46 protein-coding genes, 3 tRNA genes and 4 pseudogenes (2 of these 53 running past the window's edge) are annotated in these 57,295 nt (G+C 68.5%); 26 read left to right on the plus strand and 27 right to left on the minus strand.

Features of this window, described 5'->3' with window-relative positions:
• Positions 1-886: the beginning of an alpha-amylase family glycosyl hydrolase gene (locus tag OZ403_RS28325; RefSeq protein WP_140794463.1), read on the minus strand. It extends 1,025 nt beyond the left edge of the window; the window shows 886 of its 1,911 coding nt (coding positions 1-886); the start codon lies at positions 884-886; its stop codon lies beyond the left edge, outside the window.
• A gap of 246 nt (positions 887-1,132) precedes the next feature.
• Here OZ403_RS28325 and OZ403_RS28330 point away from each other — a divergent pair, with 246 nt between their 5' ends.
• Positions 1,133-2,743 carry a bifunctional metallophosphatase/5'-nucleotidase gene (locus OZ403_RS28330; protein ID WP_140799538.1) on the plus strand — a complete coding sequence of 537 codons (1,611 nt, stop codon included), beginning with the start codon at positions 1,133-1,135 and terminating at the stop codon, positions 2,741-2,743.
• A gap of 15 nt (positions 2,744-2,758) precedes the next feature.
• Here OZ403_RS28330 and OZ403_RS28335 read toward each other — a convergent pair whose 3' ends face one another.
• The 5 genes from OZ403_RS28335 to OZ403_RS28355 form a co-directional block, all read right to left on the minus strand.
• Entirely contained in the window at positions 2,759-3,535 is a 777-nt protein-coding gene (locus tag OZ403_RS28335) for a YdcF family protein (protein WP_268782240.1), read from the minus strand.
• Positions 3,536-3,543: 8 nt separating this feature from the next.
• Positions 3,544-4,389: an NAD(+)/NADH kinase gene (locus OZ403_RS28340; protein ID WP_140794466.1), complete on the minus strand. Its 846-nt coding sequence runs from the start codon at positions 4,387-4,389 to the stop codon at positions 3,544-3,546.
• Between the two features lie 75 nt (positions 4,390-4,464).
• The gene (locus OZ403_RS28345; RefSeq protein ID WP_268782241.1) at positions 4,465-5,922 is read right to left on the minus strand and encodes a sigma-54-dependent transcriptional regulator; all 1,458 of its coding nucleotides are present in this window, start codon (positions 5,920-5,922) and stop codon (positions 4,465-4,467) included.
• Positions 5,919-7,502 carry an ATP-binding protein gene (locus tag OZ403_RS28350; protein WP_140794468.1) on the minus strand — a complete coding sequence of 528 codons (1,584 nt, stop codon included), beginning with the start codon at positions 7,500-7,502 and terminating at the stop codon, positions 5,919-5,921. The genes OZ403_RS28345 and OZ403_RS28350 overlap by 4 nt, the downstream gene beginning before the upstream one ends.
• Before the next feature lie 169 nt (positions 7,503-7,671).
• Positions 7,672-8,607 (minus strand): diguanylate cyclase, encoded by a 936-nt coding sequence (locus OZ403_RS28355; RefSeq protein ID WP_237077484.1) that lies wholly within the window; start codon positions 8,605-8,607, stop codon positions 7,672-7,674.
• Positions 8,608-8,738: 131 nt separating this feature from the next.
• Between OZ403_RS28355 and OZ403_RS28360 the strand changes: the two genes are divergently transcribed.
• Both OZ403_RS28360 and OZ403_RS28365 read left to right on the plus strand, forming a co-directional pair.
• Positions 8,739-9,530, plus strand: coding sequence for a glycosyltransferase family 2 protein (locus OZ403_RS28360; protein ID WP_140794470.1), 792 nt, complete (start codon positions 8,739-8,741; stop codon positions 9,528-9,530).
• Between the two features lie 7 nt (positions 9,531-9,537).
• The gene (locus OZ403_RS28365; protein ID WP_268782242.1) at positions 9,538-10,386 is read left to right on the plus strand and encodes a ChbG/HpnK family deacetylase; all 849 of its coding nucleotides are present in this window, start codon (positions 9,538-9,540) and stop codon (positions 10,384-10,386) included.
• On the opposite strand, the gene OZ403_RS28370 is transcribed toward OZ403_RS28365, so the two are convergent.
• From OZ403_RS28370 to OZ403_RS28410, 9 genes are all read right to left on the minus strand, one after another.
• Positions 10,359-11,027: a class I SAM-dependent methyltransferase gene (locus OZ403_RS28370; protein WP_140794472.1), complete on the minus strand. Its 669-nt coding sequence runs from the start codon at positions 11,025-11,027 to the stop codon at positions 10,359-10,361. The two genes, OZ403_RS28365 and OZ403_RS28370, sit on opposite strands and share 28 nt — an antisense overlap.
• Positions 11,024-12,157 (minus strand): mannosyltransferase family protein, encoded by a 1,134-nt coding sequence (locus OZ403_RS28375; protein ID WP_268782243.1) that lies wholly within the window; start codon positions 12,155-12,157, stop codon positions 11,024-11,026. The genes OZ403_RS28370 and OZ403_RS28375 overlap by 4 nt, the downstream gene beginning before the upstream one ends.
• Before the next feature lie 92 nt (positions 12,158-12,249).
• Positions 12,250-14,490 carry a fatty acid oxidation complex subunit alpha FadJ gene (fadJ, locus tag OZ403_RS28380; protein WP_140799542.1) on the minus strand — a complete coding sequence of 747 codons (2,241 nt, stop codon included), beginning with the start codon at positions 14,488-14,490 and terminating at the stop codon, positions 12,250-12,252.
• Positions 14,490-15,791 carry an acetyl-CoA C-acyltransferase FadI gene (gene fadI, locus OZ403_RS28385; protein WP_140794475.1) on the minus strand — a complete coding sequence of 434 codons (1,302 nt, stop codon included), beginning with the start codon at positions 15,789-15,791 and terminating at the stop codon, positions 14,490-14,492. Before fadI ends, fadJ begins: the two co-directional genes overlap by 1 nt.
• 137 nt (positions 15,792-15,928) lie before the next feature.
• The gene (gene hemE / locus OZ403_RS28390; protein WP_140794476.1) at positions 15,929-16,975 is read right to left on the minus strand and encodes a uroporphyrinogen decarboxylase; all 1,047 of its coding nucleotides are present in this window, start codon (positions 16,973-16,975) and stop codon (positions 15,929-15,931) included.
• 54 nt (positions 16,976-17,029) lie between these two features.
• A complete protein-coding gene (locus OZ403_RS28395) occupies positions 17,030-17,410 on the minus strand; it encodes a CBM20 domain-containing protein (protein WP_268782244.1) in 381 nt (126 codons plus the stop codon).
• Positions 17,371-19,374, minus strand: a complete 2,004-nt coding sequence (locus tag OZ403_RS28400) for an alpha-amylase family glycosyl hydrolase (protein WP_268782245.1) — start codon at positions 19,372-19,374, stop codon at positions 17,371-17,373. Before OZ403_RS28400 ends, OZ403_RS28395 begins: the two co-directional genes overlap by 40 nt.
• Before the next feature lie 14 nt (positions 19,375-19,388).
• Positions 19,389-20,885 carry a hypothetical protein gene (locus OZ403_RS28405; protein ID WP_237077486.1) on the minus strand — a complete coding sequence of 499 codons (1,497 nt, stop codon included), beginning with the start codon at positions 20,883-20,885 and terminating at the stop codon, positions 19,389-19,391.
• A gap of 37 nt (positions 20,886-20,922) precedes the next feature.
• On the minus strand, positions 20,923-23,364 hold the full coding sequence (locus tag OZ403_RS28410) for a glycogen debranching protein (protein WP_140799545.1): 2,442 nt from the start codon (positions 23,362-23,364) through the stop codon (positions 20,923-20,925).
• 239 nt (positions 23,365-23,603) lie between these two features.
• Between OZ403_RS28410 and OZ403_RS28415 the strand changes: the two genes are divergently transcribed.
• From OZ403_RS28415 to OZ403_RS28450, 8 genes are all read left to right on the plus strand, one after another.
• Positions 23,604-24,692 (plus strand): ABC transporter ATP-binding protein, encoded by a 1,089-nt coding sequence (locus OZ403_RS28415; RefSeq protein ID WP_174259433.1) that lies wholly within the window; start codon positions 23,604-23,606, stop codon positions 24,690-24,692.
• Positions 24,689-26,194, plus strand: coding sequence for an extracellular solute-binding protein (locus tag OZ403_RS28420; protein ID WP_268782246.1), 1,506 nt, complete (start codon positions 24,689-24,691; stop codon positions 26,192-26,194). Before OZ403_RS28415 ends, OZ403_RS28420 begins: the two co-directional genes overlap by 4 nt.
• Positions 26,107-26,868 carry a carbohydrate ABC transporter permease gene (locus OZ403_RS28425; protein ID WP_268782247.1) on the plus strand — a complete coding sequence of 254 codons (762 nt, stop codon included), beginning with the start codon at positions 26,107-26,109 and terminating at the stop codon, positions 26,866-26,868. The genes OZ403_RS28420 and OZ403_RS28425 overlap by 88 nt, the downstream gene beginning before the upstream one ends.
• On the plus strand, positions 26,865-27,713 hold the full coding sequence (locus OZ403_RS28430) for a sugar ABC transporter permease (protein ID WP_090490031.1): 849 nt from the start codon (positions 26,865-26,867) through the stop codon (positions 27,711-27,713). The genes OZ403_RS28425 and OZ403_RS28430 overlap by 4 nt, the downstream gene beginning before the upstream one ends.
• Positions 27,714-27,718: 5 nt before the next feature.
• Positions 27,719-31,051: an IPT/TIG domain-containing protein gene (locus OZ403_RS28435; protein WP_268782248.1), complete on the plus strand. Its 3,333-nt coding sequence runs from the start codon at positions 27,719-27,721 to the stop codon at positions 31,049-31,051.
• Positions 31,052-31,197: 146 nt separating this feature from the next.
• A tRNA-Val gene (locus tag OZ403_RS28440) sits at positions 31,198-31,269 on the plus strand.
• Positions 31,270-31,284: 15 nt separating this feature from the next.
• A tRNA-Asp gene (locus OZ403_RS28445) sits at positions 31,285-31,361 on the plus strand.
• A 90-nt stretch (positions 31,362-31,451) separates the two neighbouring features.
• Positions 31,452-31,528 (plus strand) — tRNA-Asp (locus OZ403_RS28450).
• Between the two features lie 65 nt (positions 31,529-31,593).
• Here the strand turns inward: OZ403_RS28450 and OZ403_RS28455 are convergent.
• Positions 31,594-31,913 (minus strand): annotated as a pseudogene (locus tag OZ403_RS28455) (tyrosine-type recombinase/integrase); the annotation flags it as partial.
• 9 nt (positions 31,914-31,922) lie between these two features.
• Here OZ403_RS28455 and OZ403_RS28465 point away from each other — a divergent pair.
• Together OZ403_RS28465 and OZ403_RS39525 are read left to right on the plus strand one after the other, a co-directional pair.
• Positions 31,923-32,350: pseudogene (locus tag OZ403_RS28465) on the plus strand (FAD-binding protein); the annotation flags it as partial.
• Positions 32,351-32,374: 24 nt separating this feature from the next.
• Positions 32,375-32,934: pseudogene (locus OZ403_RS39525) on the plus strand (SDR family NAD(P)-dependent oxidoreductase).
• A gap of 183 nt (positions 32,935-33,117) precedes the next feature.
• Here OZ403_RS39525 and OZ403_RS28480 read toward each other — a convergent pair.
• A complete protein-coding gene (locus OZ403_RS28480) occupies positions 33,118-34,158 on the minus strand; it encodes an MBL fold metallo-hydrolase (RefSeq protein ID WP_174258910.1) in 1,041 nt (346 codons plus the stop codon).
• 195 nt (positions 34,159-34,353) lie between these two features.
• Positions 34,354-34,650: a hypothetical protein gene (locus OZ403_RS28485; protein WP_268784936.1), complete on the minus strand. Its 297-nt coding sequence runs from the start codon at positions 34,648-34,650 to the stop codon at positions 34,354-34,356.
• Between OZ403_RS28485 and OZ403_RS28490 the strand changes: the two genes are divergently transcribed.
• From OZ403_RS28490 to OZ403_RS28500, 3 genes are all read left to right on the plus strand, one after another.
• Entirely contained in the window at positions 34,594-34,797 is a 204-nt protein-coding gene (locus OZ403_RS28490) for a hypothetical protein (RefSeq protein ID WP_268784909.1), read from the plus strand. The two genes, OZ403_RS28485 and OZ403_RS28490, sit on opposite strands and share 57 nt — an antisense overlap.
• Before the next feature lie 255 nt (positions 34,798-35,052).
• Entirely contained in the window at positions 35,053-36,390 is a 1,338-nt protein-coding gene (locus tag OZ403_RS28495) for a cytochrome B6 (protein ID WP_268782251.1), read from the plus strand.
• 544 nt (positions 36,391-36,934) lie between these two features.
• Positions 36,935-38,140 carry an IS701 family transposase gene (locus OZ403_RS28500; RefSeq protein ID WP_442929817.1) on the plus strand — a complete coding sequence of 402 codons (1,206 nt, stop codon included), beginning with the start codon at positions 36,935-36,937 and terminating at the stop codon, positions 38,138-38,140.
• Positions 38,141-38,322: 182 nt separating this feature from the next.
• Here the strand turns inward: OZ403_RS28500 and OZ403_RS28505 are convergent, their stop codons facing one another.
• Entirely contained in the window at positions 38,323-39,291 is a 969-nt protein-coding gene (locus OZ403_RS28505) for a DUF6624 domain-containing protein (protein WP_140856425.1), read from the minus strand.
• Positions 39,292-39,626: 335 nt separating this feature from the next.
• Here OZ403_RS28505 and OZ403_RS28510 point away from each other — a divergent pair, with 335 nt between their 5' ends.
• The 4 genes from OZ403_RS28510 to OZ403_RS28525 all read left to right on the plus strand — a co-directional run bounded on the left by OZ403_RS28510 (position 39,627) and on the right by OZ403_RS28525 (position 43,590).
• Complete coding sequence (locus OZ403_RS28510) at positions 39,627-40,880, plus strand: hypothetical protein (protein WP_268782252.1); 1,254 nt, start codon at positions 39,627-39,629, stop codon at positions 40,878-40,880.
• A 116-nt stretch (positions 40,881-40,996) separates the two neighbouring features.
• A complete protein-coding gene (locus OZ403_RS28515; RefSeq protein WP_268784910.1) occupies positions 40,997-41,413 on the plus strand; it encodes a DUF1801 domain-containing protein in 417 nt (138 codons plus the stop codon).
• A gap of 49 nt (positions 41,414-41,462) precedes the next feature.
• Positions 41,463-41,594, plus strand: coding sequence for a hypothetical protein (locus OZ403_RS28520; RefSeq protein WP_257792550.1), 132 nt, complete (start codon positions 41,463-41,465; stop codon positions 41,592-41,594).
• 331 nt (positions 41,595-41,925) lie between these two features.
• The gene (locus tag OZ403_RS28525) at positions 41,926-43,590 is read left to right on the plus strand and encodes a hypothetical protein (RefSeq protein ID WP_268782253.1); all 1,665 of its coding nucleotides are present in this window, start codon (positions 41,926-41,928) and stop codon (positions 43,588-43,590) included.
• Here the strand turns inward: OZ403_RS28525 and OZ403_RS28530 are convergent.
• Positions 43,587-43,748, minus strand: a complete 162-nt coding sequence (locus OZ403_RS28530) for a hypothetical protein (RefSeq protein WP_237077493.1) — start codon at positions 43,746-43,748, stop codon at positions 43,587-43,589. The two genes, OZ403_RS28525 and OZ403_RS28530, sit on opposite strands and share 4 nt — an antisense overlap.
• A gap of 311 nt (positions 43,749-44,059) precedes the next feature.
• Between OZ403_RS28530 and OZ403_RS28535 the strand changes: the two genes are divergently transcribed.
• Positions 44,060-44,440: a winged helix-turn-helix domain-containing protein gene (locus OZ403_RS28535; protein WP_140876177.1), complete on the plus strand. Its 381-nt coding sequence runs from the start codon at positions 44,060-44,062 to the stop codon at positions 44,438-44,440.
• A gap of 3 nt (positions 44,441-44,443) precedes the next feature.
• Here OZ403_RS28535 and tnpC read toward each other — a convergent pair whose 3' ends face one another.
• Entirely contained in the window at positions 44,444-45,826 is a 1,383-nt protein-coding gene (gene tnpC, locus OZ403_RS28540) for an IS66 family transposase (RefSeq protein ID WP_268782254.1), read from the minus strand.
• A gap of 458 nt (positions 45,827-46,284) precedes the next feature.
• On the opposite strand from tnpC, the gene OZ403_RS28545 reads away from it, so the two are divergent.
• From OZ403_RS28545 to OZ403_RS28560, 4 genes are all read left to right on the plus strand, one after another.
• A complete protein-coding gene (locus OZ403_RS28545) occupies positions 46,285-48,276 on the plus strand; it encodes a S8 family serine peptidase (RefSeq protein ID WP_268782255.1) in 1,992 nt (663 codons plus the stop codon).
• Between the two features lie 476 nt (positions 48,277-48,752).
• The gene (locus tag OZ403_RS28550) at positions 48,753-49,442 is read left to right on the plus strand and encodes a phosphoribosyltransferase (protein ID WP_140876719.1); all 690 of its coding nucleotides are present in this window, start codon (positions 48,753-48,755) and stop codon (positions 49,440-49,442) included.
• Positions 49,443-49,644: 202 nt separating this feature from the next.
• A complete protein-coding gene (locus tag OZ403_RS28555) occupies positions 49,645-49,821 on the plus strand; it encodes an FmdB family zinc ribbon protein (protein ID WP_011555386.1) in 177 nt (58 codons plus the stop codon).
• A gap of 89 nt (positions 49,822-49,910) precedes the next feature.
• Positions 49,911-51,041 carry a CapA family protein gene (locus OZ403_RS28560; RefSeq protein ID WP_268782256.1) on the plus strand — a complete coding sequence of 377 codons (1,131 nt, stop codon included), beginning with the start codon at positions 49,911-49,913 and terminating at the stop codon, positions 51,039-51,041.
• Positions 51,042-51,067: 26 nt separating this feature from the next.
• On the opposite strand, the gene OZ403_RS28565 is transcribed toward OZ403_RS28560, so the two are convergent.
• From OZ403_RS28565 to OZ403_RS28585, 5 genes are all read right to left on the minus strand, one after another.
• Entirely contained in the window at positions 51,068-51,253 is a 186-nt protein-coding gene (locus tag OZ403_RS28565) for a CBS domain-containing protein (protein WP_268782257.1), read from the minus strand.
• A 13-nt stretch (positions 51,254-51,266) separates the two neighbouring features.
• Complete coding sequence (locus OZ403_RS28570) at positions 51,267-52,730, minus strand: RtcB family protein (protein ID WP_140876721.1); 1,464 nt, start codon at positions 52,728-52,730, stop codon at positions 51,267-51,269.
• A gap of 24 nt (positions 52,731-52,754) precedes the next feature.
• Positions 52,755-53,120: an archease gene (locus tag OZ403_RS28575; RefSeq protein ID WP_140794493.1), complete on the minus strand. Its 366-nt coding sequence runs from the start codon at positions 53,118-53,120 to the stop codon at positions 52,755-52,757.
• 10 nt (positions 53,121-53,130) lie between these two features.
• The gene (locus OZ403_RS28580; RefSeq protein ID WP_268782258.1) at positions 53,131-54,612 is read right to left on the minus strand and encodes an MBL fold metallo-hydrolase; all 1,482 of its coding nucleotides are present in this window, start codon (positions 54,610-54,612) and stop codon (positions 53,131-53,133) included.
• A 479-nt stretch (positions 54,613-55,091) separates the two neighbouring features.
• Positions 55,092-55,613: a beta/gamma crystallin-related protein gene (locus OZ403_RS28585; RefSeq protein WP_140794495.1), complete on the minus strand. Its 522-nt coding sequence runs from the start codon at positions 55,611-55,613 to the stop codon at positions 55,092-55,094.
• Between the two features lie 169 nt (positions 55,614-55,782).
• Between OZ403_RS28585 and tnpA the strand changes: the two are divergent.
• Positions 55,783-55,932 (plus strand): annotated as a pseudogene (gene tnpA / locus OZ403_RS39825) (IS66 family insertion sequence element accessory protein TnpA); the annotation flags it as partial.
• A gap of 347 nt (positions 55,933-56,279) precedes the next feature.
• On the opposite strand, the gene OZ403_RS28590 reads toward tnpA, so the two are convergent.
• Positions 56,280-57,295 carry the 3' portion of a hypothetical protein gene (locus OZ403_RS28590; RefSeq protein ID WP_237079869.1) on the minus strand. Its footprint extends 472 nt past the window's final position, so 1,016 of the gene's 1,488 nt are visible here — the last part of the coding sequence; its start codon lies off the right edge, out of view; it ends in the stop codon at positions 56,280-56,282.

The following is a 57,295-nucleotide window of genomic DNA, read 5'->3' on the forward strand; positions in this document are numbered from 1 at the left end:
GGCGGCCGTAGTCCGGACGCGTGTCACCCCACGGCGTGCTCTTGCGCGAGTCGTTGTAGAAGTACTCGCCGCCCGAGCCCAGGCAGTCGCCGCTGTAGCACCACATGGGCAGGTCGCTGGGGCCGTAGTGGTTGTGCACCACGTCGAAGATGACGCCGATGCCGCGCATGTGCGCCTCATCCACGAAGCGCTTCATGTCGTTGGGGTGGCCGTAGGCGCTCTCGGGCGCGAACGGGAAGGCCGCGTTGTAGCCCCAGGAGAAGTCACCGGCGAACTCGTACGCGGGCATGACCTTGACCATGTTCGCGCCCAGGTCGCGGACGTGGTCGAGCCTGGCGATCGCGCTGTTCCAATTGCCGGGGCCCCAGCCGGGCGAGTCATTGAACGTGCCGACGTGCAGTTCGTAGATGATCATCTCGTTGAAGGCCGGTGTGCTGAACTGCTGCGCGTTCCACCAGTACTCGCCGTGGTCGTAGATGATGCTGGAGCCAGTGGAGTTCTCCTGCCACGCCGAGCGGGGGTCCGCCCGCCACGCGTCGCTGCCCCACTGGTTGCGGGTGATGAACTTGTACTTCTGGCCCTTCACGGCGCCGGCCACGTCGCCGGAGAAGTTGCCGTTGAACTCGTTGCCCAGCTCAATCCAGGTGCCCCAGCCGTTGAAATCGCCGGAGACGAACACCCGGCTCGCCAGCGGCGCCCAGGTACGGAACGTGGTGCCACCCGCATAGACGGTGGCGCCCATGCCGGGCCGCGTGGACGAACTGAGCTGCTGGCTGATGACCGCCGTCTCTTCCGTGGAACCTTGCTGCTCTTCGAGCGCGGACTCCCCACAGCCGGCAATCACACCGGCCAGCAGGAGCGCACTCCACCTGTTGCTGTGCCTCATGGATGACAACCTCCCTTGGTCAGGGAGCGTCCTAGCAACCGGCGTAAATCCCGCGCAAACGGCTCTGCACGGAATCTGTAATTTTCCACCATGACGGGCTGCATCAAATGTTTCAGCCAGCACACCTGCTCCTCCCCTGTGCGACACGGCGTGTGATGTCCCCGGCGCTCGCCATCGACGCCTGAGTGCGATACGCCCCACACGTTGCGCCCCACCCAGGGAGCGCGCTGGGGAGAGCGACGCACGATGACGAAGAAGACAGCGCTGGCCCGACGTGAGGCCCTGCTCGCGTTGGCCGCGGTCCTTGCCAGCGGATGCGCCACGAGCGCCCCCTCCCCCACGCCAGCACCGCCTTCCGGCACGGTGCGCCTGACGCTCCTTCACCTGGCGGACGTCTACCAGGTCCAGGCCGTCGAGGAAGGAAGGGGGGGCATGGCCCGCGCCGCCACGCTGCGCAAGCAGGTGCTTCGCGAGAGCCCCCACGTCCTGACGCTGATGGGGGGCGACACGCTGTCTCCGTCCGTGGAGTCGTTGGTGGAGGTGGACGGAGAGGCGCTCAAGGGCCGGCACATGGTGGCCGCGTGGAATGCGTTCGGCCTGGACTACGCGGTGCTGGGCAACCACGAGTTCGACTTCGGCGACGACGTGCTGCGTGAGCGCATCCGCGAGTCCCGCTTCACGTGGCTCGGGGCCAACGTGCAGGACGCGAAGTCCGGGGGCCTCTTCGCGGGGGTCCAGGCCTCCGCGGTGCGGGAGTTGGGCGGCATCAAGCTCGGCCTCTTCGGCGTGGTGCTCCAGGAGACGAAGGGCACCACGAAGGCCGGCAAGGACACGCGCTTCGGGGACGTCTGCGAGGCGGCCCGGGGCGAGGTGGCGAAGCTGCGCGAGGCCGGCGCCCAGGTGGTGGTGGCCCTCACCCACCTGACGGCGGACCAGGACCGGGCGCTCACCCGCTGCGTCAAGGTGGACGCGGTGCTCGGGGGGCATGACCACGAGGCGCTGGAGGACCGCAGCACGGGCACGCCCATCTTCAAGGTGGCGGCGGACGCGGTGGACCTGGGCCGGCTCACGCTGGACGTGGACGCGGCGACGGCCACGGTGCGCCAGGTGACGTGGCAGACGCTGCCAGTGACGCGGCAGGTGCCGGAGGACGCGGCCTTCAACGCGGCCATGCAGCCCTATGCCGCGCTGTTCAACCGGCTGTCCGAGCACGTGGGCCGCACCCCGGTGGCCCTGGAAGCGCGGGCCGCGCTGGTGCGCACCCAGGAGACGAACCTGGGCTCGTTCGTCGCGGATGCGTTCCGCGCGGCGGCCAGGGCGGACGTGGCGCTGGTCAACGCCGGGGCGCTGCGCGCGGACGCGGTGCTGCCCGCGGGTGGTGTCACCCGGCGGGATTTGCACGCCATCCTGCCGTACGCGGATGAGCTGGTGGTGCTGGAGGTGAAGGGGGACACGCTGCGCGCGGCGCTGGAGAACGGCGTCAGCCTCAGCCGCGAGGACTCACGGCCGGGCCGCTTTCCGCAGGTGTCCGGGATGGAGTTCACCTTCGATTCGGACCGGCCCGCCGGACAGCGGGTGCTGGGCGTGAAGGTGGGCGGCAGGCCGCTGGACAAGGCAGCCACGTACCGGCTGGCGACGCTGAGCTTCCTCGCCAGCGGCAAGGACGGCTACGACATGCTGCGGAACCAGCCATCCACGCCGGCCAGGGTGACGGGTAACTCGCCCCTGGACGTGCTGGCGGAGGCGTTCCGCACCGGCACGCCGTTGCCGCATGCCCAGGCGGATGGCCGTATCTCCCGGCTCGGCACTGGCGCCCTGGCTCCCGACGCGCGTCAGCCGCCCGCGCCGCTGAAGTAGGACGGGGCGCGGCGCTCAAGGCGCCGTCCAGCCTCGCACGCGATACACCGCACGCCCCGCCAGCTCGCGCAGGGCGTCGGTGCTCAGGTTGAGGGCCCCAGACCTCGGCAGCCAGCTCATGCGCCGCAGCGGCGTGTTCGACGCCCGCGAGTCCACCGGCAACAGGTCAGGACGCAGCCCCACCGCCGCGAAGCAACCCGCGGCGCGCGGCATGTGCGCGGCGCTCGTCACCAGCAGCAGGGACTTCCACCCTCGCTCCTGGATGATGCGCGCGGACTCCACCGCGTTCTCCCGTGTATTACGGCTGCGCCCCTCCGTGACGATGCGCTCCTCCGGAATCCCCCACTGCTGGAGCTGCCGGAGCAGCACGTCCGCCTCCACCACCGCCTCGGGCCTCGGGTCCAGCGAACCGCCGGAGAGGAGCACCTGCCGAGCCCGGCCTTCGCGCAGCAGCTCGAAGCCCCGCAGCACCCGCTCCGCCGCCGCGTTGTACTCCGGCACGCCGGTGCGCTCCGTGGCGGCCGGATCCAACCCGCCCCCCAGGACGATGACGGCGTCATACGTGGCCCCCGGCTGGAAGGACCGCACCGCCCCCGCCTCCGTCGCCCGCATCAGCCCCATGGCCACCGGCTCGATGGAGAAGGCGTACAGCACCACTCCGCCCAGCACACTCAGCACCTGCGACAGCCGCTCACGTCGCCGCCGCAGCCCCCAGGCCACCAGCCACAGCAGCAGCGCCCAGGAGAGCGGCGCCAGCAGCAGGTCCAGCACCTTCGACAGGAACAGGAACACGGCGCCCTTCAGCGCTCGCCCCAGTGGAGCTTCTGCCGGAGGATGGAGAAGTAGGCCACCTTCGGGTTGCGCACCAGGTTCACCCGGTTGGGCGAGCGCACCACCTCGATGCAGTCCCCACCCTGGAGCCCGTGGCCCGTCTGCCCGTCGATGGTCAGGTACGTGTCCGCCGTCTCACTGCGCAGCGTCACCCGGATGGTCCGGTCCGCCGGCACGACGATGGAGCGCTGGGTCAGCGCATGGGAACAGATGGGCGACAGCACCGTGCAGTCCACCGACGGGTGGACGATGGGCCCCCCCGCCGACAGCGAGTACGCCGTGGAGCCGGTGGGCGTGGCCAGGATGACGCCGTCCGACTTGTAGGTGGTGATGGACACCCCGTCGATGGACGTCTCGTGGTCGGCGATGCGCGCCAGCGCGCCCTTGTTGATGACCACGTCGTTGAGGACCTCGTCCTCGATGAGCACCTTGCCCCCGCGCAGCAGGCGGCAGGTGAGCTTCATCCGGGAGTCCACCTGGAAGCGCCCCGCGAGCACCTGCTCCAGCATGGGGTACAGCTCTTCCACCGGGACTTCCGTCATGAAGCCCAGGCTGCCCAGGTTGACGCCCAGAATCGGAACCCCGCGGCCGCCGAGCAGGCGCGCCGCGTAGATGAGCGTGCCGTCACCGCCCAGCACCACCATCAGGTCCGCCCGGGTCACCAGCTCCCGGTCATCCACCCGCGGCCAGCCCAGCTCATGGGCCAGCGTGCGGTCCGCCAGCACCGACAGGTGGGGGTACCGCTCACGGATTTGAGCCGCGAGCGCTACCGCCTCGGGCTTGTCCCTCTTCGCGACGATTGCAAGGGTCTGCACGCAACCCCATCTTCTAGTCCAGGAGGGCCCCGGGCGCGCATGGGAAATGCCCGGGTGCCCGCCGGCTGACACACGTCAGGACGCCGCTTCCAGCGCCTCGCCGTCGTCCTGGGAGGACACGCGGGGCTTCATGGACCGGCCAGCCACCTCGTACTGCTTGAGCAGACGGCGGAAGTTGGAGCGGTCCACGCCCGCCGCGCGCGCGGCGCTGGAGACGTTCTGGTTGTTCTTCTCCAGCAGGGCGGACAGGTAGCGGCGCTCGAAGGCACGCATCGCCAGGCGCTTGGCCTGGGCGTACGGCAGGTGTGCCAGGCTGAACACCTCCACCGTGGAGTCCGGCTGCGGCGCGGACTGGAAGCCCGGCGGCAGGTCCTCCACGTCGATGACCTCGTTGCCCGTCAGCACCACCGCGCGCTCGATGACGTTCTCCAGCTCACGCACGTTGCCCGTCCACCGGTTGCAGGTGAGGGCTTCCATGGCGCGCGGGGAGATGCCCGTCACCTTCTTGTCCGCCTTGGAGGCGTAGAGCTTGAGGAAGTGGTGCGCCAGCAGCGGCACGTCCTCCGGTCGGTCGCGCAGCGGCGGCAGGTCGATGGTGATGACGTTGAGGCGGTAGAAGAGGTCCTCGCGGAACTTGCCCTGCTCCTTGGCGCGGGACAGGTCCACGTGGGTGGCGGCGATGACGCGCACGTCCACCTTCACCGGCTCATTGGCGCCCACGCGCTTGACCTCGCCCTCCTGGAGCACGCGCAGCAGGCGGACCTGGGTGGCCGGGGGCACGTCGCCAATTTCGTCCAGGAAGATGGTGCCGCCGTCGGCCGCCTCGAAGAGGCCCTTCTTGTTGCCGGTGGCGCCGGTGAAGCTGCCCTTCACGTGACCGAAGAGCTCGCTCTCCAGCAGCGTCTCCGTCAGCGCCGAACAGTTGACCGCCACGAAGGGCTTGTCCTTGCGCGCGCTGCGGTAGTGGATGGCGCGGGCCACCAGCTCCTTGCCGGTGCCGCTCTCCCCCTGGATGAGCACCGTGGCGGTGGAGTGGCTCACCGTCTCCACCAGCTTGAAAACGGAGCGCATCTGCGTGGACTGGCCGATGAGGTCCTCGAACTGGCTGCGGACCGTGAGGGCCTCCTCCAGCGCGCGGGTGCGGTCCTTGAGCGCCTTGCGCTCGGCCGCCTTGGCCACCGTGAGGCTGACCTCGTCGATGTTCTCGAAGGGCTTGGTGAGGTAGTCGTACGCGCCCGCCTTCACCGCCTCCACCGCCGTCTCCACGGTGGCGAAGGCCGTCATCATGATGACCTCCACGTCCGGGCGGTCGGCCTTGATGCCGCGCAGCAGGTCCATGCCGGACAGGTTGGGCATCTTGATGTCGAGGACGACCACGTCGATGGTCGGATCCTTCGCGGCCGCCAGGCCCTCCACCGCGTCGTCAATGGCCACCACCGGGTGGCCCTCGCGCTGGAGAATCTGCGTCACGGCCTTGAGGACGACGGAGTCGTCATCCACGACGAGGACTTTGGCGCGCTTGACTTGGTTCACGGCAACCTCTCGAGCTGCAGGGGGATGGGCAGAAAAACGGTGAAGCAGGAGCCTTCGCCGACCTGGGTGTCCACGTGGAAGCTGCCCCCGTGGTCCTGGACGATGCGGTAGGCAATGGAGAGCCCCAGGCCGGTGCCTTCACCCGGGGCCTTGGTGGTGAACGACGGCTCGAAGATGCGAGGCAGGTGCTTCTCCTCGATACCCGTGCCGGTGTCCGTCACCGCGAAGAAGCAGCGGTCGCCTTCGCGACCCGTCACCAGCTTCAGCTTGCCCTCACGCGTGGGCAGCGACTGGAGACCGTTCTGCAGCAGGTTGAGCACCACCTGCGCGAGCTGACCGGGGTCGCCGTACACCTTGGGCAGGCCGTCCGCGAGCCCCAGCGACAGCTCCACCGTGGGCATGGACTTGAGCTGCGCGCGGAACAGCACCGCCGCGTCCTCCACGCACTTGGACAAGTCGAAGGGCCGCCGGTCCTCCACGCGGCTGTGGCGGCTGAACTTGAGCAGGCTCTCCACGATGCGCTTGCAGCGCAGCGCGCTCTCCTCGATGAGGCCCAGCGACTCCAAATCCGCGTCGCTGCGGCCCGCGTCGCGCGACATCAACTGCGCGAAGGCGAGGATGCCGCCCAGCGGGTTGTTGATTTCGTGCGCCACCCCGCCGGCGAGCTGCCCCACCGCGGCCATCTTCTCCGTCTCGATGAGCCGCCGCGTCATCGACTGCTCCTCGGTGACGTCCCGGTAGGTGCAGACGACGCGCTCGTCCCCCGCCATGGGGTAGGCGGCCACCACGAAGGTGCGCCCGCCCTGGCGGACCTCACCCCGCGCGCCCTTGCCGCTCTCCACCGCCGCCGGCAGCGGACAGCCCGTGCACGGCTCGTTGCGGCCGAAGAGGTAGCGGTAGCACGTGGTGTCGGAGGGAATCTCCTCGATGGAGCGCCCCGCCACGTCCGCGTACGCGAGGTTCGCCCGCCGCACCGCGAAGTCCCGCGCGCGCACCACGCACAGCGGCGTCTCCATGCAGTCGAAGGACAGCTCCCACTCGCGCTTGGCCTGGCTCAGCATGCGCGTGCGCTGGGCAACGCGCTCCTCCAGGTCCGCGTTGAGCAGCTTCAGCTCCGCGTTCTGCGCCTGCGTCACCGTGTAGAGCCGCTCGTTCTCCGCCTGGAGCGCGTACTGCTCGAAGGCGCTCTTCACCGTCAGCACCAGGTGGCTGTCGTTCCAGGGCTTGGAGATGAAGCGGAAGATCTCCGACCGGTTGATGGCCTCTTCGATGGCCTGCTGGTCCGCCTGACCCGTCAGCATGATGCGCTGGGCCCGCGGCTCCTGCTGCTTCACCCGGGTAAGGAAATCGACGCCATTCATCCCCGGCATGCGGAAATCGGAGATGACCACCTCGGGGTGGAATGCCTCCACCGCCCGCAGGCCCTGCTCGGCGTCCGTCGCCGTCTCGATGTCCCAATCGCCGCGGCGCAGCACCCGGCGGATGGACTTGAGGATGTTCTCCTCGTCATCCACCAGGAGCAGCCGCCCGCGTGGCGATTCGGCCTGCTGACCGTGGACATATGCGGCTTGAGAACCCATGAATTGTTTCCGCCCCTAGACAAATGCAATGGCCCTGCCAGCAGAAACTCCCTGCCCAACAGTCTGGAATCACGGGCCTTGACATTTCCGTGGCGTGAAAAAACGCCGGGTCCAATTAGACCCATCCCCACCAAATGGGTCAATACAGACCCCGGGTCTTTGACCCGGGCTAGGTTCCGAGCGGACCGACCGGGAGCTGGGGATGTAGGCAGATGCGATCCCTGCCGTCCCGTTTGGCCTGGTAGAGGGCCTCGTCGGCCGTCAGGAGCAGCTGCTCCGGGGTGAGGACGGTGCGGTGGGGGAAGCTGGAAACCCCCAATGAGGCGGTGACTTGCAGGCTGTCCTCCACCTCCAGCCGCAGGGCGCGCAGCTCGCGGCGGACGCGCTCGGCGACGGTGAGCGCCCCGGTGAGGTGGGTGCGGGGCAGCAGCACCGCGAACTCCTCCCCGCCGTAGCGGGCCACCAGGTCCGTCTCGCGCACGCCCCGGGTGAGCGCGGCGGCCACCTCGCGCAGCACGCCGTCGCCCGCGGAGTGGCCGTACTTGTCGTTGATTTCCTTGAAGTAATCCAAGTCCAGCAGGATGAGCGACAGGGCGTCGTCGTAACGCTGGGCGCGGCGGAACTCCTCCCTCAGCCGCTCCTGGAAATGCCGGTGGTTGTGGACGCCCGTGAGGCCGTCCGTCGACGACAGCCGCTGAAGCTCGCTCACCTGGGTGGCGAGCGCCTCCATCCGGGCCTTCGCGGCCAGGGCGCGATGCACCCGGGCTACCAGTTCATCCGGCGCCCATGGGTCCAAGATGACCTCAGCGCCGCGGCGCAAGGCCTCCAGCCAGAGGGCCCTGGGTTCGGGTGGGGCCAGGAGCACCACGGGGGGACCCACCGGGCCTTCCGCGGGTATCAGGCGCTCGAGCAACCCCACGCTGGCCTGGGCGTCCTCGCCCGGACAGAGCACCACCAGCGATACCTCCCGCGCCAACCTCGGCACCTCCGGGCCGTGGGCGGTGATTCGGAGGGCGAAATCCTCCGGGCCCAGCGCACGGGCCAACCGAGGCAACGTCGACTGCGAGTCGTCCACTACCAGCAGGGTGAAGGGCCTGGAGTTCACAGTGTCCCCGCAAAATGGTGATTTCACGGTAGCATAGGCGTGCGACGGCGCGCGACCCCTACCATTGGATAAAAGCCGGATTCTCTGCTAGCGAGCCGCCAACTTCGCAGGTCCGCCCGCCGAGGTCGCTCGTGGCCCAATACCCAAGCATCAGCCTGTTCTTCCCCGCATGGAACGAAGAGGACTACGTCGAGCGTGCCGTCAGCCGGGCGCTGGAGGTCCTCCCGGCACTGACGGACGACTTCGAAATCATCGTCGTCAACGACGCGTCCACGGACCGCACCCGTGAGGTCTGTGAGGCGCTGGCCCTGAAGGTTCCCCAGCTGCGGGTCATCCATCACCCCGTGAATCTGAAGCTGGGTGGCGCCATGCGCACCGGGCTGGCGGCCTCGACGAAGGACATCGTCGTGTACTCCGATGTGGACCTGCCCTGGGACATGCGCGAGCTGGAGCGGGCGCTGCACCTGATGTCGTACCTGGAGGCGGACATGATTTGCGCCTTCCGGTTCGACCGCACGAGCGAGGGCCCCAAGCGCATCGTCTACTCGTTCGTCTACAACATGCTCATCCGGTCGCTGTTCGACATCCAGATAAAGGACGTCAACTTCAGCTTCAAGGTGATGCACCGCCGCGTGCTGGAGGCCATGGAGCTGCACAGCCAGGGCTCGTTCATCGACGCGGAGCTCGTGGTGAAGGCCATCCGCCAGGGCTTCCGTGTGTTCCAGATGGGCGTGGACTACTTCCCGCGGACGCGCGGCGTGTCCACGCTGGCCTCGCCCTCCGTCATCACGAAGATGGTGCGGGAGCTGGTGAAGCTCTATCCGAAGATGCGCGCGCCGCAGCCTCCGGTGCACCCGGTGCGCCTGCCGCCTTCCGTGCAGCAGCTCCACGCCGTGCCGCCGGGCCGCACGGCGCGAGGCTGAGCCCCGCATGACGCGCCCCCTCACGCGCCTGGTGGTGAACGCGGACGACCTGGGGCTCCATGCCTCGCTGGACGCGGGCATCCTCCGCGCGCACCGCGATGGCATCGTCACCAGCGCCACGCTGCTGGCCACGGGCCCCACCGCGCCCGAGGCCGCCGCCCGCGCGAAGGAAGCACGGCTCGCGGTGGGCCTCCACCTGGCGCTCTCCACGCGGCTGCCTCCCGCGGCGCCCGCCCACGAGGTGCCCACGGTGGCACCGGAGGGCCGGCTGCGAGGCAGCTGGGCCGACTTCGCCCGCGCCTGGCTCACCGGACAGGTGCGCCGGGACGAGCTGGCGCGCGAGCTCTCCGCGCAGCTTCAGCGAGCCCGCGCCCTGGGCGTGACGGTGGACCACCTGGACGGGCACCAGCACCTGCACCTGCTGCCCGGTGTACGCCCCCTGGTGGAGTCCCTGGCCGCGCGCGAAGGGCTGCCCCTGCGCTGGCCGGACGCCCTCCCCCGCCCTCGCTGGCTGAAGGCGCCGGGCCCCGCGCTGAAGGCCACGGTGCTGGCCATGCTCGCGCGCGCCGCGCCTGCGGCCCCCAAGGGCGTGCGCCGGGTGAGCGCGGGCGGCGTCTTCGAAGCGGGGATGCTGGACGAGGCCGCCCTGCTCGCGGTGGTGGACGCGCTGCCCACGGGCGACTTCGAGCTGGGCTGTCACCCGGGTGAAGGCACGCCGCACGTCCCCGAGGACCCGGCGTGGCGCTACGGCTGGCAGGCGGAGCTGGCCGCCCTCACCAGCCCGCGCGTGAAGGCGCGGCTGCACGAGCGCGGCATCGAGCTTCACAGCTACGGAACGCTGTTCTCCGCCACGTAGAGGACGTGCGGCGTGGTGTAGCCCTGGCCCAGGTCCACCACCTCCTGCACCGCGAAGCCCGCGTCCTTCAGGTAGCGCGTCATCTCGGCTCGCGGCTTCAGCGCCATGCCGCCGCTGGCCTTCGTGCGGCCCAGCAGCGACACCATCACCCATTCCTGCGCCAGCGCCTTGCGGTGCTTCCAGGAGCCGTCTCCTTCCACCTCCTTGAGCAGCAGCCGCCCGCCGGGCTGAAGCAGGCCACGCACCGTGGAGAGGAAGCCGGGCCACTTCGCCTCCGGCAGCAGGTACAGCACGTCGCACACCACCGCCGCGTCGAAGCGCCCGGAAGCGCCTCGGGCCAGTGTCTCCTCAACGGTGCCTTCCTCGATGCGCACGTTGGGCTGGCCCGCGAGCGCCCGCCGTGCCCAGGCCACCTTTCGCGAGTCCGGGTCCACGCCGTGCACGGCGCGGCTCGGGTCCGCCAGGGCCAGCAGCGCGGACAGCAGCCCATGCCCGCAGCCGATGTCCGCCACGGCGCCCGCGGGCGTGCGCGCGGCCATGGCCAGCAGCGGCGCGGAGAAGGCCCGCGCGTGGACGTGGAAGCGCTCGGCGACGGGCAGCCCGTCGTAGCGAAGGAGGGCCTGTTCGAGGAGGTCGCTCATGAGACGTAGTAGTCCGCGCCAAAGGCCCACGAGAGGACGAGCAGCGACGCGGCGCCCACCGCCAGCGCCCCGCGCAGCAGCAAGGGCCGCTCGCGCAGCAACATCGCCGCGGTGAGGAAGACGGGGAAGGCGGACAGCAGGTAGCGCCCCATGCCCATGAAGTCCTTGGTGGACCACGCGGGCAACCCGACGATGGCCAGCACGTAGACGGCGTAGCCCCACCCCAGCAGCTTGCGCGTGGGCCACACCAGCGCCAGCGCCAGCAGCGTGAAGAAGGCGTGCGCGGCCAGCCGGAAGGCCTCGCGCTTGTCCTGCGGCGCCAGCACGACGCGCTCGAACCAGCTCACCTTCAGCCACGTGTGCCAGCCCGGAATCTGCTCCCAGCCGGGCGAGCCCTGCACCTTCACGAAGGCCACCGGGTCACCGAACTGGTGCCACAGGAAGAGCATGTATGCGCCGAAGCCCAGGCCCGACAGCACCGGCAGGAAGTCCACCGCGCTCCACTTCTCGCCTCGCGCGTGCTTCCACTCCAGGCGGCGCACCAGCAGGCCCAGCACCACCGCGGGCGCCACCGGCCGGGCCGCGGTGGCCACCGCCGCGACGAGGACGGCGGGCCCCAGGTGCCCGCGCTCCAGCAGCAGGAAGGCCGCCACCACCAGGAGGACGAACAGCGCGTCCGAATACATGGCGCCGTAGAAGTAGAGCGTGAAGGGGTAGCAGGCCATCAGCAGCCCGGCCTTCAGCGCCGTGTCCTCGTCCGTCAGCTTGCGCGCCCAGACGGTGAAGAGCATCAACGCCAGCGGGCCGCACAGCAGCGTGATGAGCACGCCGGACTGGTACACATTGGGGCCCAGCGACTCCACCGCGCGGATGAGCAGCGGGTACACCGGGAAGAACGCCACCGAGCTCTGCTGGCCCGGGACGAACTGGTAGCCCTCCTGGGCAATCCGCATGTACCAGTTGGAATCCCAGGCCACCCAGCCCATGGTGAAGTACTCGTCGAGCCGGACGACGGGGTTGTTGGGGTCCTTGTGGAAGAAGCGCCAGGCCCCGGCGGTGGCGGCGGCGCCACAGGCCACGACGGCCGACAGGACGACGAGGACGAAGGTGCGGGACGCGGAGCGTGCCATGTGGCCCGGGAGGCTCGGGCCAGAGACGGCCTCCGGTCAAGCCCGGGAGTCCCTGATACGCGAGTCTCCCGGGAGGCAACCACCGGAACGGCTCAGCGCGGGTAGAACGTCTTGCCCGCCTTCACCATCTCCACCAGGTGCGGCGCGGGGGCGAAACGCTCCCCGAGCTTGTCGTGGTAGTGCTCCAGCTTGCGCAGCACCTCGGCGGGGCCGCGGCTGTCCACGTAGTGGAAGGGGCCACCGAGGAAGGGCGGGAAGCCCAGGCCGAAGATGGCGCCCACGTCGCCGTCACGCGCGCTGCGGAGGATGCCCTCGCCCAGGCAGCGGATGGCCTCGTTGACCATCTGCAGCACCACGCGCTCCGCCATCTCCGCGCGGTCGAAGGAGCGGCGCTCCGTGCCGTGCGGCAACAGGGCGTAGATGGAGCTGTCCACCTCCGTCTTCTTCCCGTCCTCGTACAGGTAGAAGCCCTTCTGCGTCTTGCGGCCCAGGCGGCCGTCGGCCACCACCTTCTCCAGGGCCTTGGGCGCCGCCATGCGCTTGCCGAAGGCGGCCTCCATGAGGGGGCCCACCTTCTGCGCCACGTCGATGCCCACCTCGTCCAGGAGGGTAATCGGGCCCACGGGGAAGCCGAACTCGACCAGCGCCCTGTCCAGCTCCGCGATGTCCGCGCCTTCCGCCAGCAGGTACGCCGCCTCGTTCATGTACGGGGCGAGGATGCGCGAGGTGTAGAAGCCCGGCCCGTCGTTGACGACAATGACGGTCTTGCCCTGCTTGCGCCCCACCTCCACGCAGGTGGCCGTCACCCAGTCCGCGGTGCCCGCGTGGGTGATGACCTCCAGCAGCGGCATCTTGTGGACCGGGCTGAAGTAATGCATGCCAATGACTTGCGCCGGCCGGCGGCTGCCCTTGGCCAGCTCCGTAATCGGGATGCTGGAGGTGTTGGACGCGAAGATGGTCTGGTCGCCGGTGACGGCCTCCACCTCCGCGATGATGCGGTGCTTGAGCTTGAGGTCCTCGAACACCGCCTCGATGACCAGGTCCGCGGACTTGAAGCCGCTGTAGTCCGTGCCCGCCGTCACCAGGGCCGACTTCGCCGTGGCCTCGCGGCGCGTGAGCGAGCGCCGCTTCACGCGCTCGTCCAGGATGGACTGCACCTGCTTCATGGCCCGGCCCACGCCCGCGTCGTCCTTGTCCTTCACGCGCACGGGCACGCCCTGGAGCACGCTGGTGACATAGGCGATGCCGCCGCCCATCAGCCCGCCGCCCAGCACCGCCACCTTCTTCACCTCGCGCGGCTTCGCGTCGGGGTTGGAGGTGCCGTTCTCCTTCTTCAGCGCCGTGGTGGCGAAGAAGATTTCCACCAGCCGCTTGGAGACGTCCGACACCACCAGCTCGCCAAAGGCCTTCGCTTCCGCTTCCTGGCCCGCCTTGTGCCCGGACTCCAGGCCCACGCGCACGACCTGGAGCGCCTTCTCTGGCGCGGGGAACTTGCCGCGCGTCTTCTTCAGGAGCTGCTTGCGCGCCTGGTCGAAGAGGACCTTGCGGCCCAGCGGGTTGTCCTCCAGCGCCACCTCCGCCCACAGCTCCTTGTTGGCCAGGCCCTGGATGAAGCCCGCCAGCCCCTTCGCCTTGCCGTTCGCGGCCACGCCCTTGAAGCCCTGGCCGTGACGGCGGTCCACCTTCAGCGTGCCCGCGGCCAGCTCCTTCGCGCGCCGCACGGCGATGGCGCGGAGGATGGGCGCCGGCACCACTTCATCCACTACGCCCAGCTTCTTCGCCTTCGCGGGCTTGAGGCTCTTGCCGGTGAGGATGAGGTCCAGCGCCGCCTGCACGCCAATGAGCGCCGGCAGCCGCTGGGTGCCGCCCGCGCCCGGAATCAGGCCCAGTTGCACCTCCGGCAGCCCCAGCGACGTCTTCGGGCTGTCGGTGGCGATGCGGTAGTCACACGCCAACGCCCACTCCAGGCCGCCGCCCAGACATGCGCCGTGGATGGCCGCGACGACGGGCTTGGGGAAGGCGGCCAGTTTGTCGAAGCCCTCCTGCCCGTTGCGGCTGATGGCGGTGGCCTCCTCCGCCGTCTTGATGGTCTGCAGGAAGTCGATTTTCGCCCCGGCGACGAACGAGTCCCTCTTGCCGGACGTGAAGACGACGGCCTTCACCTCGGGCTCGCGCTCCGCGCGCATCATGACGCGCAGGAAGGCCTCGCCCGTCTCCGGCGACAGCGTGTTCACCGGCGAGTCCGGCAGGTCGAAGGTGATGACGGCGACGCCGTCCTCCACCTGGTACGAGAAGCCCTGCTTCACCTCGAGCTCTTCCGCCTTGGTGGCCATCACGCACGCTCCAGGATGACGACTGCGCCCAGGCCGCCCGCCGCGCAGACGGTGCACATCGCCGTGTTCTTGTTCCGACGCTTCAGCTCATTGAGGGCCTGGGTGACGATGCGCGCCCCCGTGGCCCCGAAGGGATGACCAATGGCGATGGAGCCACCCGTCACGTTCAGCCGCTCCCGGTCGATTTCGCCCACCGGCGCGCTCCAGCCCGCCTTCTTCGCGAAGGCCTGGGACGCCAGCGCCTGGATGTTGCTGGCCACCTGCGCGGCGAAGGCCTCGTGCATCTCCACCAGGTCGATGTCCGCCAGCGTCATGCCCGCGCGCTTGAGCGCCGTGGGCACCGCGTAGGCCGGGCCCTGGAGCAACTGGTCGCCCGGGTCCGTGGCCGCGTAGGCATGGCTGCGCAGGAAGCCCAGCGGCTCGTAGCCCAGCGCGCGCGCCTTCTCCTCGCTCATCAGCAGCAGCGCCGCGGCGCCGTCCGTCAGCGGCGACGCGTTGCCCGCCGTAATCGTGCCGTACTTGCGGTCGAACGCCGGCTTGAGCTGCCCCAGCGCCTCCATGCTGGAGTCCTCACGGACGATGTTGTCGCGCTCCGCCGTCTTGTCGAACTTCGGCGGCACGACGACGTGCATGACCTCGTTGTCGAACAGGCCGTCCTTCCACGCCTTGGCCGCGTTGCGGTGCGAGTTGAAGGCGATGCGGTCCTGCTCCTCGCGGGAGATGCCGTTCTCCTTGGCCATCTTCTCCGCGCTCTCCCCCATCGTCATGCCGGTGGAGTACTCGGCGATGGCCGGGGGCACCGGCAGCAAATCCTTGGCCTTGAGGCGCTGGAAGGGCTTGAGCTTGTCCGGCAGCGAGCGCCCCTTGGACGCCGCCACCAGCGCGTGGGCCAGCGGCCGGCTGGTGAAGATGGGAGCGTCCGACATGGATTCGGTGCCACCCGCGATGATGACGTCCGCCTCCCCCGTGGCAATCGCGTTGGCCGCCGTCGTCATCGCCTGGATGGACGTGGCGCACGCGCGCGACACCGTGAAGGCATCAACCCTCTTCGGCAGCCCCGCCGCGATGACGACCTCGCGAGCAATGGACGGGGCCGTCAACGTGGGGATGACCTGGCCGAACACCACCTGGTCGATGACGTTCGGGTCCAGGTCCGTCTTCTGAACCAGTTCCTGGACCACCAGGCGGCCCAAATCCAGCGCCGTCAGCCCCGAGAAGACGGAGCCCGCCTTGACGAACGGGGTCCGCAGGCCGCGGACGATGGCCACCCTTCGGGGGCCGTTGCGCTTCTCGCTTGCCATGTGTGCCTCACCTCCAGTGAAGTCGGGAGGTGGGCATCTAACGAGCGGCGATGCGCCGCGTCAATCGTCCGTTGATTCAAAAATCAATCGGTGGACACTCCCCCCGGGGCGGCTGGCCGTCCCGGGGGAAGACGACCCTAGGCGCCCAGCGTGCCCTGGCGCAGGGCCACGCCGTGGCGGTGGACGGCCTCCACCAGGAACTTCGCGGCGTCGGGGTCCGTGGGCGGGAGGATGCCGTGGCCCAGGTTGAAGATGTGCCCTTCGGGGCCCGCGCGGCGGAGGATGTCCTTCACGCGGCCGTCCAGCTCCTCGCGGGGGAGGAACAGGTGCAGCGGGTCCAGGTTGCCCTGCACCGCCACGTCCGGCCCCAGCACCTTCCGGCCCTCGTCCATGGGCAACGTCCAGTCCAGGCCCACCACGTCCGCGCCCGTGCTCTTGAGCAGCGGCAGGTGGTTGGACATGCCCACGCCGAACACGATGACGGGCACGCCGGTGGCCTTCAGCTCGGACACCATGCGCTTGAGGTAGGGAATGCAGAAGCGCTCGTAGTCCCATGGCGACAGCGCGCCGCCCCACGAGTCGAAAATCTGGACGATGCTCGCGCCCGCCTCCACCTGCATCTTCAGGTAGGGGATGAGCGTGTCGGTGAGCTTGCCGAAGAGGCGGTGCGCCAGCTCGGGCTGCTCGAACATCAGCCGCTTGATGAGGATGTAGCTCTTGGAGCCGCCACCCTCCACCATGTACGCGGCCAGGGTGAAGGGCGCGCCCGCGAAGCCAATGACGGGCACGGAGTCATTGAGCGCCTTGCGCGTGCGGCGGATGGCCTCGGCCACGAAGCCGGTGCCCTCCACCGGGTCGGGCACGCCCAGCTTGTCGATGTCCGCCGCGGAGCGCACGGGGTTGGGGAAGTGCGGCCCCTTGTCCCCCAGCTCCAGGGTGATGCCCATGGCCTCCACCGGGATGAGGATGTCCGAGAAGATGATGGCCGCGTCCACACCCAGCCGCGTCACCGGCTGGACGGTGACTTCCGCCGCCAGGTCCGGGTGCTTGCACAGGTCCAGGAAGGCGATGTTGCCGCGGATGGCCCGGTACTCGGGCAGGTAGCGGCCCGCCTGGCGCATCAGCCATACCGGCGTCGTGTCAGTGGGCTGGCGGCGCGCCGCGCGGAGGAGTCGGTCGTTCACTTCGAACCTCGGAGTGGGCCCCGCGCCAGGCGGGGCGAAAGGAAACAGATGCGGTCAGCGCTGGCTCCAAGCCAGCGTCTGGCGCAGCGGCCCGGTGCCCTCGTCCACGAACAGCAGACGGTTGGCGCCGTCCTCCCAGTCAAACGTGCCCTGGGAGCGGTCGCGCAGGAGCTTGTACTCGAAGACGGCGCCCACGGGCAGCGACAGCGCGAAGCCGTCGGGCCCTGGACGAAGCGAGCGCTCGGGTTTCCACCCGCCCAGCTCCGGCCCGCTGCCCACCAACCGCACCGACGGGTCATCCACGGCCAGCTCCACCTTGCGCCGCGCGCCCATCCCCCGCCACCGCAGACCCGCGAGCCTCGCCGCCGTGGCGAAACCGCCCGCCGCCAGGGGCTTCAGCCGCGCCAGGGCCACCTCGCCGGCGGGCACGCGCATGAAGCCCGCGCCCCGGCGGCCAACGGCGGCGCCAGGGCCAGCGGCTCCAGCTTCGCGCCGGCCAGCCCGTCGGGCAGCGGCACGTCCACGGCGCTGTCACGGGTATTCACGGCGATGACGACGGCCTCGTCGGCGGTGACGCGGGCGTAGGCGAAGAGGTCCTCCCGGGCGGCGAGCATCAACGTCTCGCCACGCTGGAGGGCCTCACTGCCTCGACGCAACGCCAGCAACCCGCCAAGCCACGACCGCAGCGGGTGGTTCGTGAAGCGCATGTCGCCCCGGTTCTCCGGCTCCTTCGCGCCCGTCAGGCCCTCCTCGGTGCCGTAGGTGAGCGCTGGCACGCCGCGCGCGGTGAGCTGCACCGCCAACGCCCGCTTCACCCGCTCCACGTCACCACCGCACTCGCTCATCACCCGGGGCAGGTCGTGGTTGTCCACCATCGTCACGAGCGAGCCCGGCGCCGGGTACAGCCGGTCGTTGAAGAGGATGGCGCCCAGGTGCGACGGGGAGCGGTCCCTACAGAAGACGTCCACCAGCGCGAAGGCCAGCGGGAAGTCGAACATCGTCCCGAAGCGGCCTTCCTTCATCGTGTTCGACAGCAGCACCGGGTCGCCGTCCAGCATCTCCCCCAACAGCAGGAAGTCCGGCCCCGCGTGCTGGCGCAAGTCGTCGTTGTAGCGAGCCCAGAAGGAGGTGGGCATGTGCTTCACCGCGTCCAGCCGGAAGCCCGCGGGCTGGAGCACGTCCACCCACCGGCGCGAATGCGCCAGCAGGTGCGCGTACACGTCTTCCTTCTCCACGGCGAGGTCCGGCAGGCCGTGCACGTCTCCCATCACCAGCTCGCGTGAATCGTTCCAGTCCTTGATGGGCCCCTGGCCGTGGAACCAGTCGGGCCGCTCACGCGACAGGCGCGTCTCCGGCCCCACGTGGTTGAGCACCACGTCCAGCACCAGCCGCATGTCCCGGCGGCGCAACTCCGCCGCCAGCGTCTTCAGCAGGGCCTCGTCTCCGAAGCGCGGTTCCACCTGACCGAAGTCCTCCACCCAGTAACCGTGGAAGGCGCCGTACCCATGGAACTTGTCGGTGCGCATCTGGAAGACGGGTGAAAGCCACACCGTGCGGACACCGAGCTGCCGCAGCCCGTCCAGTCGGTCAATGACTCCTCGCAGGTCTCCGCCGTGAAAGGCCTGCGCGTCCTCCAGGTCCACTGCACCGTCGTTCTTCGGGTCTCCATTGGAGAAGCGGTCCACCATCACAAAGTAGACCGCCTCTCCCGCCGGCGGCTCCCACGAACCCCGGTAGGGCTGGGGCACATCCGGCGTGCCCGTGCCCGGCTCGATGCCCGGTCCGGCCGGCGCGTCGAGGCCCGGCACCGTGCCCGGCCCCCCGTCCGTGTCCGGAACCAGGAAGGGCGAGGCCAAGAAGGAGTCGAACAGCGCGCCCGCCTGTCCGGCAATCTGCGTGGCCACCTCCAACTGCGCATCGTCCTCGCGCTGCTGGTCGAACTGAAGCGCCGCGCCGTAGTCCTGGGTGACGACGGTGGGCGCCATGGCGGAGTCCGCGCGCGCGCCCGTGGTCCGCACCGAGATGTCCCACGAGAAGCGGCCCCCCACCTGGCTGAAGAACGACACCCGCGTCTCCACCAGCAGGTGCAACGGCGCCTCCGGCGTCAGCGCCTTCAGCATCTCGAAGCGGCGCTGCGAGTCGCGCACCTTCGCGAAGTAGGCGGCGTAGTCCGCGTAGGGCACCACCTCCACGCGCAGGTTGCGCCTGGCCAGGGTCTCCGCGATGCGCTGCTTCAGTCCTTCCGGGACGTCCGCCACCACGCCGGCCCGCCTCGCGTCATCCCGCACGTAGGCCACGGCGACCACCGTGCCGCTGGGCGCCAGGGGCGGAGGCGCCGCGCGGGGCAGACACGCCGCGAGCGTCACCGCGGCCAGCGCCGCGGTGAGGGAGACCACCACGCTCCATCGCCTTGTCAGAACCATCCTTCGGCCTCAATCGCGACCACCGAGTGCCAGTGACGCTCGGGGCCGACGTAAACGTTGTACTGGTCCAGGCTGTCCACGAAGGAGTTGCCGAACGCCGCATGTTGGGTGGAGCGCTGGAGCCCGTACAGCAGCCGCAAGCTGGGGCGCGCGTAGATGCCGCGGCCCGTGGGGTTGAGCACCACACCGGCCTTGAACTGCCAGGTGTCGCGCGTATCGCTGTCACCGAACTCCAGGCCGCGCGCGTCCGCCATGCCGTCGGTGCTGGTGAACACCGAGTCCACATGGTTGCGGTAGAGATTGCCGTTCAGGCTCTTCTCGCGCGCGATGCTGCTCTCCGCCAGGAGGTGAACCCTGTCGGTGAGGAAGTACTGAAGGCGAAGCACCGTGGAGGCGATGACGCGGTTGTCCTCACCCGCGGCGATCTTGTTGTCCTTGTTGAACGAGTAGCCGGCCCACACGCCCCAGAGCGCCTCCAGCTTGTCGGGGATGATGCGCAGGTAGGCCTCGTTGCCGAGGTTGGCGTCGTAGCGCTCGTCGGTCTGGTCCGTGACGTACACGGTCCAGTCCCGGCCCCGGAAGTTCTCCGTGTAGAAGGGCTGCGGGTGGCGCTTCTCGAACGTCAGGTACAGGTTGCTCCACACCAGCGGCCCCACTCCGCCGAAGCCCACGTAGCCCATGGCCCGGTACGACAGCGCGCTGCGCGCCTTGAGGTCCGGTACCAGGTCCTCCGCGCCCGGGTTGGCCTCGAAGTAGCGCCGCACCACCTCGCGCCGCGCGAAGCTCTCGTAGCTGGTCCCAGGCGACGCGTAGAGCGCGTTCCGGTTGCCGCGCACCGCGGGCTCGTAGCCCACCTGGCCGCGGATCCCCACCTCCAGGTGCCCGGGGATCAGCCGGTAGCGGAACGACGCGGCACCCGTCAGCACCGTGTTGTAGTTGTTCGGGCGCAGTGTGTAGCCGCTGTCCCCCACCGCCAGCAGGACGTCGTAGCGGTCGCCCTGGTACGTGCCGGACAGGCCCACCGTGTCCCAGAGCAGCGTGCCGGGACGCTGGTCATAGATGTGCAGGTCGTTCCAGCGGTCCTCAAGCGTGCCGAGCTGCCACGTCACCCTGTCCAGCAGGATGTTGCCGGCGCGGACGAAGAGGTAGTCGGCGCTGAAGTTCACCAGCGAGCCATTACCGGGGTCCGCCGAACGAAACGACCTGCCGGAGATACGGGAGTGAACCTCTGCCCACACCTCGTCGGACCCCGGCGTGGCCTGCAGCGCATCCAGCCGGAGGTTGAGCTCTCCGTAAGGGCTTTCGTTGAGGAGCCGTCCGTAGAGCCAGTAATAGCCCAACTGGCCAGAGCCGCCCGAAAAGTCCGGACGGGTCATGATGCGGAAGTAACCCGCTGCCCCGAAGCGATCGCGAGGCGCATCGGCCAGGGCAACGAGCGGCAGGAACGTCAACAGGATGGCGCCGAGGCGCGCAGGCAGGACTCGCATGGGCGGGCCCTGCTTATAGCGCAACCTGCTTGCCTGCCTACTCCGCACGCAGGACGACGATGGTTCTTTCCGGCATCCCGTACGTCGGACCGTTCACTGGTGACGGCATATCAAGCCACGAGTTACCCGTGGACCGGCTGTCCAGGCCCGCCGTCGTGAGATAGGCGGGGCTGTCGAAGTACGCCTGCGTGTCGATGAGCCGCGTCCACTTGCGGCCTTCGGGCAGCGTGAACTCCACCGCGCGGGGCTCCATGTTGATGAGCACCAGCAACTCCGGCCCGTAGGACGCGTCGTGGTAGTGAATCATCAACTGCTTGCTGTCCCACGCCGCCTCGGTGTTCTGCGCGCTCTTCCAGGCCAGCGGCGCGCCCTTGCCATAGTCCTTCGGCGCGAAGGCGTAGGCGTGCTCCTTGCGCAGGCGGATGGCGGCCTTCACGAACTCGAACATGCGGTGACGTTCGTCGCGCGCCAGGTACGCGCCCCACTGGTACCAGTTGAAGGGGTTGTCAGACAGCGTGGAGTAGGCGTTGTTGTTGCCCAGCTGCGTGCGCATCCACTCGTCGCCGCCCAGGATCATCGGCGTGCCGTGGCTGATCATCATCGACATGAAGGCATTGCGAATCATCTGCCGCCGCATGCTCTCCGCGCGCTCGTCGCCAATCGGCCCCCAGCTGCGGGAACGGTTGTGCTCCTCACCGCTGACCTTGTCGCAGAAGGGGCTGTTCGGTGTGTCACAGCACACCGGGTTCAGCGGACCGCAGCGGTTCTGCTTCTCGTCGTACGCGAACAGGTCGTACATCGTGAAGCCGTCGTGCACGGTGATGAAGTTCATGGAGTGATACGGGCGGCGGCCATTGCGCTCGAACCACTCCTGGCTGCCATGCATCAGGAAGCCGCCGTCCACCGTGCCGGGCCGGCCGCACAGCGAACCCTCGTTGGAGTTGAGCTTCCAACCGTCCTGGTTCATGAACGCGCGCCACCAGTCGCGGAAGCGGCCGTTCCACTCGTACCAGCCATTGCCCGGCTGCGTCTTGGCGTTGGGGAACTCGCCCAACGGCATGCAGTACCAGCCGCCCGCGCTCCACGGCTCGGCCATGATGCGGGTGTTGTACTTCTGGAGCACCGGGTCGTCGATGACGTCCTGGAGCACGGTATTGCGCGGGTCGTCCCAGCGGTTGTAGTCGCCGTCGCGCTCGCCCAGGATGGGTGCCAGGTCGAAGCGGAAGCCGTCCACGTGGAGCTCTTCCACGTAGAAGCGCAGGCTGTCGATGATGAGCTTGCGCGTGGGCCGGTGGTTGGGGCGCGTCTGGTTACCGACGCCGGTGTTGTTCCAATACGTGCGGCGGTCCGGGTTGAGCGCGTAGTACGCCTGGTTGTCGATGCCGCGGAACGAATAGAGGCCAGCCGTCTCCGCGGGGTCCAGGGACTCCAGCGGCTCGCCGGGCATGACGTCATCCGTCTCCAGCTTCTCGCGCCAGAGGCCCCCCTCGCCGGTGTGGTTGTAGACGACGTCGATAATCACCTCGATGCCGTGCTTGTGGAGCTGCTCCACCATCCACTTGAACTCGTTGATGACCTGGTGCGGCTCCTTGAAGGCCGCGTAGGACAGCTCGGGCGCGAAGAAGTTGATGGTCTGGTAGCCCCAGTAGCCACCGTCCAGCGGCTTCTCGTGGATGGGCAGCAGCTCCACCGCGGTGATGCCCAGCTCAGCCAGGTAGGCCGCCTTCTCACCGAAGCCGCGGTAGGTGCCCGGGAAGCGCACGCCGCTGGCGGGGTCCGCCGTGAAGCCCTTGGCGTGGACCTCGTAGACGATGAGGTCCTGCCAGCCATGGCCCTGCCAGTTCTCGTCCTGGCGGTTGGCGCGCCACTGCTGCTCCACCTCACCCCACTGGTAGTCGCCGCTCTTGACGAGGACGCTCTTGGCGGAGGCCGCGTAAGTCACCTCCGTGCGGGCCGGACCGCTGGCCGTGCTGCCCTTGCTCCAGTCGTGATCGCGGTGCAGGGCCTTGGAGTACGGGTCCGTGAGCAGCTTGTTTGGATTGAAGCGGTTGCCGTAGACGTCCGCGTCCGCCTTGAAGCCATGGATGGACCCGGGGAACCACCGCGGGTCGAACTCCCAGTTGGGTCCCCATGCGCGGAAGCCGTAGTGCTGTCCCACGCCCACGCCTTCCACGTAGACGCTCCACACGTCGCCGTAGCGTGTCATCTCATAGGCGCGCGCCGGGCGGTTGCTCTCCGGGTCTTCGAAGAGCAGCAGCTCCAGCCGGGTGGCGTTCTCCGAGTACAGGGCGAAGTTCACGCCCTTGTCCACGTAGGTGGGGCCAATCTGGCGAAGGGACTCGATGTCGTCCACCGAGTAGCTCGGGGCCCGAGCATCACTGTGGTACAGCCGGACGTAGTCGCTCTCGCTACAGCCAGTGATGAACAGGGCGGTGGACAGCGCCGCGCCCACGAGGCGGGACATTCTGGGAGTGCGCATCAGGTAGGCTGACCTCGAGGTCCGGACATGACTCGGCCCGGCAACAAAACTCCGTTTCCATAACAAGCGCCTTCCGTGCCTGACAAGGCAGGGCCCCGGTTTCGACTCGGGAACAGGCCTTCGTTCACTGATGCACGCCTGGGAATGATGTAGCGCGTGCAACCAAGGAGGTTTGAGGAAACAAGGAGCGTCCGGGTAAGGTGTGCGACCGTCTCCCCATTCATTTCTCCGAGCACGACTTGTCCGAAGTCACCCTGAGCGGGATCAAGAAGTCGTTTGGCCAAAACCTCATCGTGAAGGGCGTGGACCTTCAGGTGGGTGAAGGTGAATTCCTGGTGATGGTCGGCCCGTCCGGGTGCGGGAAGACGACATTGCTGCGGCTCATCGCGGGCCTGGAGCAGGTGGACGCGGGCGAGGTGCGCATTGGCGGCGCCCGGGTGAATGACGTTCCGCCGCGTGATCGCGACGTGGCGATGGTGTTCCAGTCCTATGCGCTCTACCCGCACATGACGGTGCGGGAGAATCTGGCCTTCGGCCTGACGCTCCGGAAGTTCCCCGCCACGGAGATTGAGTCGCGCGTGCGGGAGGTGGCCGGAATGTTGGAGCTGAGCCACCTCTTGGAGCGCAAGCCCAAGGCCCTGTCCGGCGGCCAACGCCAGCGCGTGGCCATGGGGCGAGCCATCGTCCGCCGCCCGAAGGTCTTCCTCTTCGACGAGCCCCTCTCCAACCTGGACACCGCGCTCCGGGTCCAGATGCGCGGCGAGTTGGCCCGGCTGCACCGCCGGCTGGGCGCGACGATGATCTACGTCACCCACGACCAGGTGGAGGCCATGACGCTGGCCACCCGCGTGGCCGTCTTCAATGGCGGGCTCCTCCAGCAGGTGGGCCCGCCGCTGGAGCTTTACAACCGCCCCGCCAACCCATTCGTCGCGGGGTTCCTCGGCTCCCCCTCCATGAACTTCCTGGAGGCGCGGCGCGAGGGGGCTCAGTTTACCGGCAAGGGCTTCACCCTGCCCTGTCCAGCGGACGTGGCCACTGAGGAAGCCACGGTGCTGCTGGGTCTGCGTCCCCAGGATTTGCGCGTGATGTCCCAGGGGCCCCTCACCGGCACCGTGGACGCGGTGGAGCGACTGGGCTTTGACGGGTACGCCTTCGTCAACACGGAGGCCGGTCCGGTGGCGGCGCGCTTCGACAAGGGTGTGAATGTCGTGGTGGGTGACAAGGTGCACCTGGCCCCCGTGGCGGACGCGCTGCACGTCTTCTCCAAGGACGGCGCGAAGGCGCTGCGCCATCCGGAGCAGCCCGCCTCGCTGGAGGTCGCGTCGTGAGCCAGTGGCTCGGCCTGGCGCTGCTCGCCACGGCGCTGAGCGCGCACGCGGCGCCTGAGACGGAGAAGCCGCTGAAGCTGTGGCACGCGTACCGCGGCGGCGAGGAGACGGCGCTCGTCCAGGCCACGGAGCTCTTCACCGCGAAGACGGGCGTCCAGGTGGAGCTGCTCGCCCTGCCCTACGACGCCTACGCGGCCAAGCTGACCAACGCCATTCCCCATGGCGTGGGCCCGGACGTCTTCATCTTCAACCACGAGCGGCTGCGCAACTTCCACGCGCTGCACCTGGTGGCCCCCACCAGTGGCCTGGCGCGCGAGGACTACTTCCCCAACGCCGTGGAGGCGCTGGAGGTGGATGGCCAGGTGTACGGCTACCCCATGTCGCTCAAGTCGCTGGCGCTCTACGTCAACACGAAGCTCGTGACCCAGCCGCCGGAGACGACGGATGCGCTGCTGGCGATGCTGCCCGCGCTGTCGGACGCGGACGCGGGCCGCTTCGGGCTGGCCTATGAGAGCGGCGACTTCTACTTCCACGCGGGGTTCCTCTTCGGCTTCGGCGGCGAGCTGTTCGATGCAAACGGCCGCGCGAGCTTCGACACACAGGGGATGGCCCGCTCCCTGGCCTTTGTGAAGGACCTGCAGGACCGGCGCTTCATCCCCCAGGAGGCCTCGGGCGCGCTGGTGAAGAGCCTCTTCAACGACGGCCGTGCCGCCATGATCATCAGCGGGCCGTGGTTCGCCGGGGAGATTGCCCCCAACGTGGACTACCGCGTGGTGGGGCTGCCGGTGGTGAGCACCACGAACATCCCCATCCGCCCCTTCCTGGGCGTGGAGACGGCCTACGTATCCGCGCGCTCCAAACGAGCGGAGCAGGCCCAGGCGCTGGCGCGCTTCATCTCCTTGGGCGAGGCCTCGCGCGTGCGGGCCATGGTGGGCCGGCAGATTCCGGCGGACGTGGCCGCGTACACGCTGAAGGAGGTGCGGGAGGACACGCTCATCTCCTCCTTCCGCGAGGCGGCCCGCCACGCGACGCCCATGCCCAACACGCTGGAGATGGCGCGCGTCTGGGAGCCCATGAAGCTGGCGCTGCGCGCGGTGCTCCAGGGCGGCACCGAGCCCCAGGACGCGGGCGCGCTGGCGGACCGGCGCTACCGCGCGCTGCACCGCGAGCGCCCGCCCGACGCCAGCCCCCTGCCCTGGCTGGGCTTGGTGGGCGCCATGGCGCTGGGCGCTCCGTCTATGTGCTGCGGCGCCCGGCGGCGACGCTGCCCTTCAAGCGCCGTTACCCGGATGTGGCGCAGGCGGTGGCGTACATCACCCCCGCGGCGGCCGGCGTGGCGGTGCTGGTGTTCGTCCCCTTCGCGGTGGGCCTCAGCCTGTCGCTGTTCCACCACGAGGCAGGGGAATACTCCTTCGTGGGCCTGGCCAACTTCGTGGATATCCTGGCCAGCCGCGGCTACAGCATCACCGAGCCCCTGTCCTTCTATTTCACGCTGGCCGTGACGCTGCTGTGGGCGGTGGTCAACGTGGTGCTCCACGTCAGCATCGGCCTGTTCCTGGCGCTGCTGTTGAAGGATCCACTGCTGAAGCTGCGGGGTGTCTACCGGGTGCTGCTCATCATCCCCTGGGCCGTGCCCAACTACATCACCGCGCTCATGTGGAAGGGCATGTTCCACCGGCAGTTCGGCGCCATCAACGGCCTGCTGGTCGCCCTGGACCTGGAGCCGGTGAGCTGGTTCACCCGCTTCTCCACGGCCTTCGCGGCCAACGTGGCCACCAACACCTGGCTGGGCTTTCCCTTCATGATGGTGGTGGCGCTGGGCGCGCTCCAGTCCATCCCCCAGGAGCTCTACGAGGCCGCGGAGGTGGACGGCGCGAGCAAATGGACGCAGTTCCGCCGCATCACCCTGCCGCTGCTGAGGCCCGCCATGCTGCCGGCCGTCATCCTGGGCAGCGTGTGGACCTTCAACATGTTCAACATCATCTACCTGGTGTCCGGCGGTGAGCCGGGCGGCGGCACCGACATCCTGGTGTCCGAGGCCTACCGTTGGGCCTTCCAGCGCAACGAGCAGTACGGCTTCGCGGCGGCGTACTCGGTCCTCATCTTCGTGGTGCTGCTGGTCTGGTCCGCCTTCACCAAGCGATTGATGCGGTCGTCCTCGGAGGTGATGGGATGAACCGCCCCTCGCGCTTGAAGATGGCCGCCATCCACGCCGGGCTGACGCTGCTGTGCATGGCCACGCTCTACCCGGTGCTCTGGGTGGTGAAGATGGCGCTGTCGCCCACGGACGGGCTGGCGCTCACCGCCAACCCCTTCCCCGAAACCGTCACGCTGGAGCACTTCCGGCAGGTGCTCTCCGGCACGGACGCGGCGGGGCGGTGGGTGTTCGGCCGGCAGCTCCTGGCGAGCATCGTCGTGGCGGGCGCCACCACGCTGGTGGGCCTGACGCTGGCGGTGTCCGCGGCCTACGCGCTGTCGCGCTTCCGCTTCCCCGGCAAGGAAGGCGGGATGCAGGCGCTACTGGTGACGCAGATGTTCCCGGCGACGCTGATGATGGTGCCCATCTACAGCATCCTCCAGAAGCTGCACCTGCTGGACAGCCTCACGGGGCTCGTCCTCGTCTACGCCACCACCGCCCTGCCCTTCTGCATCTGGAACCTCAAGGGCTACTTCGACACGCTGCCACGCGAGTTGGAAGAAGCGGCGGTGATGGACGGCGCCTCCACCTTCCAGGTGTTCGTGCGCGTGGTGCTCCCGCTGGCCCGGCCCGCGTTGGCCGTGACGGCGCTCTTCTCCTTCATGACGGCGTGGAACGAGTTCATCCTCGCCGCCACGCTGCTCAATGACCCGTCCCGCTTCACCCTGCCCGTCGCGCTCCAGCGGTTCGTGGGCGAGCACAAGGTGGAGTGGGGCAAGTTCGCCGCGGGCGCGCTCATCGTCTCCGCGCCGGTCATGGCTTTGTTCTTCGCTCTCCAGAAACACCTCGTCGGCGGGCTGACCGCTGGCGGCGTCAAGGGGTGATGTCGATGTCGTCTCGCTGTCTCCGTGCCCTCTTCCTCGTCCTGCCTCTGCTGGTCGTCGCCTGTGACGGCGACTCAGACGGAGGTCCTTCTCCCAGCGACAACGCGCCCATCGTGCGGGAGGTCCAGCCTTCAGGCGGCCCCGTCGCGGGCAACACGCTCATCAACGTCTACGGCTCCGGCTTCAAGGAAGGCGCGAAGCTCTACTTCGGCCAGCAGGAGGCCCTGCGGGTGGTGGTGGTCAACACCTACCGCATCTACGGCTACACCCCCACCGCCACCTCCGGCGTGGTGGACGTGCGAGTGGTGAACCCCGACAGCGCCCACGGCACCCTGGTGGGCGGCTTCACCTTCGAAGGCGCGCCGTCGGCGAACATCGACCAGGCCGAGGTGCTCAACGGCAACGTGGACGCGGTCAGCAACGGTCAGCCGGTGGGTACCACCGTGCGCGGTGCCGTCACCGTGGCCGGCATCACCCGTGGCACGGGCCAGGGCGGCGGCACCCGCGCGCAGGTGGGCTTCGCCCCGGCGAACGCGGAGTTGCTCAACCCGGAGAGCTACACCTGGGAAGAGGCCACCTACGAGGGTGACTCGGGCAACCGCGAGGCGGACATCTACCAGGGCACCGTGCTGCTCCAGCCGGCCATTGGTGGTGCGCGCAGCGAGTGGGTCGTCACCATGCGCTTCTCCATCGACAACGGCGCCACGTGGGTGATGGCGGACGGCGATGGCAGCGCCAACGGCGTGTCGGAGGACATGCTGCGCCGGGTGTTCATCTCTCGTCCCCGCGTGGACTATTGCAAGCTGGGCCCGGACAACAACCGCGGGCCGCTCAACGTCTTCTACCGGCCGGGCGACACCGCGCTCATCAAGGTGGCCGGCCAGGTGTACGCGGCGGGCGTCACCCAGGGCGGTGGCGCGGGCTCGGGCCTGGTGGCGCAGCTCGGCTACGGCCCGGCGGATTCGGACCCGAGCAGCGACAGCGGCTGGACGTGGATCAACGCCAAGTACAAGACGGACCACGGAAACAACGACGAGTGGGAAGCCGACCTGCCCAACCCGGGCACCGTGGGAACCTGGCGCATCGCCTACCGCTTCAGCATCAGTGAGAACGCGTGGCGCTTCTGCGACGTGGACGGCGTCAACGACAGCAACGAGGGCGAGCTGACCTTCAGCCTGACCAAGCTGGGCACGCTCACCGTGGGTGATGAGGCGCCGAAGCCGCAGGTGACGTGGTGCAAGATTGGCCTCGACCAGACGGCGCCGGAGCCCATCAACTACACGACCACGCAGACGTCGGGCCTGAAGACGGTGTACGCCCAGGTCAACCTGCCGGGCGTGACGGACCGCGAAGGCGCAGGGCCGAACCTGGCGGGCCAGCTCGGCTGGGGTCCCGTGGGTGAGGACCCGCGCACCTCGCCGCTGTGGAACTGGTCAGCCCAGCTGACTTTCGACAAGGACAACTTCGAGGTGAATGACCAGTGGAAGGGCACGCTGCCCAACCCGGCCATCAACGGCGAGTACCGCTACGCGGTGCGCTTCAACCACGACGGCGGCCCCATCCGCGTGTGCGACGGCAACGGCGTGGACGATGGCGGTCAGAACTTCGAGATGGACCAGCTCGGCACGCTCAACGTGACGGGCCAGCCCGTCATCCCGCGCGTCATCGGTTACTGCAAGCTGGGGCCGGATAGGAACAACACCCCGGAGACGGTGACGTATACGACGACCACCATGCCCAGCCGCCGGGTGGAGGCGCAGGTGTACGTGCAGGGCGTGACGAACGCGGACGGCCAGGGCGCGGGCATCGTGGGTCAGCTGGGCTGGGGGCCCGCCGGTGATGACCCGGCCACGTCCTCGCAGTGGAACTGGACCACGAGCGGCACCTACGCGTCGGACCTCGGCAGCGCTAATGACATGTACGAGGCCACGCTGCCCAACCCGGGCGCGGTGGGCAGCTACCGGTTCGCCTACCGCTTCCAGGTGAACGACGGCGCGTTCCTCTACTGCGACGCGGACGGTAACAGCGGCGGGACCTCCGGCTTCGACGCCGCGCTAATGGGCACGCTCACGGTGACGGAGGCCCAGGCCATCAACGTGGTCAACTACTGCAAGCTGGGGCCGGATGGGAACAACACGCCACAGTCGCTGGCGTACACCGCAGGCGAGGCGGCCAGCCACGTCATCATCGCGTACGTCAACGTGGCGGGCATCACCGACACCACCACGGGCGAAGTCGCGGACATCGTGGGCCAGCTCGGCTGGGGTCCCGTGGGTGAGGACCCGGCCACATCCGACGAGTGGGACTGGAGCACGACGGCCCAGTTCAAGGACGACTTCTGGGACAACGACGAGTACGAGGCCACGCTGCCCAACCCGGGCACGGTGGGCAGCTACCGGTTCGCCTACCGCTTCCAGGTGAACGGCGGCGCGTTCATGTACTGCGACGCGGACGGCAACAGCACCAACCCGGAGCACGGCTTCGACGTGGCGCTGACGGGCAGCCTGGCGGTGAGCGCGCAGAACCCGGACCCCGAGCCAACGGACAGCTACTGCCGCCTGCTGAACGTGAGCGGCACGACGGTGGGCAGCGGCGACATCGTCACCGTGGTGGGCCGGGTGCACATCCCGGGCGTCACCGCGGGCGAGGGTCCGGGCGCCAACGTCCAGGTGCAGGTGGGCGTGGGCGCCGCGGACGCCAACGCGTCTACCCAGGCGGCCGCGTTCACCTGGAAGGCCGCGGAGTACACCGGCGAGGCCGACGGTGAGGCGGACACGGATGAGTTCTCCACCACCGTGACGCCTGCCTACACCGGCGACCGCGCCGTCAGCCTGCGCTACTCCACGGACGGCACGACGTGGACGTACTGCGACAAGGACGGCAGCAACGTGGGTGGGTACACGCTGGGCCAGCAACACGCCCTCACGGTGGGCAAGCACACGGGGATCGGCTACTGCAACCTCCAGTGGCCCTTCGAGATCGCGGCGGGCGCCGAGGGTGACCCGCGAATCGTCTACGGCCAGCTACACGTGGACGGTGTCACGCCCGGCAGCGGCCAGGGTGCTGGCGTCGTCGCTGAGCTCGGCTACGGCCCCGCGAGCAGCGACCCGGGCATCTCGGGTTGGACGTGGGTGGCAGCCACGTACCGCAGTGACGAGGGCAACAACGATCAGTACTCCGTAAGCCTGCCGGAGGGAGTGTCGGCCGGGACGTCCTACGCGTACCGCTACTCGCTCAATGGCGGGCCGTTCTGCTACGGCGACCGGAACGACCGGGGCGGCAGCGGTAACACCGGTAACGGCTTCCAGGGTGGGGACCTCGGCACGGTCATCCCGTAGCCACATAGCCAGTCCACTGGCCGCCCGGATGCCCACCAAGGCCCGGGCGGCCTTGCGGAATGATCGGACCTGCTGAAGCGTATGCTTGACAGTGTCGGATGAGGCCGATAAAAGCCGGCCTCACCGAAGCGCGGCGGACGCCTGACGGGCGGATAGCTCAGCGGTAGAGCGGCGCCCTTACAAGGCGATGGTCACAGGTTCAATCCCTGTTCCGCCCACTGTTGTACCGATGTGGGGAGTTAGTTCAGTTGGTTAGAACGCCGGCCTGTCACGCCGGAGGCCACGGGTTCAAGTCCCGTACTCCTCGCCAATAAGAAGGGCCCGGAATCGCAAGGTTCCGGGCCCTTCGCCTTTTAGTGAGAGGCTCGGGTTTTGGCCCTGCCGCTCGCAGCCCCCATCTGGGGAGTTAGTTCAGTTGGTTAGAACGCCGGCCTGTCACGCCGGAGGCCACGGGTTCAAGTCCCGTACTCCTCGCCATTGAGAGCCCAGCAATCCTCAGGGGTTGCTGGGCTTTTCTTTTTCCTCCGTCTCCCTATGTGCCCTCAGTGTGCCCCTCCGGCGTCGTTGGCCGGAGCGGCGTGGAACTGGAGGGGTACCGGCCGGTCGAGTTGCTGCACCGCGCTCTCACGCGGCCTCCGGCGCGAGGTGAGCGTACCGCATCGTCATTTCGATGGTGGCGTGGCCCATCAGCTCCTGGATGACCTTGAGTGGGACACCCCGCATGGCGAGGTGGCTGCCCGTAGGTGTGGCGCAGGTCGTGCCAGGTGATGCGCCCCTGCTCGCGGCTGATGCCCGCCCGGCCCACCGCCCGCGATAGCCGGTGCTCCGTCATGCTCGCGGTGAGCGACTGGCCGTCCGGCTGCGGGCGATTACCGCGCGCGACGCGCTGAAGGAAATCCTGGAGCGCAGCTCGCGCGGCGGACCGCCCAGCTTCCTCTCGGTGCTGAAGACGTTCGGTGGCATTCCCTCACCGGGGTGGCTGTCCTTCCCACGCGAGGCGTGACGCTGGCCATGGACTTCGCCAACCGCGGCGAGAAGACATGGAAGTTGGTGGAGGACCTGGACCGGCTGACGCGGCAGGCGGGCGGCGCGGTGTACCCGGCGAAGGACTCGCGGATGAGCCCGGAGAACTTCGCGGCGTACTTCCCGCAGCGCGACCGCTTCATGCAGTACGTGGACCCGTCGTTCTCCTCGTCGTTCTGGCGGCGGGTGAACCCGGTGTCCCTGCCCTTCTCCCTGGCCGCGGAGCGGTGTGCGTCGGCGGCGCCCCCGCCACAGTCCCTGCTTGCCCTCCGCTGACCTTCCTTCCGAGATTCGCTCCCCATGAAGAAAGTGCTCGTCCTCGGCTCCACCAGCGCCATTGCCCAGGCGACGGTGCGGCTCCTGGCCGCGCGCGGAGCCTCGCTGTACCTCACCGGCCGCAACGCGGCGAACCTCGACGCGGTGACGATGGACGCCGCCACGCGCGGCGCGGCGAAGGTGGCGTCGCAGGTGGTGGACCTGAACGACTTCGACACCCACGAGGCGCAGAAGGCCGGCACGCTGGTGGTGATTTCATCGGTGGCGGGCGACCGCGGCCGGCAGAGCAACTACGTGTACGGCGCGTCGAAGGGCGCGCTCAACGTCTTCCTCCAGGCCTGCGCAACCGGATGGCGAAGTCCAACGTGGCGGTGGTGACGGTGAAGCCGGGCTTCGTCGACACGCCGATGACGGCGCACCTGCCGAAGAACAAGCTCTTCGCCTCGCCGGAGAAGGTGGCGCGCGGACTGCTGAGCGCCGCGGACGCGAGGAAGAACGAAGTCTACGTCCCCGGCATCTGGGCGCTCATCATGCTCATCATCCGGACCATTCCGGAGACCCTGTTCAAGCGCACGAAGCTCTGAGCGCGCAGGGACTCCGGCGCGACTTGTCAGCGCGCTCTGCCATCCCCACACGGCGGGCTGGACCGAGTGGGGCACCTATGGGGAAGAGGCCCCCCTCGGCCGCGTGGAGCCTCGCGCGGCGGTTGGGCTTTCGCTTCGCCTTCGCCTGCCTGGTCCTCGACTCCGCCCCCTTCAATCGCTGACTCAGTCCAGCGGGGGCACGTCCCGGCCCTCGCCGAAGCCCAGGGCCCAGAAGCGTGGCCGGATGGGCTCGCGCGCCAGCAGCCACAGCAGGTGGTACTTCGCCTCGTCCTGGCCATCCGTCGCGAGCGCGAAGGTGCCGTAGTGCATGGCCACCGACGTGGACGAGCGCAGCACCTTGTGCGCCTGGAGGGCTTCCACCGGCCCCATGTGGATCGGACGGAAGGAGGTGGGCCGGTAGGCACCAATGGGCAGCACCGACAGCCGCATGGGCCCGAAGCGCTCGGCCATCATCGCGAAGTGGGGACCGAAGCCCGTGTCTCCAGCGAAGAAGACGGGCCCGCCGGACGTGGAGAGGACGTAGCCCGCCCAGAGCGTCGCCGCGATGTCGGTGAGCCCGCGATTGGAGCTGTGCCGCGCCGGCACCGCCGTCACCGTGCGGCCCGGAGCCACCTCCGTGGACTGCCACCAGTCCAACTCCACCACCTGGCGGAAGCCCTCGTCGTCCAGCAGCGCCTTGTTGCCCAGGCCCACGATGAAGCGCGGATGGTGCGCCTCCTCCAGGCGCCGCAGCGTCGGCAGGTCCATGTGGTCATAGTGGTTGTGGCTCACCACGACCACGTCGATGGGTGGCAGGTCCTCGAAGCGGATGCCCGGAGGCCGCACGCGCCTGGGGCCGATGAAGGACACCGGGCTCGGACGGTCCGAATAGATGGGGTCCGTCAGCATGTTGAGCCCATCCGCCTGGACCAACACGGTGGCGTGGTTGATGAACGTCACCCGGAGCTGTCCCGGCCCCACGCGCTCCGGAGGCGGCTTTCCTGGAGGAGACTCCTCGTAGTCCCGCCAGGAACCCCGAGGAGGCCCATTTCGCAGCGCCTCCATGATCTCCTCCGGACTCAGGGGCTTGACGGGCTCCAGGTTCTGGAAGTGCCTACCGTCGAAGTGCTCCGTCACCGGTCCCTGGTGACGCGGGCCGGCGAAGAGACAGCCTCCGAGCCACGGAACCCCCAACAGCAACAACACCGATGCGAGCCTCGACATGCGTGTGGCGCTCCATGCAAGACACCGCGGAAACCAACCCGCGCGGCCCGGGCCCGCGTCCGTGTGCCAGTCCAACAGTGGACTGGGTTCAGGTCCGGCCGGCAACCTGGAATGCGCACACCAGAAGCGGTGCACCGCCGGTGTCACGCGACGGTGACGGTGCGCGAACTCCCAGGCGGCCACCGCCCCCCGTGCTCACGTCACGAGGCCGTGCAGGATACGCTCGAACAGCCAGGGCGTCTTCCCCAGCAGCCGCACCACGGGGCGGCGAAGCCAGGGCCGTCGCGCCAGCATGAGCAGCGCGCCCGTCGACCGGGCGTACTTGCCGAAGACACGCTGGAAGCACCGGCTTGAGGGAGCGTGCGCACGCAGGGCGGAGGGCCCCTGACGCGCACATGTCAGGAGGGCCTGCTGTGGCTCACCTGCGAAGGGGACGTGAAGGACCACGTGCTGCGACAGGGCGACACCCTGCACCTGACGCGCGCCGGACACGTGGTGGTCCAGGCACTGAGCGCCTCTCGCTTCTGCCTGGCACGACGTGCCTCCGTGCGCGCCGTGCACACCGCCGGCCCAGGGACACGAGGCCCCTGTCCGGTAGGGAGGACGAGGACACACCCCCGAACGCCCCCGATGCCGTGAGCGGAGACGGAGACCGCCGCCGCTTCGCGCGCGTGCGGCCCCCGGCTGCGCAGGCGTGGACCAGCGCCAACGTATGAACTGGCCAACGGTTCGCCCCCGGTTCGGACAAACACCCGCCGCAATTGAATACCTTGCCTGAACAGCAGGGCACCATTCCGGGCGAAGTCAGACCCAAGGAGGAATTGCATGAAGCCGCAGGGGGGAATCCCACACATCGCTGTCGCAGTCATGGGCCTTTTCATGATGGACACAGGCATGTCCCACGCCCAGGAAGTGCAGCTGCGGGGCAGCACCAGCTACATGCCCGTGGCCCAGACGGAGCCCTTCGCTGACGTCATGGCGCGGATGAAGGCGGAGAAGCCCAAAATCACCGCGCGCCACCAGCAGCTCCTCGAACACCGCTATGACCTGGGGAACCGTCCGGCCCGGGGCGTCACCATGTCCCGGGGGAAAGCCGTCCAGGAAGGCGTGCGGGTGAAGCTCCCGCAGGGCGTGACCTGGGAGTCCCTCGCCGCCATGAGCCCGGAGGCGATTCGAGACAGGGGGCTCTTCCCCGCGGGCTTCATGCCATTGCCCCACCCGAATCATCCGGAAGGCGGCATGGTCTTCCCCAAGTTCCACATCGATGAAATCAAGCGGCAGGAAGGGAGGGACCTCACACGGTTCGACCTCGACTTCGACCTGCCGGACCACCTGCTGCCGGAGTTCCCGCCGCCCATCTTCCTCACCACGCGCCCGGACCTGGGGGATGTCTCGCAGGGGAAGCTGGTGACCATCATGAACGTCCAGGAGCTGTTCAACGGCCTCCTGAATCCGAAGCAACTGGAAGGCCTCCGGCTGCTCGTCACGCCCTTTCCCCAGCAGCAGTTCAATCAGACCGCCGACCGCCGCTCCGAGCTGCCCGGCCGGGGCGTGAGCTGCTTCGACTGTCACGTCAACGGCCACTCCAATGGCGCCACGCACCTGGTGGGCGACATCCGGCCCCAGGAGTTCCGCCACCGCATCGATACGCCGACGCTCCGCGGGGTGAACATCCAGCGCCTGTTCGGCTCACAGCGGGCCCTGAAGACCGTGGAGGACTTCACCGAGTTCGAGCAGCGCGCGGCGTACTTCGATGGCGACCCGGTCATCGCGACAAAGAAAGGGGTCAACATCCTCGAGCGGGGCAGCCAGGTACACTTCATGGCGGAGGTCCAGGCTCTCCTCGACTTCCCGCCGGCCCCCAAGCTCCGCTTCGACGGGAAGCTGGACCCGAAGAAGGCCACCCAGCAGGAGATGCGCGGACAGACGCTCTTCTTCGGCAAGGCGCAGTGCTCCGTGTGCCACCTCCCGCCGTATTACACAGACAACCTGATGCACAACCTGCAGGCGGAGCGCTTCTACAAGCCCCGGCTGGTGAACGGCGCGGTGATGGGCTCCGATGGCCCCATCAAGACGTTCCCCCTGCGAGGCATCAAGGACTCTCCGCCCTATCTCCATGATGGGCGGCTCATGACGCTGGAGGACACGGTGGAGTTCTTCAACCTCGTGCTGGAGACCCGGCTCAACGCGCAGGAGAAGAAGGACCTGGTTGCGTTCATGCGCACGCTCTGACGCGCGCGCGGCAAGCCTGCCTCGGGCGCATGAGCGGCACCCTCCCGCCGAGCCACACGTGGCTGGGCGGGAGGGCGCCGCGAGACTCCGCCGATCCAGCACGAATCCCCGCTCTCCCATCCGTCAGGGGCGCGGCACATCCTTGCGCCCCGTAGCGGCATCGCCGTTCCAGTCCCTGCCTGTCGTTGGCATGCAGGTGCGTGTTGGCGTGCAGGGAGAATCCCTCCAGCAAGGCGCACCGCGCGCTGCTTGTTGGGAGGGGGCCGGACGTCCACCTCCGTCCAGCGCAGCCGTTGCTGGCGCGCAAGCGTCTCGTGCCCGCGAAGCATTGCAGGACAGCAGATGCAAGCATTTGCCGGAGGGGCCCTTCAAAGTTCGTGAATGACGCAGCGCCTGGCGGCCGCACCACTCGGCGCGGCCGCCATTAGCACTACTGCGTCAGGGGTAGGCCGAAGGGGGAGTGTGCGACGGAGGGCTGGGCGGGTAGGCTCTCATTGCATCGGCCGCCATCCGCCCCACTCATGAAGCAGGTATGGACTCCTTCATGAACGCCGCCGCGGTGCAGCGGCTTGAGAGGTATTTCCAGCAAATCGGCGAGGTCCTCGGCGAGGAGAGCCGGCGCGGCTCGTTCGCCCTCTACGCCATGGGCCTGCTGGGGGATGGGGAGCGCAAGAGCGTGGAGCCCATCGCCGCCCGCGCGTGTCCGAACCCCGAGCGGGTGGATGCCATGCACCAGCGGTTGTTGCACTTCGCCGTGGACTCGAGGTGGAGCGACCGGGACGTGCGGCGCGAGGCGTCGAGGTACGCGCTGGAGGCGATGACGCGGCGGGAGTCGGTGGAAGCATGGATTGTGGACGACACGGGCTTTCTCAAGCAGGGCAAGCACTCGGTGGGCGTCCAGCGGCAGTACACCGGCTCGGCGGGGAAGGTGGCCAACTGCCAGATTGGCGTCAGCCTCAGCGTGACCACTCGTACCGAGCACCTGCCCGTCGACTTCGAGCTGTACCTCCCCGAGTGCTGGGCCAACGACGAGGCGCGTCGCCGTGAGGCCCGCATCCCCGCCGAGGTTTCCTTCAGGACGAAGCCCCAACTGGCGCTGCGAATGATTGAGCGGGCCGTGGAGGACGGGGTGGCTCCGGGCGTCCTCCTGGCGGACAGCGCCTACGGCAACTCCAGCGGCTTCCGTGCGCGACTTCGCGCACTGGGCTTGCATTACGCAGTCGCGGTGTCTGCGCAGACGACCGTCGGCCTCCTGGATGCGAAGGGCCGTCCCCGAAAGGACGCGCGAAGTGTTTCGGACCTGGCCTGGCGCATTCATGAACGAGGCGGCTTCCGACGGTGCACCTGGCGCCAGGGCACGCAAGAAGCCTTGTCGGCACGCTTTGCCCTACGCCGCGTCGTCGCCGCGGGCGTCCACCAGCGAGAGCAGGAGCCCCTGGGGCTGCTCATCGAGTGGCGAGACAGTGAGCCCGAGCCCGCCAATTACTTCCTGATATCCCTGCCAGAGGGCCGGACGAAGAAGCAGCTCATCCGTCTGGTGATGCAGCGATGGAGAACCGAACGCGTCTACGAAGACCTCAAGGGGGAACTGGGTTTGGACCATTACGAAGGCCGCCGTTTCCCCGGCTGGCATCACCATGTTTCCGTCGCGCTGTGTTGCTACGCCTTCCTCGTGGCGGAACGCACGCGGCGTTTTCCCCCCTCGGCCCGAAGGGCGGCTGAAGCCCACACGCAGTCACTCTCGGCCTGAGCGCCACTTCCGCGACAGCTTCATCACCGCACGGCTCGCTATGGCTCGGGTGATTGCCAACTGGTTGCCGCGCTGCCCCACCTGCCACCGCACCAACCACCACCACCGCACCTCACGTCGCCTACCCGGCCTCCCCGTCCACCCCTCGGGCCCCTGACGCAGTAGTGTTAGCCCCCCGCGGCTCAGGGCTTCTGCTGGGTGGCGGCGGCCTTCATCCGCTCGAAGGCCGCGATGTATTCCTCCAGCGTATCGAGCCCCACGGCGGCGCGCCGCTCGTTCACCTTCTCGGGGTCCTCCAGCGCCTTGGGCACCGTCTTTCCATCCACCTCCTCCAACTGGGTGGCGTAGCGCTGCGGCTTGCCGGTATTCACCAGCACCCGGTCCGTGAGGTACGCGAGGTCCTTCGCGGAGCCCTCCCCTCGCGCCACGGACTTCTCCAGCATCGGAAGGACCTCGCTCTGGAAGGCCACATCCTGGTCCGCGTGCTGCACCAGCAACCACGCGGCGAAGGTACCGCGCCGGCCCACCAGGGCGCTTCCCGGCCAGCCCTGCTTCGCGATGACGCCCTTGAGCCAGGTGGTGTTGCGCGCATCGACGTCCATCATCTTCGCCTTGGCGGCCTCATCCTGGAAGTTCGATGCGACGAGGGCACTGCGCGCCGCCTGGTCCTCGTCCATGCGCTTGAGCAACTCGTCCCGCAGCACAGGGTCCGCGGCCTCGTACTGCTTCGCCTCGGCGGCGATGACTCGCTGCTCCAGCGCCGCGTAGCCGGGCAGGCTCCGGACGTTGCTCAGGTCAGGGTCCTTCTGGAGGTGCTTCGCGTCATCGAAGCCTTCCTCCACGGCGCGCTCCAGCCAGACCAGCGCCTCCTCGCGCTCCGCCAGCAAGGACGCCGCGCAGGCCGCGTTGTAGGCTAGGTTCCTGCTGCGCACCCCGCCTTCCCAAGCGCTTCGGAACAGGGGAAGGGCGCGCGCGTTGTCGCCCTTCATGGCCAGTCCGGATGCCTCGGAGGCAGCCGCTTTCGCCTCAGGCGTGGCGACGGGCTTTGGCGCCGCGGGCTTCGTTGCCGAGGCGGCTTCCGGCGCGGCGCCACCACCGTGGGCACATGCAACCAGGTTCAGCGCGGCAAGCAGGGCGATGATGCGACGCATGACACTCCAGGGGTATGGGGATGGACGATGGCGCTCCAAGCACGTCCTCGGAGCGCCAGCGGGCTGGCAGTGTAGGCAATCTCTTCAAGACTCCAAACGCCCAGGCGTACCGTTCAATCCGGTCTGAAACCGTCTTCCCGCGCGAGCAGGTTGCGATTGCCTCGCGTCGATTCGTCTCCATACCTCTCTACACGCGGTTCTTCTCCCTGGCTGTCACCCCACGCACTCCGAGCGACGCGGGAGCGGCACGGGCTTCGCCGTGCCGGCCGTCCGGCTCGCTCCGTGCTATAGGCCGCACCGCTCGGCGGCACGCACCCGAGGGGGAAAAACAGAGGATGTCTGAGCGGCACATTGAGATGTTCTGGCGTTGTTCGAGCTGCAACCACCGCAACCTCGGCCGCTACATGGTGTGCCAGGGCTGCAAGAACGCCAAGGACGGCAGCGAGCAGTATGAGATGCCGGAGGACACCGCGTCCGCCGTCACGGTGACCGACGAGGCCCTGCTGAGGATGGCCACCGCCGGTCCCAACTGGCGATGCGCCTATTGCGAGAGCGACCAGCGGGCCCTGGACGGCGGCTGCAAGCACTGCGGCGCGTCCGCCGTCGAAGGCTCGATTCCCGCCGAGCCCACGCGCCCCACGCCAGACGCGAAAAAGGGGGCGAAGAGCAACAGGCGCCTGGGCTGCTACATCCTCTTCATCATCGCGTTCTTCGGCTGCTGCTGTCCCATGTGGATGTCCTCCGGCAAGAAGGGGACCGCCTCCGCGACGGCGGCGACGGCGGCCACGACAGCGCCCAAGACGGAGCCGGAGAGGACGCGGACGCTCCAGGTCAAGGAGGTCTCCTGGGAGCACACGGTGAGCGTGGAGCGCTACCGCCTGGTGGATGACGAGGGCTTCGAGGAGGACCGGCCAGAAGGCGCCCTCCTGGTGAAGGCACAGGGCAAGCGCCACCACCATGACGACCAGGTGCTCGCCGGCTACACGACCGTCCACTACACGGAGCGCGTCCAGCGGGGCTTCACCACGGAGACCTACCGCGCCAAGGAGGCTTGCGGTGAGGACTGCACCACGACGCCCAAGAAGTGCAGCGAGCAGTGCACCAGCAACAGGAACGGCTTCGCGACCTGCAAGACGACCTGCACCGGAGGAGGTCGGAGCTGCACCACCCGGTACTGCTCCGTGACGAAGAAGCGCAAGGAGCCGCGCTACGTGGACGAGCAGCGCTCACGCCAGGAGCCGCGCTACCGGAGCGTGCCGCGCCAGGCGACCTGGTACACCTGGAAGGAGTGGCGCTGGATGCACGACCGGGACGTGAAGGCGAACGGCACCACGCTCGAGGCGCGCTGGCCCACCGACGCCGAGCTGCGGCCCGCCAAGGCCTTAGGCAAGGGCGAGAAGGAACGAAACGCGCGCGACGCGCGGTACAGCGTGGTCTTCCACGGCGACGACCAGCCCGCCATCACCTACCCCCCCGAAACACTCGAGGAGTTCCAGCGCTTCGCGCCCGGCAGCACGCACACCCTTCAGCAGGAGCAGGGCAAGGTCTCCGTCGTGACCCAGACGCCCCCGGCGCAGGCCACCCCGTGACCTGCGTGCCGCTCTCAAACGCGAAGTGAAATCGCGGGCCACTCCATGCCGGAACGGCTCGAAGGCGCTCCGGTTGACCGCGCGTGCTCCTGATTCCTACGTCCCATCGGAGTGCTATCGGGACGAGTCAACCCAAGACAGATGGCGAGTCGGCCTCGACGCTCATCAGCGACAGGATCGCCGAGCTGGGTGACTGGCGAGGCGAGGCGCTCGCCAGGGTGCGTGCCCTCATCAAGGAGGCTGTCCCGGATGTCGTGGAGGAATGGAAGTGGCGGGGCACCCCGGTCTGGTCCCACGGAGGAGTCCTCTGCATGGGTGAGGCATACAAGTCGGCCGTGAAGGTGACCTTCTTCAAGGGCGCTTCCCTGGAAGATCCTTCAAAGCTCTTCAACTCGAGCCTTGAAGGCAATGTCAGGCGCGCCAACGACATTCACGAGGGTGAGGAGTTTGACGCGAAGGCGTTCAACGCCCTCATCCGCGCCGCCGCCGCGCTCAATACCGCTGGCGGAAAGAAGCCCAGGAAGCCGGCGTGAGCCTTCCGGGGCGGCCCTCTCACGGCACCTTGCGTCCAGGCTCTACTCGGTGAAGGTGCCTCCCGAGTCGCACTTCGTGGCCTTCGACGTGAATGGCGCCTACGAGAATGGCGCGCTCACCGGGCACGGGTACGCCACCTACTGCCCTTCGCTCGACTCGTTCAAGAGCACGCGCAAGTGACCGCGGTCCGACTCGCCTGACGGTGAGTCGGGTCTGCCCGGGCCCTCAGCAAGAGGGCCTGGGCCCGCCCTTCGGTGGGAGCGTCCCGCTGGTCGATGCTCTCATCGCATGGTCGCGCCACGCCCCCCCCTGTGGATGACGCTCCAGAAGAGCGCCCTGGCGGCCAACCGGGCCCACACAGAGGATGCGCTGCTGCCGCTCCACATGCCGGTACTCGCGGACTGACGACGACCCACCTGGTGCCTCAGCATTCCAGTGCGATACACCCCGCGAGGTCCGTGTCGCGAGTTCCCGCGCCTGAACCGTCCAAACCGAGGGGAGCCAATCCAACATGGCCTTCACGACCGCTCCTCTCCGTGCGCTCGGCATCGTTCTGGTGACGACGCGCGCGCTGGCGGCCACGCCCCCGGCTGCGCCCACACCTCGTGCGCTCGTGTTCGCCCAGAATCCCGTCCGGACCCCTGTTCCCAGCGAGCAGGAGCTCCCGCTTCCCCCCTCGGGGAGACGACTGGCGCATCCATGGATCGAGGCACTGTCCTGTGTCGTCCCCGAAGCCCATCCGCTTCCACCGGAGGACGCGCGCTTTCCTCCTGAGCGCGTCTGCTCTCTCCAGTCCACCGCCCGGCCTGATGCGCGCGGCCTCTTCGCCACACCGCCCCGCCAGGACGTGGACGGGTCCTCTCCGGATGCCTTCGCGGAGGCCTCGCTCTTCTTCCACGCGGCAGCGACCTTGAACTACTTCCGTTCCCTCGGGTGGGAGCGCCCCTGGCCTGACGAGAAGCCGCCGCTCCGGCTCGTGGCGGACGTGCGGATGCCCTCACGGGACGGCAAGGTCCTCCTCCCGTGGGGCGATGCGCTCTTCGTGCCCGCCGCCGAGGGGGATGCGCGCGCGCACGACACCATCTGGTTCGGACGGGGCCCCGGGGTGAACCTCGCCTATGACGGCGACACCATCGCGCATGAGGTGACCCATGCGCTCCTGGAGCCCTTCCTGCCACGGAGCGCCTGGCGGCTCGACACATTCGGCGCCGACGGCTCGCCTGGCGCCATCGATGAGGGACTCGCGGACTACTTCGCCGCCGCAATCTCGGGAGACCCCTTCCTCGGAGAATACGCCGTGCGGGCTGCCGAACCCTGGCGCTCGCGCAACATCCACACGCTGGCCCGCTGCCCCGAGGCACTCGTGGGACAGCGCCACACCGACGCCCTGCTCCTGTCCTCCGCGCTCTGGGCCCTCCGCGAGCCCGCGAGCCCGTCCCAGCGTGGGGCCCTGGACCGCGCCGTGCTCACCACGCTCCAGACCTTCCAGCCCGCCTCCGAGCTGTCCCTGGAGCGCTTCCTGGAAGCACTTGTCACCAGGCTCACCCGGGAGGCCCCCGAGCTCGCCCGCTCCGCCCAGGAGACGTTCTCCCGCCGGGGCCTCCTTCCCGCCTGCCCGCGCGTGCTCGAGTTGGAGCCGGGGCAAAGCCTTGGAGGGAGCGCTGGAGCCTTCGTGGCTCCTGGCGGGCGCTCCCTGCGGATGAAGGGACTGGCGCCCGGCCTCCTCCAGTTCCATACCCGTGTCCCGCCGGGGACCACGGCCGTGTCCCTGCGTTTCAGGAGCGGCGCCCCCCGGCCCCCACCGGGGCAGGAGCTGACGCCATTCCACCCCGTGGTCCTCGCCAGGCGCCACCGCCCTCTTCAGTGGCGCCATGACGGCCCCCAAAGCCACTCCGACGCGGACATCACGACGGTCCCACTGCCCGGGGTGTCGAGAAGCGCACGCATCGAAACAGAGGGAGCCTCCGACGTCTTCCTCCAACTCGCCAACGCGGGGGAGCTGGATGGCTGGTACGACCACCTCTCCCTCGAATTCGAGAGTGGCCCTCCCGCGCCAGCCGCCCCGCCAGAGCCAGCGCCCCGCCTCCCATCTTCCTTCTGGGGATGGATGGGAGGCGCGGGCGCTGGCCTGGGAGCCTGGCTCTGGCGGAGGCGACGAAGGTCGCCGAGCGCCTAGCGGCAACTCCTGTCGAGCACGTAGCCGACGTACATGGAGGTGTTCGCGCTATCCACCACGAGCCCGCGGAGATAGCCGTTTGCGCCACAGCCGAAGGAGTACTCGGGCAGGTTGCCCACCGTGCAGCCAGCGTTCTTTCCGCCCACCCTGGGCATCACGGTGAGCTTCCCCGTCTGGAGATTCCGGCACGACAGCACAATCGTCGACAGGTTTTGCGCACTGCACCAGGTCTGATTGGGCGCTCCACTGGCCCAACCGTTGATTCCGGTGACCTTCTGGACGACTTCACCGGCTGCGCAGTCCTGGGTGAAGGAGTCACCATTCGTGCCCCCAATCGCGGGGGCAGATCAGTCATCGCCTCTGATTGAAGCGCAACCGCCGGCGTAAACCACAGGCAGCCTCGCCCATTCATGAGTAACCGTTCAGGGGTGGTGTTGAGGCCCTCGTCGCGGTGTGCAACCCGTAGCGGATGCGCACGAAAACCCCTGCGACGCTGGAAGCGAAGATTGAAAGACTGGTCCGCGAGCACCTGGTGGCGCAGCAACTCTTGGTGAAGGCGGCGGTGGAGCGCGCATTCTCAGCGCTGACTGCCTCTCCAGACGTGGCGACGCAGCGGCGAAGGACGAGAGTCCGGCGGCCATCGAGCGCGGTCGCCGACCTCGCGGAGCGGTTGCTCGAAGCCGTACAGGCGTGCCCTGGAGAGACGATGGCTGTCCTTGCCGCTCGCATGGGCGAGAAGGCTCGGGCACTTCATCGGCCGATGATGCGCTTGAAGAAGGAGGGCCGTGTGCGCAGCGCCGGTGAGCGAAACGCGACGCGGTACTTCCCGATGGGAAAGAAGGCCGCGTAGCGCTCAGAGCGCGGCGAAGAGCGAGGGCGGGGGCATCCCCGTCCTGGCGGCGGTGCAGCAGTCCGTCAGGAATTCGAGCACATTCTTTTCCTGCTTGCGGGCGGTGTGCGCCACCGTCATCACCCTCTCGGCGAAGAGGTTCCCTCGGGTGCTCTGGGTGCCGAAGCTTCGCTTGCGCCACAGCACGAAGGCCCGCAGCTCGCGCTCCGCGTGGTTGTTGGTGGGCTCGACTCCGTCCCTGTCAACGAAAGTCCACAGCGCCGCGCGGTGCTCGAGGATGTCCTCACAGGAGCCGGAGACGTGCGGCAGCTTCGCGGCCACCGCGCGCTCAAGCAGGGCTTCCACCTGCGTGCGCACCGGGGCCATGCGTTCGCGCAGCGTGTCCCGCTGCAACTCGCCGCTGCGCAGTCGTCCCCAATAGTCGAAGAGGATGCCGATGTAGTCGAGCAACTCGCGCCCAATCGCTCCGGCTGGCCCGTCGCGCTCCGAGAAGGAAACGGCCTTCCTCAAGAGGTGGGCCCAGCACACCTGCCGCGCTTCCATGGCCCAGAAGTTCAACGCGGTGGCGCGGTCGCTGACGAGGACGCCGAGCTTCAGGCCGAAAAGAGGCGCGAGCGTCCGCGACTTGCCGTCCGTCAGAATTTTGAAGACGGTGGCCATTGACGAGGCGATGGTCCACAGCGTGCGCGCCAGGCCGGCCTCAAGCCACTGGGTGCCGTCCGTGTGCTTCACCGGCGCCAACAACACCCGGGACCAGGCCTCGTCCACCGCGGGCTTCACCGCCTCGCTGACGCGCGCCTCGACGGCGCTCACCGCCCCCAGCGAAATGTCGATGCCCAGCACATCCCCCAGAAGCCTCACCGCCGAGCGCCGACTCAGGTGGTAGACGCCCGTCAAAAGGCCAACGACGGCGGACAGCCGCGGGCCGAAGGGCGACGTCGGAATCGGAGCGGTGCTTGCCCATGTCTCATGCTTGCACCTGGGGCACTCCACGCCATGGCGCACCCACTGCGTGACGTGGGCCTTGAGCGGCGGCAATTCCACGGACTGGTAGCGCCGCACCCGCGTGCCGCCTTCGGGCGAAAGGGGCGCCCAGCAATTCTCACACGCGGACGGGAAGAGGTGCTTGAACTCGCTCACCTTCTCCTCGGCAACAAGCGCGCGTGTCAGGCCTTTGTGTCCCGGCTGACCACCGCGCTTCTTCTCACTCCCGCTCTGCCTGCGCCGCTCGGCCTTCTGCCCCGGCGTATCGCTCGACGGTGGCCGGTTCGAGTTGCCCGAATTCCGCCGCAACTGCTCCCGCAGCTCCTGCACCAGTCGAGTCAGCTCCTCGACCTGACGCTCAAGCTCCGCGATGCGCGCATCCTTGGGGTCGACCTCGGCCACGACATGCCGTGTCTCATGTCCCTTGCCGCGTCAGCGAGCGACAAGCCTCCCGCCGGCTGCTGGCCTGCTCCTTCTTCAACCGCCCATCTCCCCTGAACGCTTACATTCATGAGTTCGGTCACCGCACGCGACACGGCCCGAACTTCGTGTTCTCGATGTGCCCTCATCATAACGTAGGCCCTGCAGCCGGGGGCCCCGACCTGGGCCTGCAGCCCCGTCCAGTGCATCAACCGCACAGACAGAGTGATGACCGCGCGCCTCGCTCACTCTCGAGAAGACACGTCGAACGACGGGGGAACGGCGGTGTTTCTCACGGGAATGCTCAGAGACCTGAGGAAAGTGGCCCTCCGGATTGATCAATCCCGCCCCCCGTGGCGTCCAAGCGGGCGCACCATGACGCCGCCCTCGCACAGGCATGACGCCTCCGCGAGAGGCGTCCCACCTCAGGCCCACGCCCCATGTGGAAACTCCATCTCGTCCCGCTTCTGTGTCTGCTCACCATCACTACCAGTTGCACCGAGCCGCCCGCTCCCCTCGCCCATGCGGCCCCGCGCCAGCGCCCCATTCCGAACCGATACATCGTCGTGCTCCGCCCGGAGGCCCGCTCCCCATCCCAGGGGCCCCAGAAGACGCGGGAGCACGTGTCGAACCTCGCCAAGACGCATGGCGCGAAGGTGCTCCACACCTATGAGCATGCGCTCCAGGGCTTCTCGGCGGAGCTGGACGACGCGCGCTTGGAGGCGCTGCGCGCCGACGAGCGCGTAGCCTTCATCGAGCAGGATGCATGGGTGCGCCCGCTCGCCACGGCGGAGACGGTGGCGTGGGGCCTGGACCGCGTGGACCAGGAGGACCTGCCCCTGGATGGTCTCTATCGCCCGGCGCTGAGCGGCACGGGTGTCCACGCGTACGTGCTCGACACGGGCATCCGCTCCACGCATGCCGAGTTCCAGGGACGCCTGGGCGAGGGCTTCGACGCGGTGGACCCCGACGGTGGCGCGGAGGACTGCGACGGGCACGGCACCCACGTCGCGGGCATCCTCGGTGGCACTACCTGGGGCGTGGCCCGGGCCGTGACGCTGCATCCCGTGCGCATCCTGAACTGTGACGGAGAAGGCCCCCTGTCGGGCATCATCGCCGGCATCGACTGGGTCGCCGCCCATCACCAGTCCCCCGCGGTCGCCAACCTGAGCATCGGGCTGGAGGTCTCGGAGGCGCTGGACCAGGCGGTCCGCAACGTCGTGGCCGCCGGCGTCACCGCCGTGGTGGCCGCGGGCAACTTCGGCGTCAGCGCGTGCGACGAGTCTCCTGCTCGCGCGGCGGAAGCCCTCACCGTGGGCGCCACCAACGTGGAGGACTCCCGCGCGTCATTCTCGAATCACGGCCCCTGCGTCGACCTGTACGCGCCGGGCGAGGACATTCGCTCCGCCGGCATCGCCAACGACACGGCAAGCGAGGTCTTCTCCGGTACCTCCATGGCCACCCCTCACGTCGCCGGCGCCGCCGCGCTCTACCTGGAGCTCCACCCCACCGCCACCCCGGCCCAGGTGATGGACGCGCTCGCGGGCGCCGCCATCTCGGGCCGCGTGAAGAACGCCGGGCCGGGCTCCCCCGACCTGCTGCTCCAGGCGGGCTTCCGCCGCTCGACGGGGGACGTCCACCGCCCCTGGGCACACGCCGTAACGCCCTTCCCCTGGAGCACCGTGCGCGCCACCTCACGTGTGCGGGTGCTCGCCTGGGACGATGCGGCGGTCCGGCGCGTGGACCTCTGGGTCAACGGCCTCCTGCGCGCCAGTGACGACACCCACCCCTTCGAGCTCGACTGGGACACCCGGGAAGAGCTCAACGGCCCGGCCACCCTGGAGGTCCGCGCCTACGACACCGCGCTCAAGGCATGGCGCGCCGCGCCCATGACGGTGACGGTGCGCAACCCCGACATCGCCGACTTCGATTCGACGCTCCAGGCGCCCCGCTGCGCCACCCTCGCGTTCGCGTGCGACACCGGCGTGCTCGTGCGCGGCATGGGAACCGTGGGGCCAGAGCGCCATGCGCCCAACACGCTCGGTGCGAGCTGTGCGGATGGCATCGATGGCACCTACCTCATCACCGCGACGCTGGAGGGGCTGCGCGTCTCCAGCCAGGACGGCGGCCCTCTCACCGCCGGCAAGCCGGTGAAACTCACCGCGACCGCCTTCGGCTTCGTGCCCTTCCTGGAAGCGGTGGACCTCTTCCACGCGCCCGACGCGCGCAGCCCCCAATGGACGCATGTCGCCCGGCTCCCGCTCGAAGTGACAGGGGCGCAGGAGCTATCCACCACCTTCACGCTGCCAGAGGGAGGGCTCCAGGCGATTCGCGGCACCCTCGGCACCCATCCCACCCAGGTCAGCTGCGCCCCGGGAGCCTGGACAGACCACGACGACCTCGTCTTCCCCGTGGCCCCCTCGAGTCGCTGAAGGCCCACGGCAGCGCGCCGTTGTCGCCAGTAGGAGCGCGTCGTGTCCCCGCGTCGCGGGAAGAGTGAATTTCGTGGGTCTCCGGCGCTGGATGAACGGTCCCCTGTTCCACGATCGACCTCCCCCGCTGGGTGGGCGTGTCCTTCAACGTGGCGGCACACCGCCGACGGCGCAACGCGCACAGGGTGACCAGACGCCCCTGCTCACGGCCGCCTCCAGCCCGGGGATCGGGTGACTGCCTCGCTCGGGCGTTCCCACCTTGAACTGACATCACGTGCAGAGCCCGACGCTGGGATTCGGTCCACCAGGAGCGCCTGTCGCTCCGCGCGCCCAGGACGCAATGCAGCGTGCGCCCTCCCACGAGGTCCAGAGCTCCAAGCCCCTCACCGGACCACCCGGCCCCCAGGGCCTCGGACATCGACAGGCATCGGTGGACAGGTGCCCCGGCCATGCTTCTCTTGATCGCAGGGGGTGCCATGTCCTTCGAGGATCGTGTCGATGCGGGCCGGCGGCTCGCCCAGTTGCTGCGCGAGCGTGGCTACACGGGTGAAGGCACGCTCGTCCTGGCGTTGCCCCGCGGGGGTGTACCTGTGGCCTTTGAGGTGGCAACAGCACTGGGCGCACCGCTGGACGTCTGGGTGGTCCGCAAGGTCGGTGTGCCGGGCTACGAGGAACTGGGCCTCGGCGCGGTCGCGGAAGGCGGTGTCGCGTTCGTCAACCGGAGGCTGATGGCCGAGGTGGGCGTCACCGAGGCGGACCTGCAAGGCCTCGTCCGTCAGAAGAAGGATGAAGTGAAGGTCCGGGTGGCGCGCTTCCGCCAGGGCATCGGGGCGCCTCGAATCGAAGGCCAGCGCATCATCCTGGTGGACGACGGCATCGCGACGGGAGGTACCGTCCGAGCGGCCATCCAGGCGCTCCGCATGCACCGGCCCGGCAGCATCATCCTCGCGGTCCCCGTCGCGGCATCCCAGACGCTCGCAGAGCTCGCCCCCCTGGCGGATGACGTGGTGTGCGTGCTTTCAACGCCGTCGCTGTATGCCATTGGCCAGTGGTACGCCGACTTCCAGCAGGTTCCAGATGAAGCGGTCGCGACGCTACTGACACAGGCCCGGCTCACCCTCGGTCACGACCGTCACGCGCCGCCCGGCGACACGGCCCACTCCTGACCGGGCGCCCCGAAGCATCAGCGAGCAACCACCACCCGGGCCGCGATATCCCTGTCTCACAGGAGCCCACCGGGCGCAGTTCATCCCGGCCCTCCGAAAGAGCCGCCGTTCCGGCGCAGGGATGGCAGCTTGAGCCCTGCCGTGCATCACGCTCCATCCCCACCCTTCACAGGAGGCCACCAGGCCCGAGCAGGAGCGAGTGATGCCCGTCTACGAGTTCTACTGCCGCAAGTGTAAGGAGCCCTTCACCGAAATCATGAGCGTCAAGGAGCACGATGAGCGAACGCCCAAGTGCCCACGCTGCCAGGAGACGAAGGAGGTGGAGAAGCGCATCTCCACCGTTCATACCGTGACCACCAAGAAGTGGCTGACGCTCTGACGCTCTCCCGGGCTTGCTCCGCGCCGCACCTGTGGCGGAGGTCCGACTCACGATGATTCCGGATACGCCGGACAGGGAGCGGAGCGCCAATGGCTCGACGCCTTCGGGGGAAGGTGCTCACCCTCCTGCTATGCGGAGATGTGATGACGGGCCGGGGCATCGACCAGGTCCTGCCCCACCCTGCTCCGCCGGGCCTCCACGAGGACTACCTGAAGGATGCGCGGGACTACGTCCGGCTGGCAGAGGAACGCAATGGCCCCATCCGGACGCCCGTCGGCTTCGGTGAGCTCTGGGGTGACGCGCTCGACGAGATGGAGCGAGCCGCTCCGGATGTTCGAATCATCAACCTGGAGACGAGCGTCACCACAAGCGAGGCGTGGTGGCCAGACAAGGGCATCCATTATCGCATGCACCCGGAGAACGCGGCTTGCCTTACAGCAGCCCGGATCGATTGCTGCGCGCTGGCGAACAACCACGTGCTGGACTGGGGCTATCCAGGGCTCCTCGAAACGCTGGCTACCCTCCGGCGCCTGGGCATCGCCACCGCGGGGCTCGGGGAGGACCAGGAGCGAGCACGGCGGCCGGCCATCCTGGATGTGACCGGGGGCCGGGTCGCCGTGTTTTCGTTCGGTGATAGCAGCAGCGGAATCCCACCCGTCTGGGCCGCGACGGAAGACCGGCCCGGCGTGGATCTGCTGCCAGCGCTGTCACCCACCGCAGTGCGGCAACTGGGCGAGCGCGTCGCGGCCGTCAAACGCCCGGGCGACATCGTCGTTGCCTCCATTCACTGGGGCGGCAACTGGGGCTATGCAGTGCCGGACGCGCAGCGGGCCTTCGCGCGAGCGCTCATCGATGAGGCCGGCGTCGACATCATCCATGGCCACTCGTCGCACCACCCCCGCGGCATCGAGGTCCACCGGGGCCACCTCATCCTCTACGGCTGCGGAGACTTCCTGAACGACTATGAGGGAATCTCTGGCCACACGGCCTTCCGTCCAGACCTGACGCTGCTGTACCTGGCGTCCATCGCCCCGGCCACCGGTCAGCTGACGGGCCTCCGCATGCTCCCGATGCAGCTGCGCCAACTCCGTCCCCATCATGCCTCACGACAGGACGCTGAGTGGCTGGGCGGCGTCCTGGACCGGCAGGGGCGGGACCTTGGGACCCGCACGCGGCTGGCATCAGACGGCAACGGTGCGCTCGTCCTTCAGTGGACGTGAGCCTCCCAGACAAGCGACGAGCGGCCTCAGGGCCCCTGGTTCCCCCGCACGGCGGCGGCAGTCTGGTCGAGCTCGGCGGCGAGGAGGACCCACAGGTCGTCCAAGGAGACGAGCCCTACCATTCGCCCCCGTTCATCCACGATGGGCAGCCGGCGCACGCCTTGCTGCCGGATGGTGAACTTGGACGCGGTGAGCGCACGCCTCCGGTCCAATGCAACCCGGCGCTCAGCCTTTCAACACCGCGAGCGGCACCAGCCGTGCCACCTTCCGCGCGATGCCAGCCGCCTCGACCACGTCCACCACCCGATCCACGTCCTTGTAGGCCAGGGGCGCTTCCTCCGCGAGCTCCGCATTGGAGGGACACTCCACGGCGATGCCCTGACGATTCAGCGCCGCGCGCAGCTCACTTCCCACCACCTGGCGTTTGGAAGCGGCCCGGCTCAGCCGCCGTCCCGCCCCATGGCAGGCGCTGCTGAGTGAGATGGCCTCGGCAGCCTCCTTCCCCACCAGCACGAACGACGCCGTGCCCATGCTTCCGGGGATGAACACGGGCTGGCCGACCTGATGGTAGGCCGCGGGCAGCTCGGGGTGCCCTGGACCGAAGGCCCGCGTCGCGCCCTTGCGGTGTACACAGAGGCGCTGGCCTCCATGCGGCTCCAACTTCGCGATGTTGTGGGCCACGTCATAGACGATGCGAGGCCACGCAGCGGAACGGTCTCCGAACCACCGGCGGAACACCTCGCGCACCCGGTGGGTGAGCACCTGCCGGTTGGCCCAGGCGAAGTTGGCCGCGGCGCACATGGCCGCGAAGTAGTCCTGCCCCTCCGCCGACGACAGCGGCGCACAGGCGAGTTGACGGTCCACGAGCCGGATGCCCTCGCGCGCCAGGGCGCGGTCCATGGTGCGCACCGCATCCGTGCAGACCTGGTGCCCCAGTCCGCGCGAGCCCGTATGGATGAGCACGGTGAGCTGGCCCTCGAACAGCCCGAGCGCCGGGGCCGCCTCCGAGTCGAGGACGCGCTCCACCCGCTGCACTTCCAGGAAGTGGTTGCCGCCACCGAGCGTGCCAAGCTGGTCATGCCCCCGCTCCTGGGCCCGGACAGAGACCTTGGCTGTGTCGGCGCCATCGAGGCAGCCTCTGGCCTCCAGGTAGTCGACGTCCTCCGGTGTTCCCAGTCCTAGCACGTCCACCAGATAGGGGACGCCCTCCGTGAGGACTCGGTCCATCTGCTCGGGAGCCAACGACAGGCGGCCATGCCGGCCGAAGCCTGTGGGAATGCTCCGAGCGAGGTCGTGAGCCACCTCCGGCAGGACCTCCTTCACGTCCTCGTGCCGAAGCCCGGTCGCCAGCAATCTCACGCCGCAGTTGATATCGAACCCGATGCCGCCCGGCGAGATGACGCCATCCGGCAACGCTGTACCCGCCACGCCGCCCACGGGGAAGCCGTAGCCCTCGTGCATGTCCGGCATTCCGATGGCGAAGCCCTGGATGCCCGGCAGTGTGGTGACATTGACGAGCTGAGGCACGCTCCGGTCCTGGACCATCTGATGGAGCAACTCCGAGTCCGCGACGATGCGGGCCGGTACCCGCATGTCCTCTCGGAAGCCCTGGCCCAGTTCATACAGGGCGGGCCCTATCTGCCGGATGAGCGGCTCGAGCTGCTGCGGGACCTCGGGAAGTGTCTCCATGCTTGCCTCATGACAGGGGGGGGCTCAGACATCGAGGACGACCGTGGCCGTGAAGCCGTCGTCGTGCTCGTGCAACTCCAGGCCATGGAATGTGGCGGCCTTCACAGCGGTCTTGAGCACGGGAGGCGAGACGCCGCGAATGTGGGCGCGCAGCGACCGCTCTTGGAGCGCGTCCACCACGAGGTCCGTGTAGACGCGCTTCGTCAGGTCCGAGCGGGCGATGAGCTCATTGAGCCAGTCGACAAGCAGGGCCTCGGTGTCCGCCGCCGCGAGCGCATACCCGGCCTCCTCGAAGAGTTCCGGGAGTCCCGTGCCTGAGATGCGGAGTTGACTCCATGACCGCCTCCTTCCCGCGCCCGAAGTGGAGATGCCCCCATCCGACGACAACATCGTTGACGGCTCACGAAGGCGACGGTGGAGAAGCGTCCTGCTCCTCTGTCCCCATGGAGCGCGTTGCTTGTTCGAACTCGGCCTCCGACGGCGGGCCTGTCCGCACCGGAAGTTCCAGCCGCCGCCATGCCGACATGCCGCCCAGCACGTTCGAGACCTGCTGGAAGCCGTTGCGGAGCAGGATGCTCGTGGCAAGTCCAGAGCGGTGGCCCGTGCTGCACACCACCGCGACCGGATGGTCCTCGCGCAGTCCCAGCTCGGAGAGGCACTCCTCCAGCTCTGTCACATACGCATGTCGTGCGCTCAGGATGTGGCCACGCTCGAACTCCGAGCGCTCGCGCACGTCGAGCACCTGGAAGCCCTCCCACTGGGAAAAGAGCGCCTCGGGCGTCAGCGTGCCGCTGCTCTTGATAGGCAACCCCGCGTTGCGCCATGCCCCGAATCCCCCCGTGAGAATGCCCTCCACCTGGTCGAGGCCGATGCGGGCCAGGGCCAGCACGGCCTCCTTCGAGTCCGCGTGCGCAGGCAGGACGAGGAACAGCGGCGTGCCCGGCTGTACCATCTGTCCACTGAACACGGACAACCCCTGCATCCAGACATTCAGCGAGCCCGGGATGTGCCCCCCAGCGAAGGACTCGGGCTCACGCACGTCCAGGACAAGGCCACTGTGACTTGCCCACTGAAAGCGTTTCGGCTCCAGGAAGGGGATGGCGGATGAACCCGCGGAGAGTGGCACGCCACCGCGTATGTTCACCTCCTCCATGCGCGAGAAATACGAAGGCCGGTGAAGCCGCTCCTGCACCTTGCGCTGGATGAAGTCGCTCCGGCTGGAGGTGAACACGGGGTTGTGCAGGCGCTCGAAGCCCAGTGTCGTCAACTCCCTGTCCGCGATGCCGCTGCCACACACCGAGCCTGCTCCGTGGGCCGGGAAGACCAGTGTCTGGTCGCCCAGGGGTAGGACCTTCTGATGGAGCGAATCAAAGAGGAGCGCGGCATTCTCGTAGACCCGCTCTGGCGCAGCCAGGTCCGTGCGCCCTGTCTCTCCAGCAAAGAGTGCGTCGCCCGTGAAGACGCCCCAAGCCTGGGCATGGTGGGGATCCAGGTAGACGGCCCAGCTCATGCTCTCTGGAGTGTGGCCCGGCGTATGAAGCGCCACCAGCGTCAAGGCCCCCAGGTGTAGCCGCTCTCGCTCGCCCATCCGCACGTCGGCATGGCCGGTGATGGGGTGCCGGCCAGCCACCACCTGCGCGCCTGCAAGGCGGGCAAGCGCGGAAGTGCCCTCAACGAAGTCTTCCTGGCGGTGCGTCTGGAGCACGTAGCGCAGCCGCAGCTCCTGCCGCCGCAACACGTCCAGGTAGACGTCGACATCACGCCGGGGGTCGACGACGAGCGCCTCGCCGTCACTGCCCAGGATGTAGGTGATTTGGGCAAGGCCCTCGGTCTTGATGGCCTGGAAGTACATGGCTCCTCCTCCGCTGAAGGTGGTCGCCATGACTGGAAAGAGCATCACGGGCACGATGCGTTGCCGCCTGCACGGCCCGCCGGGAGTCCGGCCAGGAGCGGAGCATCCTTCCCCTCTTCTGAGTTGCTACCGCACGCCTGCCTGAGTGAATGGCGTCCGTGGAATTTCCATCTCGCCTTCGCAACGCCGCGTGGAGGGCACCGCTGCTTTTCCTGGCAGGTCTCTCTCCATTCTCAGTGCTCGATCATCGGCGCGCTGGTGCCCGAGGACATACCAGGGCTGCCCTGGTACGCGGACGTGGCGCGTGCGCTCGCCGTCTTCGACTGGAGGGGCGAGCGCGTTCAGACGATCAGGGCACCAGCTCGGCCGTGAGCGTGAGTGGAGTCACCGAGTGGGGGTGGGGCCGCCCCCTGCCATCGTGGATGCAAGTGATTCGAGAGTCTCTGGGGCTCGAAAGGGGGGCGGCCCCCGCGGCAGGGACCGTCACCTGGAATGCCGGCGTGCCAGCGTCAGGAGATTCTGATGCTGGAGGTGTTGTTGTTCATCGCGCCCAGGGTCGGGGCGTCGGAATTCACGGGCAGCGTGTCGCCGGAGAAGTTGTCGTTCTTGAATAGGACGACCGCCAGGCCCTGCGGCTTCACCGAGCTGATGGTGTTGTTGTCGATGCCGTACCGCTCCAGCTCGGCCTGGGTGTACTGGCCAGGAGGCAGGTCCACCTCCTTGCCATCGAACTGCTCTTTGTAGAAGAACCTGGCCCTGGGCTGCACGGGCACGGATATGACCCTGATGCTGGAGACGTTGTTGTTCAGCGGGCCCAGCTCCTCGGCATTGGCCACCACTTCGATCTGGTCGCCGGTGAAACCATCGTTCTTGAAGAGGACAGCCTTCACGCCAGGCGGCACCTTCACCGAGCTGATGGTGTTGTTCTCGATGCCCAGCGCCTCCAGCTGGGCCCGGGTGTAGTTGCCAGGCGGCAGATCGACCTGTGCACCACCGAAGTCTTCGTTGGTAAAAACGGTAATGTTTGCCATTGCAGTTCTCCTCCTTTGAGCGGTCCCGGCCCATTCGTTGCCAGAAGCCGCCGGAAGCATTGGGCACCGCGCTCCGGAAAAGCAATCCGTCCACAGTACCGTATCCGTCCGGCCAAGAACGTGCTGAGAGGCATTGAGTGAGGAGTCGGCGCCGAGGACCCTGGCGGGAATGTCAAAGCCGGTGGAGAAGCAGGAGTGGTTCCGGGTCGCTGAAGCCTTCGAGGCGAGCGGACTGACGCAGAAGGAGTTTTCCCAGCATCGAGGCGTGCGGTTGAGCACGTTGCAGTCGTGGGTGTACCGGCGTCGACGACAGCAAGGCGAGAATGGCAAAGCGGTTCGCCTGCTGCCGGTGGAGGTGGCGACGACGCCAGCGGCGGCAGAAGCGCCGGGAGAGAGCCTCCCGGAAGGCGGAGGAGGCACCCGCACGGGAGATTCGTCGCCGACGTCCTGCTGCGCGTGCAGACACATCCCAACTCACGCATCGGCGAGCTGCTGCCCCACGAGTGGAAACGGCGAAGCGTCGCCGACCCGCCCGACTCACCCCTCCAGCCCAGCCTCTGAATCCTCGCGGCGTGCGTCGACCACGGTCCTCGTCCGTCGGCAACCGCTCACGTCACGTCATTGCCCGGACGGTTACACAGTACCGCGCGGGCGGGCCTGGGAGCGTCAGTTCGCGCCCAGGCTCCAGCGCTGCACCAGCTCCGTCCTGCGGGACGGGTCCTTCAGCAGCTGGTTGGCCCAGTGCAGGGGGCCGGCCCGCCGCACCATCTCGAACTCGGCCGCGAGCAGGGGGATGACCCAAAGCAGGTTCACGGGCGAGCCTGGAGGCAAGGGCACGGCGGGCCCCTGTGCGATGACGAAGTGGCGCAGCCCCAGGAGCGGGTCGGAGACGACGGCGATGTCGCCCGGCGCCCAGGCCGGCTGGCTGCCCTCGTTCGATTGCTTCAGCGTCCCCAGCGCCGACAGGGCCAGGGCGCGCTCCGGGCTGTGCGAGTCCATCCACGCCGCCAGTTCCTCATGGGTGGCACTTGAATCCCGCTTTCCGCTCGCCTGCGGCACCCGGCCGAAGCCATTGGTGACGACCGTGAAGCCGCTCTGGCCCAGGCGCGTGCGCACGAGTACCTCATGCGGGGGGAGCGCCTGCGAGGCCGGAGGTGCAATCTGGGCGATGGTGTCGCCCGGCAAGGCGCCTTCCAGGGCATGGCGGAAGAGGGCCTGGTACGTATTGACGCCCACGCTCGAGGAGAACGGCTTGCCCGGTGCCGACGCCCGCGCCCAGCGGGTGAAGGGCTCCGCGGCATCCGAGAGGCGCTCGAGCATCAGGCTGGAAGGCTCGCCGGCGCGGACCCGGTAGCTCATGGTGTCTCCGCCGAATGGCTCGGGCCAGGAGCCGGGCTGCACGCCCAGCGGCACCTCCAGGACCTCATCCGCGGAGAGCGGGCGGTTCTCACGAACCATGCGATAGGCGGCGAAGTACAGGGCCTCCCGGCCACGCGACGTCTCCCACGTGTCCCACTCCTCCGGTGCGAGCTGGAGATCCGGCAGCCCGAAGCTCTCCAGGCCGCGCAGCTGAAGGTAGCGGCTGCCCTGGCGGCGGGAGAGATCGACCCAGGCGCGGAACGGACGGTAGTCGGGGTGGGCCAGCTCCCGGAGCAGCCGAGCGAAGATCCTGGCGTCCTTCA

Origin of the sequence: Myxococcus sp. NMCA1 (assembly GCF_026810205.1) — a bacterium.
GTDB classification, from domain to species: domain Bacteria; phylum Myxococcota; class Myxococcia; order Myxococcales; family Myxococcaceae; genus Myxococcus; species Myxococcus xanthus_A.

Excerpts from the sequence above, each read along its gene's own strand:
- OZ403_RS28330 (WP_140799538.1), top strand. The coding sequence starts at position 1,133 with ATGACGAAGAAGACAGCGCTGGCCCGACGTGAGGCCCTGCTCGCGTTG.
- OZ403_RS28350 (WP_140794468.1), bottom strand. The coding sequence starts at position 7,502 with ATGGGTTCTCAAGCCGCATATGTCCACGGTCAGCAGGCCGAATCGCCA.
- OZ403_RS28365 (WP_268782242.1), top strand. The coding sequence starts at position 9,538 with ATGACGCGCCCCCTCACGCGCCTGGTGGTGAACGCGGACGACCTGGGG.
- OZ403_RS28370 (WP_140794472.1), bottom strand. The coding sequence starts at position 11,027 with ATGAGCGACCTCCTCGAACAGGCCCTCCTTCGCTACGACGGGCTGCCC.
- OZ403_RS28375 (WP_268782243.1), bottom strand. The coding sequence starts at position 12,157 with ATGGCACGCTCCGCGTCCCGCACCTTCGTCCTCGTCGTCCTGTCGGCC.
- fadJ (WP_140799542.1), bottom strand. The coding sequence starts at position 14,490 with ATGGCCACCAAGGCGGAAGAGCTCGAGGTGAAGCAGGGCTTCTCGTAC.
- fadI (WP_140794475.1), bottom strand. The coding sequence starts at position 15,791 with ATGGCAAGCGAGAAGCGCAACGGCCCCCGAAGGGTGGCCATCGTCCGC.
- OZ403_RS28395 (WP_268782244.1), bottom strand. The coding sequence starts at position 17,410 with ATGCGCGTGCCCGCCGGCGAGGTGGCCCTGGCGCGGCTGAAGCCCCTG.
- OZ403_RS28405 (WP_237077486.1), bottom strand. The coding sequence starts at position 20,885 with ATGCGAGTCCTGCCTGCGCGCCTCGGCGCCATCCTGTTGACGTTCCTG.
- OZ403_RS28410 (WP_140799545.1), bottom strand. The coding sequence starts at position 23,364 with ATGCGCACTCCCAGAATGTCCCGCCTCGTGGGCGCGGCGCTGTCCACC.
- OZ403_RS28430 (WP_090490031.1), top strand. The coding sequence starts at position 26,865 with ATGAACCGCCCCTCGCGCTTGAAGATGGCCGCCATCCACGCCGGGCTG.
- OZ403_RS28435 (WP_268782248.1), top strand. The coding sequence starts at position 27,719 with ATGTCGTCTCGCTGTCTCCGTGCCCTCTTCCTCGTCCTGCCTCTGCTG.
- OZ403_RS28480 (WP_174258910.1), bottom strand. The coding sequence starts at position 34,158 with ATGTCGAGGCTCGCATCGGTGTTGTTGCTGTTGGGGGTTCCGTGGCTC.
- OZ403_RS28495 (WP_268782251.1), top strand. The coding sequence starts at position 35,053 with ATGTCCCACGCCCAGGAAGTGCAGCTGCGGGGCAGCACCAGCTACATG.
- OZ403_RS28500 (WP_442929817.1), top strand. The coding sequence starts at position 36,935 with ATGAACGCCGCCGCGGTGCAGCGGCTTGAGAGGTATTTCCAGCAAATC.
- OZ403_RS28505 (WP_140856425.1), bottom strand. The coding sequence starts at position 39,291 with ATGCGTCGCATCATCGCCCTGCTTGCCGCGCTGAACCTGGTTGCATGT.
- OZ403_RS28510 (WP_268782252.1), top strand. The coding sequence starts at position 39,627 with ATGTCTGAGCGGCACATTGAGATGTTCTGGCGTTGTTCGAGCTGCAAC.
- OZ403_RS28525 (WP_268782253.1), top strand. The coding sequence starts at position 41,926 with ATGGCCTTCACGACCGCTCCTCTCCGTGCGCTCGGCATCGTTCTGGTG.
- OZ403_RS28535 (WP_140876177.1), top strand. The coding sequence starts at position 44,060 with ATGCGCACGAAAACCCCTGCGACGCTGGAAGCGAAGATTGAAAGACTG.
- OZ403_RS28545 (WP_268782255.1), top strand. The coding sequence starts at position 46,285 with ATGTGGAAACTCCATCTCGTCCCGCTTCTGTGTCTGCTCACCATCACT.
- OZ403_RS28550 (WP_140876719.1), top strand. The coding sequence starts at position 48,753 with ATGTCCTTCGAGGATCGTGTCGATGCGGGCCGGCGGCTCGCCCAGTTG.
- OZ403_RS28555 (WP_011555386.1), top strand. The coding sequence starts at position 49,645 with ATGCCCGTCTACGAGTTCTACTGCCGCAAGTGTAAGGAGCCCTTCACC.
- OZ403_RS28560 (WP_268782256.1), top strand. The coding sequence starts at position 49,911 with ATGGCTCGACGCCTTCGGGGGAAGGTGCTCACCCTCCTGCTATGCGGA.
- OZ403_RS28570 (WP_140876721.1), bottom strand. The coding sequence starts at position 52,730 with ATGGAGACACTTCCCGAGGTCCCGCAGCAGCTCGAGCCGCTCATCCGG.
- OZ403_RS28575 (WP_140794493.1), bottom strand. The coding sequence starts at position 53,120 with ATGTTGTCGTCGGATGGGGGCATCTCCACTTCGGGCGCGGGAAGGAGG.
- OZ403_RS28580 (WP_268782258.1), bottom strand. The coding sequence starts at position 54,612 with ATGGCGACCACCTTCAGCGGAGGAGGAGCCATGTACTTCCAGGCCATC.
- OZ403_RS28585 (WP_140794495.1), bottom strand. The coding sequence starts at position 55,613 with ATGGCAAACATTACCGTTTTTACCAACGAAGACTTCGGTGGTGCACAG.